Origin of the sequence: Bordetella genomosp. 10 (assembly GCF_002261225.1) — a bacterium.
GTDB lineage: Bacteria > Pseudomonadota > Gammaproteobacteria > Burkholderiales > Burkholderiaceae_B > Bordetella_C.
Genome location: NZ_NEVM01000002.1, coordinates 457,407 through 515,077, shown reverse-complemented (window position 1 = coordinate 515,077; position 57,671 = coordinate 457,407). Strand labels below are relative to the sequence as shown.

Sequence of the window (57,671 nt, the reverse complement as noted above, 5' to 3'; positions counted from 1 at the left end):
AGCCAGATTATCCATTCAGGACCCGGACCAGGGAGAAGAACGTGGATTTGAGCCGACTGAAGGTGCTGCGGGAGCTATCGCGCTGCGGCACGATGGCCGCGGCCGCGCAGGCGCTGTACTTGTCGCCATCCGCCGTGTCGCAGCAAGTGGCGCAGTTGGAAATCGAAGCCGGCGTTTCCCTGACGGAACGCCGCGGCCGCGGCGTCGTTCTCGCGCCCGCCGGGCAGGCCCTGGTCGGCTATGCCGAACGCATCCTGGTCGTGCTGGACGAAGCGAAGTCCGAGATGGCGCAATTGCGCAAGGAAATCGCGGGCGAGCTCCGCGTGGCGGCCTTCCCGTCCATCGCCTGCGTCGTCCTGCCGCAGACGATGAAAGCCCTCGTGCAACTGTTTCCGCGCCTGCACGTCGTCCTGGAGGAAATGGAGCCCAGCGACGGACTGGCCGCGCTGCGCTCCTGGCGTGTCGACGTCGCGATCGTCGATGACCTCTCGACCGTCCTGGAGGGGCGCCCCGAAGGCCTGGACCGGGTCGCGCTGACCGAGGACGTGCTGTACGCCCTGCTTCCCGCCGGCCATCCCCTGGCCGCGAAACACAGCGTCTCGATCACCGACCTTCGAAACGCGTCCTGGGCGCTGGACGCGACCTCCAGCGCGTATGGCGACTTCATCGTGAATCTCTGCAGGCGCACCGGTTTCGAGCCCAGGCTGAACGCCGCCTGCTCGGGCTTCCAGATGGTATCGGCCATGGTGGCCGCCGGCTGCTCGGTCTCCGTTGCGCCGGGCCTGCTCCTGCACAAGAAGATACCCGGCATCAAGGCCGTCAAGCTCCGGCCCGAAGTGCGGCGCAGCATCTCGGTCGCCTATCGCAGCGGCGAGAGAAACCACCCGTCGGTAAAGCTATTCACGGAAGAACTGCTGCGCCGCGGCGCCGCCTTGCGGCAAGCCAGTCCGGGCAAGACAGCCGCCTGAGCGGCATGCGCCGGCGCACTTGCGTGGACTGGGATTTACCCTCGATTCAACAGCCAGGCTAACGAATATCTTAAAAATATATCGATGGAATTTATCGTTTCCCGTTTCTAGTATGTGCGTGACAGGGCCCTGACCCACGGGCGGAGGCCCTGGCGAATCGGCATCGATTCGATCGAAAACACCACAAGGGAAACCGCCATGCCACGTCGCCTCGGAGTACAAGGACTCACCCAAGCCCTGCGCAGCGCCTCCGCGCTCATTCTCATCGCCCTGCTGACCTTCGCGCTTGCTCCCAGGGCCCGAGCCGACACGTATCCCGCCCGGCCGATCCAGATCATTCTGTCCTATCCGCCGGCCGGCGCCGCCGACATCCTGGCTCGATCGCTGGCCGAGCGCCTGGGCACACTGCTCAAGCAAGCCGTCGTGGTGGACAATCGGCCGGGCGCGGGCGGCGCGATCGGGCTCATGGCCGCGGCCAAGGCCAGGCCGGACGGCTATACCCTGTATCTCGCCTCCTATACCAACCAGGCCGTCGCCGCCGCGGTCTACCGTACCCAGCCCGCGGACCTGCAGGCGGACTTCGAGCCGATTGCCCGCATCGGCTACGCGCCTCACGCGCTGGTGGTCCCGGCGGTGCTTCCCGTCAAGACCGTCGCGGAATTCGTGAACTACGTCAAGGCCAAGCCCGGCGCCTACAATTTTGCCTCGCAAGGCCTGGGTACCTTGTCGCACCTGGAGGCCGAGGTATTCATGGCCAGGACGGGGATAAAACTGACGCACATTCCCTACAAGGGCAGCTCCGATGCGCAACCGGCCCTCATCACCAATAGCGCCAGCATGATGTTCGACAGCATCACCGGCTCCCTGGCCCTGGTGAAGGCCGGCAAGCTGCGCTTCCTGGCCGTGGCCTCCAAGGACCGCTTCCCCCTGCTGCCCGACGTGCCGACCCTGAAGCAAGCGGGCCTGGACGATATGCAGATCGACAACCAGATGGGCGTATTCGCTCCGAAGGGGACGCCGCAGGCCGCGCTGGACAAGATCTCGGCCGCGCTCGAGCAGGTGCTCGCCGATCCGGCGCTGCGATCGTCCATCGTGGACAAGGGGATGGTGATCGACTATGCCCCTGAAGCCACGCTGCGCGCCAGCCTGGCGCACGAAATCCGGTACTGGAGCAAGGCGGTCAAGGCGGCCGATGTGAAAGTCGAGTAAAGCGCGCCGCCGCCGACCCGACCGTTTTCCGCAAACCCATTGGAGACCCCTGATGCCGCATACCCCCGCCTACCGCGCCGCGAACGGAAAGAAGTTCGCGATCGCGGGCGGCTCTCCCGAAGTCGTGGACGCCGCGCGAAAAATCTTCGATTGCGGCGGCAATGTGGTGGATGCCGCCACCGCGGCGGCGGCGGCAGCCTGCGTGGCCATGCCGCACATGACCGGCCTGGGCGGCGACCTGTTCGCCTTGGTCGCCCTGCGCGATCGACCCGTGGTCTCCTTGAACGCCACGGGCGCCGCGCCCATGGCGGCATCGATAGCGCGCTACCGGTCCATGGGGTTGATCACCGTGCCCGAACATGGAGGCTTGTCGGCCCAGACGCCGGCCACCGCCTGGGGCCTGGAAACCCTGGCCCGGCGTTGGGGCGCCATGCCGCTGGCCGACGTTCTCCAACCCGCGCGCCGCCTGGCCGAGGAAGGCTTCGACGTAGGCGCGCGGCTCGGCGCGCTGATCGCCACGCGCCAGGCCGCACTCGCGCGCCAGCAGGCGTGGGGGCGCATCTTCGCGCCGAACGGTCGCCCCCTGGCAGCCGGCGACCGCTTGCGGCAACCGCAACTCGCGCAGGCCATCGACCTGCTCATGCAGGAAGGCGCGGCAGGATTCCATGGCGGATGGGTCGGCCGCGATCTCGCGCAAGCTGCCCAGGAAGACGGCGGCCTGATGACGCATGAGGACGTGTTGCGCGTGCGGCCGGAAGTCGGGCCGCCGTTACGCTGTCGCTTCGCCGGCCACGACATCTACTCGCAGGCGCCCGTTTCCCAAGGCTTCGTGCTATTGCGTGCCCTCGCCTTGCTGGAACGCATCCCGCCGGAGGGCGAGGATACGCGAAACACCGCCCTGGCCCTGATCCAGGCGTTCAATGAACGGCTGGACTACCTGAAGGACTCGGAAGACGCGCATGCCGCGGCGCAAACGCTGATCGAGCGCGCCCCGGCCCCCCGGCCCGCGTCGCAGCCCATCAACGCCTCCTGCAGCGGCAACACGACGGCGCTGGCCGTCATGGACGCCGACGGCAACGCGGTGTCGGTCATACTCAGCCTCTTCGACGTGTTCGGCTCGGGGGTCGTCGGCCAGCGCAGCGGCATCGTCCTGAACAACCGCCTCAGCGGCTTCTTTCTCGACGACCGCTATGCCAACGCGCTGGCGCCAGGGCGACGATCCATGCACACCCTGCACAACTACGTCGTCCGGAAAGACGGCGCGAACTGCTGGGCGGGCGGCTCGCCCGGCGCGGATGTCCAGCCCCAAGCCAATCTGCATGTCATCATGAAGCTGCTGCGAGAGCAGGCCCCGCCGGAGATGGCCGTCTCTGCCCCGCGCTGGGTCGTCACGCCCGGCACCGCTCCCCAGGACATTACCGCGCATCGACCGACCGTCCTGGAACTCGAACCTGGCATACCAGCGGCGCAGCGGGACGCGCTCCGCTCCCTGGGTTTCGCCATGCGCGATCTCGACGGCGCAAGCCTGGGCAGCAGCAAACTAGTCGGCAGGACAGGCCCGGACACTATCGGCGCCTGGACCGACCGCCGCCGCGACGGGGATGTCTATGCCGTATGAACGCTCAGGCGGCGATGCCCAATAAACCAGGGGGCATCGTTTTGCCCAAGATCCCAGAAGACGCCCGCCATCATCTGCAATCCTTCTCTTGCAAGCGACCCGAGCAGGTGTTCGTTGGGACCGTGCTGCCCGCAGGCGGGATATGAATGCGGGATCCAGAGCGTCGGCAAACCCAGCACATCGCTGAAGGCCGCATTCGGAATCGACCCGGCCAGGTTGGGCATGATGGACGTGACACGCTGCGTCGTGCATGCGAGGGATTCCGCGCACCAATGCACCCATGGATCGGCGGGATCGAGCCGCGTCGCCGCCGAGTGCATCCCCAGTTCGACGTCGACATCTCCATAGCCGTGCGCCCGCAAATGCGCGGCGACCAACGCAGGCAGCGCTTGCCACGGCGTGCCCGGCACGAATCGCAGTTGGCAATGGGCGACGGCCCGCGCAGGAATGGCATTGACCGGACGATCGGCATCGCCCGCGCCCAAGGCCAGCACTTCCATGGTGTTCCACGCCATCAGGCGTTCGGCGGGCGTCAGGCCGGGCTCCCCCCATCCCTCGGCCAGGACGGGATCGCCCTCGCCCCCACCTATCGGCAGCGTCGCGACCGCCGCCCGCACCGCGTCCGAAATGGCCGGCGCGCGCAAACCCGCCACCTGCATCACGCCGCGTCCATCGACCAGGCATGCCACCGCACTGGCGATCACGGTCGCGGGATTGCGGATGACGCCGCCCCAATTGCCCGAGTGGAACGCCCTCTCCCTGCAACGCAAGGACAAAGTGAAGTTGACCATTCCCCTGGAACCGAGAAATAGCGTGGGACGATCGGCCCGGATACGGGGCCCATCGCACCCGATGAACAAGTCCGCTTCGAGCAGACCAGCCTGCTCGGCGCAGAAGGCTTCGAGACCGGGCGAGCCCGCCTCTTCGCCGCTCTCGAGCAGCACCTTGACGTTGTATCCCAATGCCCCGCGCCTCGCTTCCAGCGCGGCGGCCAGGCCACCGAGACAGATCGTATGCTGGCCCTTGTTGTCCGCCGTACCGCGGCCATACCAGCGGTCGTCCTCGATGACGACCTGCCACGGGTCCAGCCCCGCGCGCCAGGCCGGCGAGTTGCCGCTGACCACGTCGCCATGGCCGTAAAGCAAGACCGTGGGCAACTCGGGCGATTCCACGCGGCTAGCGACCAGCAACGGACCCGCGCCGTCGACGGGATTCGGCAATAGGCGAGCGCTGAAACCCAGCGCCCGCAGCCCAGGCGCCATTTCATCCCTCAAATAACTGGCCAACACCGCCAGGTCGGGATTCCGGTCGCTCTCGGTCGGGAACCCCACCCTGCGATTCAAATCCCGCAGGAAGCCGCCATCGTCGAAGTATTCCGCCGCGGCTTCCAGGCACCTCGACCGGTTTTCGCAGGCCGCCTCTCTCCCGGTCGCACTGTGGGTCGACGAATCCATGCGGCTCAGTTATGAATGATGTGATTGGCTTCGGCGATCGGGCGCAGGGCGGCGATCTCCTTGTGAACCCGCTCCGTATAGCTAGTCGGATCTTCGAACTTCGGCTCCAGGCCGGCCTCGACGAGCTTGGCCTGGACCGTCTTGTCGTCCACCGCGGCGCGCAGCGCCTTCTCCAGGGTCTTCTGCACGTTGCCGGGAAGATGAGCCGGCCCGACCACGGCAAACCAGGTCTGCATCGAAAAGCCCGGAAAGCCGCTTTCCGCGATCGTGGGGACATCGGGCATGGCCGCCGCGCGTGTCGGACCCGTGACGGCGATAGGCTTGATCAGGCCGGTCTTGATGGCCGATGCCGCCGCCGGCACCGCGTCGAAGCTGATCGGAATCTGGCCGCCCATCAGATCGGTCAGGGCAGGCGCGGCGCCCTTGTAGGGAATATGCGTAATCCTGACCTTGGCCGCCGACCACAGCATCTCGGCCGCGAAATGCACCGTCGTGCCATTGCCATGCGAACCGTATGAGTATTTGGAAGGATCCTTGCGTATTTCAGCGAGCAAGGTCTGCAGATCGTTGGCGGGCTCCAGTTTCTTGTTGGCGAGCAGGACCAGGCTGGTGGTCCCCACGAGGCCGATAGGCGTGAAACTCTTGATCGGATCGTAGGACAACTCAGGATAGAGTATGGGATTGACCGTGAATGTCGTCGCGGTGGCCAGCATCAGCGTATAGCCGTCCGGCGCCGACTTGGCCGTAAAGTCCGCTCCGATGATGGTGGCTGCGCCCGCCTTGTAGTCGACCACTACCTGCTGGGACAGCTTCTCGCTCAAGGCCTGGGCGACGAAGCGGGCCACGGTATCGGTCGTCCCTCCAGGCGGGAATGGCACGATCAGCCGGATCGGCTTGTCGGGATAGGCGGCCGACGCGGCGGGCGTGGAAAAGGCGGCAAAGGATGCAACGGCCAGGAGCGCCGCGGACTTTAAATAGCGATTCATTTTCTTCCCCTTGTGATTCGCAGGATTGCCCGCTTTACGCGGTCTTTCCATTGAGCGTGACGATACGATTGAAATCCTCACCATCGGCCAATTCCGCGGCGCTGGCCTTCCAGATCGTGCCGACGTCCGCGGAAATCGGCAATTGCAGGCCCAATTGATCGATCAAGCCGATCGCCAGGCCGACGTCCTTGCGCATCAGTCCCATGGTGAAGCCCGAGTCGAAGGCGTTGTTCATGATGCGGCTGGGATAGTTGTAGATCGTCACGCCGCTGCGGCCGCTGCCGGCGTTCACCGCGTCGATCAGTTGCGCCGTGCTCACCCCAGCCGCCTCGGCCATGCGGAAGGCTTCGCTCGCGGTCAACAGGTGCGAGGCCACGAGCAGGTTGTTCACCAGCTTGCCGACCTGGCCCGCCGTCGCCGGCCCGATGTGAAAGCGCTTGGAACCCAGCGCTGCCAGAACCGGCTGCGCGGCGGCCACGTCCTCCTCGGATCCGCCGATGAACATGGTCATCTGGCCGCTCGCGGCGCCGCGCGGTCCGCCGCTGACGGGCGCATCGATATACCGCAGCGCGTGGCGGGCAAGCAGCGCGATCACATCCCGGGTCAAGGCCGGATCGCCCGTCGTCGTGTCGATAATCAGCGTACCTGGCCTGGCCAGCGCGGCCAGGCCCTGCTCGCCTTGCACCAGCGCTTGCACGATCTGCGTGTTGGGCAGGGAAAGCACGATCGTCGAAGCGGCGGCAGCCAAGGCCTTGAGGTCCGAGGCCAGCTCGATGCCGTCCGCCTGGGCAGCGGCGACCGCGGCCGCCGAAGGATCCAGGCCGATGACGCCGAAGCCGGCGCGCTTGAGGGTGTTGGCCATGCCCCGGCCCATATTGCCCAGGCCGATGATGCCGATGATCTGTTTGTCCGTCATGGTGATACCGGTTGATTCCAGGAAAAGGGAAAGTCAGGCGCCCGTCGTAAAGGGAACCCAGATGCTCTTGGTCTGTGTGTACTCGTAAAGGGCTTCCATGCCGCTTCCGCGCCCGTAGCCGCTGTTGTCATAGCCCCCGAAAGGGGTCGCCACGTGCATGTCGCGGAACATATTGATCCAGAAAATGCCCGCCCTCACCCGCGCGGCCACCCGATGGGCTCTCGCGATATCGCGCGTCCATACCGCGCCGGCCAGTCCGAATTCCGAGTCGTTGGCGATCTCGACGGCTTCGTCCTCGGAATCGAAGGGAATCACCACCACGACCGGACCGAAAATCTCCTCGCGGGCGATACGCATCCGGTTGTTTACGCCGGTCAATATCGTGGGACCGATGTAATAGCCATCCTGCGCCGGCGCCCTGCCCTCGCCCAGGGCGAGCCTTGCGCCCTCGTCCAGGCCCATGGCGATCATGTCCCAGGTTCGGCGGTACTGCGCGGCATTGTTGATGGGGCCGCAGTCGGCGCTTTCATCCAAGGGGTGGCCGACCTTGTAGGCGCGGGAAGCCGCCACGACTTTCTCGACGAAGACGTCATGCACCTTGCGCTGCACCAGCAATCGCGATCCGGCGGCGCAGTTCTGTCCGGTGTTGGCGAAGGCCGCGACGACGGCGGCGCGCGCGGCCTGCTCCAGGTCCGCGTCGTCGAAGACGATATTGGCGGATTTCCCGCCCAGCTCCAGCAAGCAGGGGATCGGCCTCAGGCCGGCGGCGCTGTTCACGCGCCTGCCCGTCTGCGTCGACCCGACGAATACGACTTTCTTGACCGCGCGATGGTCGATGGCGACCGGCCCTGCCGTCTGCCCGAGCCCATTGACCACGTTCAGGGTTCCTGGCGGCAGGCCCGCGTCCAGCGCCAGTTTTGCAAGGGCCAGCGCCGTCAGCGGGGTCAGCTCGGACGGCTTGAGCAGCACCGCGTTACCCATCGCCAGCGCGGGCGCGGCATTCCAGCCCGCGAGATACAGGGGCGAGTTCCAGGGCATGATCTGCAGGATGACGCCCAGCGGCTCCCTCAACGTGTAGTTGAGCTGCCCGGTCGGAACCGGGATGGTCTGTCCGGTGAACTTGTCGGCCCAGCCCGCGTAATAGCGAAAGGTCTCGGCCACCGCGGCCATCTGCGCGCGGCTACCCTTGATCGCCTTGCCGCAGGACCACGACTCCAGGCGGGCCAGGGCATCGGCATGGACCGAGACGAGCCGGCCGAGTTCGGCCAGGACTATCGCGCGGGCCTGCGCCGTCCTGGCGGCCCACTGGCTTTGTCCTCGTTGCGAATTCTCCAGCGCGGCGGTTACCTGCTCCGCGGTGACATCGTTGTACTCCAGCAATGCCCCGCCCGTTGCCGGATTGGTCAGGGCGATCGCCGCACCCTGGCCGGCGACGTTCGTCCCGCCAATGTACGAGCCCAACGGGGCATCGGCGGACAAGCCGAGCAAGGTCCGTAGCCAAGCCAGGGGAGACGGGTCGGCATCACGCACGGCGCCGGCGCTCATCGCGCGGCCTGCGCGGCTTGCTCGGCGTCGTACTCGGCAAAGAACAGCCGCGCGATGCGCGTGGCGTCGCTGCCGGTAGGTATGCCGCAGTAAAGCGCGACCTGCAGGAAGATCTCGCTGATCTCCTCGCGCGTCACGCCGTTATTCAGGGCTCCCCGCAGGTGCACCTTCAGCTCTGACGGCCGATTGGCCGCCGACAGCAAGGCCAGGTTGACGATACTGCGGGCGCGGCGGTCCAGGCCAGGACGGTCCCAGACGTCTCCCCAAAGATTCTTGATGGCGAATTCGCGCATGGGCTCGCTGAACGCGTCCGTGCTCGCCGCGGAATTGGCGACATAGCCCTCGCCCAATACCTCGCGGCGAATTTCCTCGCCACGCTTGAACAGATCCTTGGTGCTCATTGCATCTTCCTCTGACATAAGGTCCGGTCGACGAGCCGGACAGAGGCAAGTCTAGGGTTGCCCCCAAGAGCAGGGAAGATGTCAATATCATTATCATGATCGCCAAAACTTATAGGGGTTTACACCATGACGCTGGACCAGTTGCGAGCGTTCGTGGCGATCGTGGAGCAAGGCAGCATACGGGCGGGCAGCCGCATATTGGGCATCGCGCAAAGCGGCTTGACCCAGCAGATCCGGCGGCTAGAACGATCGCTGAATGCGACGCTGTTCGTGCGCGCGCAAAGCGGCGTCGTGCTGACGCCCGAGGGATCGTGCCTGCTTGCCCGAGCGCGGATCATTCTCGGCGAGTGCGATCGCGCGGAACAGGAGTTCGGTTATTTCAATGGCGAACTGACCGGCGCGCTGTCGGTGGGCGGATCAGCGGAAGCCTGCGCGCGGCTGTTTCCCGTGCCCTTGCGCCAACTTCGCACCGATCACCCCGCCGTGCGCGTGCATATCGCGAGCGGGCCGTCTTCCATGCTGCTAACGGGAATACGGGAAGGGAAACTGGATTTCTCGGTAACGCTGGTCTCGGCGCGCAGCGACATGACCGATCTTCACAGCACCCGCCTGCTGGCTTCCAGGCCGCGCATCCTCTGCCGGCGCGGACACCCGCTGGCGCGCGCCACGTCGGTGGCGGCGCTGGCCGACGCCGAGTGGATCAACACCAAGCCGCTCGGGCGCCCGGGAACGCCATCCAACCGGTTGGGGGACTGGTTCCTGGATAACGACCTGCCGCAGCCGAAAGTCGCCATGACCGTCGATTCGCTGCTCGACACGCTGCGGCTGGTCAGCGAAAGCGACTATCTTTTCCTGGGACCATCCTTCGTCGTGGAACCCGGCGGTTTCGAGTCCTCGCTAAGCGTCATTCCGGTTTCCGAGCCTATTCCAAGCGCCGACATCTGCCTTGTCCAACGCACCGCCGTCCCCCTGGCCCCCGCCGCGCGCAGACTTGCTTCGATGCTGATTTCGTTCAGCCGGACGCTTCATGACTAGGCGCCGTGCTTGCAGCCGTGGCCCGGTGCTCCCGGTCGCTCATGGAGAATGAGCGTCCGAACAGGCGGCAACCCCGGGCGGCGTCCTGCAACGGACTGCATGACGCGCCGCCCACCTGCGTTCACTCGAACTTCATCTTGCTGGTCGCCGCGCGCAGCTTGGCGTCCTCCTCGGCCAGGAAGGCCGGCAGCGAGGCCTGTTCCTGCGGCGTCGCCACCGCGAGGCCCGCGGCTTGCAACTGCTTGCGCACCGTGGCGTCGTTCAGCACCTGGACGACGGCGGCCTGCAAACGGGTCCGGCGATCCTCGGGCAGGCTCTTGGGACCGAACACGCCGAACCAGAACACGAAATCCACGCCCTTGATTTCCTTGCCCTCGTTGATGGACGGCAGTTCGGGCGCGGCCGGGTCGCGGGTCTGGCCGGTGACGCCGTAGGCCTTGACGCTTTTCCGGTTGATCTGCGGCAGCATCGTCGTGGGCAGGCTTACCGCCAGGTCGATCTGGCCTCCCAGCAGGTCCGTGAGCATGGGACCGCCGCCGCGATAGGGAACGTGGACCATGGAAACGCCCGTCAATTGCTGGATGTTCTCCATGACGATCTGCTGGTACGACCCCACGCCCGTGCTGCCGAAAGTCAGGGTGCCGGGTTTCTGGCGCGCGAGCTGCACGACCTCGTCGATACTGTTGGCCGGGAGGTCCTTGCGGCCGACCACCACGAAGGCGGTGCTGCCTACCTTGGCGATCGGCGTGAAATCCTTGTAGCCATACCGCACCGAGGGGTTGGTGATGGGCGCCAACACGGTCTCGTTGACCGATCCCAATAGCAGCGTATAGCCATCAGGCGCGGCGCGCGCGACCTGCGCGGCCCCGATGGCGCCCGCCGCCCCGCCGACATTGTCCACGACCACCGGCTGGCCCAGGATCCTGCCCAGGGGCTCGGCCAGATAACGGGCCACGGCGTCGTTGGTGCCGCCCGCGGGAAACGCCACGACCAGCGTGATGCGCCCCGACGGAAACGTATCGGCATACGTGGGCGCCGCCAGGCCGAGCGCCAGGGCGGCCGCGCCGCACAGCCAGGCGCGGCGTCCTGGAATATGGGAAATGAAACCGGACATGAAAACCCCTTGTCGTTATGGATGTTGAATATGAAGGACGGCCCGCCACGAGTCCATCGTGATGGCATGCGCTGCCGGGCATTGTCCTGTCCTCCAATGCAAGGAGCAAAAGCAAATCGACCCGAACGATGCCAAAATGCTATCGGTTCCTTGATAAACTCCCTTAGACACGCCAACCTCGGCCTCCATGACTCGCGACGCACCCACCCTGCTGAACCGGATGATCGGCAAAGTCCGGCTTCGCCATCTCCAACTCGTGGTCTTGACCGCCGATCTCGGCAACACGCACAAAGTGGCGGCGGAGGCGGACATCAGCCAGCCCAGCGTGGTGAAGCTGCTGGGGGACCTGGAACGGCTGGCCGAAACGCGGCTCTTCGAGCGGCACGCGCGCGGCATGCGCCCCACCCCGGCGTGCCGCACGCTCCTGCCCTTCCTGCGCAGCATGTTGCAGGTGGCGCAAACCGCGACGCAATCGCTCTCCGACCTGCAATCGGGCGCGGCGGGCGTCGTGCATATCGGCGCCATGCCCGCGGCCTGCCATGGCCCCATCATGTCGGCCCTCGCGCATTTCGCGCAGGCCCACCGCGAAATCCATTTCCACCTGAACGAGGGCAAGAGCGCGGCCCTGCTCGAGGACCTGGCCACCGGCACCGTGGACGTATTGCTGATACGGCAACCTTCGCAGACGCCGCAGGGCTGCCGCTTCGTCCCGCTGCTGCCCGACCGGCCGGTCGTGTTGGCGCGGACAGGACATCGCCTCGCGCGCCGGCGCCGCCTGGACCTGTCCGTGCTGGCCAAGGAGCAATGGCTCGCGTTTCCCCACAGCATGACCGGCCGCGTCCTGTTCGACAGTTGGTACAAGGACAGCCCGGTCCGCCCCGCCCTCGTCAACATCACCACCAGTTCCTTGTCGGCCATCACCACCATGGTCGCGGAAAGCGACGCGCTGGTGCTGCTGCCGCATACCCTGGCCGGCCCCGCCCTCGCCACGGGCCAGGTGTGCGTCCTGGACGTCGCGCGCCAGGATCCGATCCGCCCCATAGGCCTGCTATGGCGCAAGGAAACGGATTCGATCGCCGTCCAGGTATTCTGCGAATGGATGCCCAGGCACATGGCCGCGTGAGCTCCGGCCGAATAGACACCTCCTGTTGGACGCCTCCTGCTCGATGTCCTAGAATGCCGCGCTGCAACGTTTCAGCCGCTAATTCCCTGCGATCCTCTCCAGCCGGCCTGATCCGCGTCCTTCTTCCCCAGGCCCTCCCATGAAAACGCATACCTTCCGCGAGGAATGGTTCTCCAACGTGCGCGCCGACATCCTGGCCGGCATCGTCGTCGCCCTGGCGCTCATTCCCGAAGCGCTCGCCTTCTCCATCATCGCGGGCGTCGATCCCCAGGTCGGCCTGTACGCCGCCTTCAGCATCGCCGTCGTGTCCGCCATCGCCGGCGGCCGTCCCGGCATGATCTCCGCGGCCACCGGCGCGGTGGCGCTGCTGGTCAGCGACCTGGTCAAGACGCATGGCGTCCAATACCTGCTGCTTGCCGGCATCCTGGCCGGCGTGCTGCAGATCGCGGCCGGCTACCTGAAACTCGGCTCGCTGATGCGCTTCGTGTCGCGCTCGGTCATCACCGGTTTCGTCAATGCCCTGGCGATCCTGATTTTCCTGGCGCAGATCTCGCAATTGCAGAATGCCGCCTGGTACGTCTACGTCATGGTGGCCGGCGGCTTGGCGATCATCTACCTGCTTCCCCGCTTCACCAAGGCCGTTCCCTCGCCGCTCGTGTGCATCGTCGTGCTCACCGCCATTTCGATGGCGCTGCATCTGCAATTGCGCACCGTGGGCGACATGGGCGCGTTTCCGAACCGATTGCCCATCCTCGCGCTGCCGCAAGTGCCGTGGTCGCTGGAAACGCTGCGCATCGTCTTCCCTTATTCGGCCAGCATCGCCGTGGTCGGCTTGCTGGAGTCCTTGATGACCGCCAGCATCGTCGATGATTTCACCGACACGTCCAGCGACAAGAACCGCGAATGCCGCGGCCAGGGTTGCGCCAACATCGTGGCGGGATTTCTCGGCGGCATGCCGGGCTGCGCGATGATCGGGCAGACCGTCATCAACCTGAAATCGGGCGGACGCGGACGCCTGTCCACCTTCGTCGCCGGCGCGTTCCTGCTCGTCCTGGTGGTCTTCCTCGGCCCCTGGGTACGGCAGATCCCGATGGCCGCGCTCGTCGCGGTGATGATCATGGTATCGATCAGCACCTTCGACTGGCGCTCCCTGGTCAAGCTGAGAACCAATCCGAAGACGTCGTCGGTGGTCATGCTCGCCACCGTGGCGGCCGTCGTCTCCACCGGCAACCTGGCTATCGGCGTGGGACTGGGCGTCCTCCTCAGCGCCGTCTTCTTCACCGAAAAAGCCCGCCGCATCCTGAGCGTGGACTCGACACTGGACGAGCAGGCGGACGAACGCCGCTACATCGTCCGCGGACAAGTGTTCTTTGCCTCGTCGGAGGCCCTGGTGTCGGAGTTCGATTTCAAGGAGTCAGTCCGGTCGGTCCATCTCGACCTGAGCCATGCGCATTTCTGGGATATCACGGCGATCGAGGCGCTGGATCGCATCGTCGACAAGTTCCGCCGCAATGGCATTGCCGTCGATATCTCGGGATTGAATCGAGCCAGTGCGACGATGATCGAGAAGTACGCCACGCACGACAAGGCCGGGACGAAGGCTTTGGCCGGGCCGGCGCACTAGCGGCAGGCAGGTTCGGGGAGTTCGGGCGCACCGTCCCGCGGGGCCGTGCCCGGGCGCGACGAGACTATCCTCGATAGATCCGGTCGCCGGCGCACATCACCTCCTCGACGAACTCCGCGAACAGGCGCGCCTTGGCCGTGGCCAGGCGCCCCGTCGGGAACACCGCCCATAGGTCGATGTCGGGAAGCGACCACTTCTCCAGCAAGCGAAGCACCCGGCCATCGGCCAGTTCCGGCGCGAACATCCAGTCCGACGCGATGGCCAAGCCCATGTCGGCGAGCACGGCGGCGCGAATCCCCTCGGCGGCGCTGAAGCGCGCCCGGCCCCGCACCAGCACCGATACCTCGGCGCCGTCGCGGCTGAAGCTCCACGCATTGCTCAATTGCGGGAACACCAGCGTTTCGTGATCGGCCAGGTCGGCGGGAACGCGCGGTCTTCCGGCGCGCTTCAGGTATGCGGCCGTGGCGAACACGGACCGGCGCGATGACGCCAACTTGCGCGCCACGATGCCCGAATCGGCCAGCGTCCCCATCCGCAACGAGATATCGATGCCTTCGGCGATCAGGTCGATCGTGCGATCGTCCAGCACCACGTCCACTTCAAGACCGGGATGCTCGGCCAGAAACCGCGGCAGATGCGGAATGACGTGCAAGCGCGCGAACGTGGGCGCCGCCGAGATGCGCAGTCGGCCGGACAATCCGGCGCCCTCCCCTTGCGCGGCCAGCTCGGCCTCGTCCGCTTCCTGTATGGCGACGCGCGCGCGCTCATAGAAACGCAAGCCCGCTTCGGTCGGCGTCAGCCCATGCGTGGAGCGCAGCAGAAGTTTCACGTTCAGCCGCTGCTCCAGTTGCGCCACGGTCTTGGAAACCGCCGGCTGGCCGACGCCCAGCACGCGCGCGGCGCCGGAGAAGGAAGACGCTTCCACCACGCGCACGAAGGTGGTCATCGCCAGCAATCGGTCCATGCCATTCCTTACAGGAATAAGAATTATGGCTACATCATATCTGCCATTCCTCCCGGAGACCATCCAGAATCCCGGTCAACAGCTTCCAGGCTGTATCGGCTTCCCCCGATTCCCGACCCTTCCTTCACCAATCCCTCCGAGGAGATTCCCCATGTCGCTGCAAGACAAACTCGACGCCTTCAAGGCCGACTTCGAGGCCGGCAAGCCGCCCTACAGCGTGCCTCGCCCGGTCATCGACACCATGCACCGCGCCACCGCTGAGCTCATTGCTTCCGGCGCGGCGCAGAAAGCGCTGAAGGCTGGCGACCAAGCGCCTGCCTTCACCCTCAACGACCCGGAGGGCAAACCGGTCTCTTCCGCCGACCTGCTGCGCCAGGGGCCGCTGGTGGTGACGTTCTACCGCGGCGTCTGGTGCCCGTACTGCAATATGGAATTGCAGGCGTTGCAAGCCGCGTTGCCGGACATCCGCGAAGCGGGCGCCAACGTGGTGGCGATCTCGCCGCAGGTGGCTGCCAACAGCCGCAAGTCCGTGCGCCAGAACGCGCTGGAATTCCCGATCCTTTCGGACACGCGCAACGACGTGGCCGCCGCGTTCGGCCTGCGCTTCGAGCTGCAGGACTACCTGGTGGACCTCTACAAATCGCTGAAGAACGACCTGCCGGCATTCAACGGCGATCCGAGCTGGACCCTGCCGATGCCGGCCCGTTACGTGATCGCGCCGGACGGGACCATCGTCTATGCCGAGGTCAATCCCGACTACACCCGTCGCCCCGATCCGTCGGAAATGCTGCCGGCCATTCGCAAGGCCGCCGCCTGAATCAACCGCCTGAATCAACCGAATGCCGCTCGCCGCTTGGCGAGCGGCGAAGGAGCACGCATGTCCCGCACCTTTCTCGTCACCGGCGCAAGCAAGGGCATCGGCCTTGCCCTCTCGCTGCGATTGGCCGCCGCCGGTCATCGCGTCGTCGGCATCGCGCGCACCGCGCCGGACGATTTTCCCGGCGCCTTCCTCTCCGTGGACCTGGGCGATGACGACGCCACGCGAACGGCGCTGGAAGGCATCGTGCAGCGGTTCCCGCTGGACGGCGTGGTGAACAACGTGGGTCTCGTCCGCCCGGCGCCGCTGGCCGATGTCACCCTGCCCACGCTCGATGAAGTCCTGCGCGTCAACCTGCATCCCGCCCTGGCGGCCGCGCAGGCGGCCTTGCCGGGCATGAAAGCCCGCGGCTGGGGCCGCATCGTCAATATTTCCAGCCTGACCATCCTCGGCATGCCGCAGCGCACGGCCTACGCGGCGGCCAAGGCCGCGCTGGTCAGCTTCACCCGCGGCTGGGGACTGGAGCTGGCCGATACCGGCATCACGGTCAACGCCGTGGCGCCCGGCCCGACCGAAACCGAACTGTTCCGCGCCAACAACCCGGCGGGCAGCGAGGGCGAACGCCGCTATCTCTCCGGCGTCCCGATGGGCCGCTTCGGCAAACCGGACGAAATCGCCGCAACCATCGCGTTCCTGTTGTCCGACGATGCCGGATTCATGACCGGCCAGACCCTGCACGTCGATGGCGGCGCCTCGCTTGGACGTGCGGGGTTTTGAGGGGCATGAAGCGGCGATGCCGGCACACCACGTGGCCTGCCGCGCTTCCTCCGAACTTCGGGCAAGGCATCTACCAACTGCGCCCAAGACGGTTTAAAGCCTCAATTAACTCGACTTGGTCCGCAGATCGATGAGTTGCCGTTGGTCGCGCATGGAGGATGCCGAACGGTTGAAGGTAAGCGCCCTCTTCGGCTGCTCGCCGTCCTTGGTGGCCCTGGTCCGCACGCGCGTCGCGGCGGCGCCTCTTGAAACCGCCGTCTTGCCGCCTGCCTGCGCGATGCGGCGGAACGTGGCCATGACCGTGCGTTGGTCGTCGTCGAAGTCGCCATGGTGGCTGGCGCTGGAGGCAGAGAGCGAATCGTCCGGCTCTGTGTTGGGGGCCATCACGAGATCCACGCCCAGCTTGCGCATGAGGTCGCGGTCGATGAAGCGCTCCATGCCGAGGATGGGGCGGCCATCGCGAAACAAAGGAATGCGCGCCAGGTCCTCGAAGGCGTCGGAAACCAGGTACAGCAGCGATTTGTTGTAGATGTGGCCGCACTGGTCGTCTCGCTCGGCCTTGTCGGTCAGGGCGAAGATGGTCATCTTCTCGAGCTTTTTTTCCTTCAACGCGGGCACGTAATGCTGCTCGAACAACTCGACCCGGCAAGCAGGCGCCCACAAGGTGCAGCTCTTGACGGGGACGCCCCGGGCGACGAGCAGGCTTACCAGCGGCGCCAGCAGGATGGAGCCGGCGCTGTGTCCCACCATATGAACTTCCAGCGCCGGCAAGCGGTTGCGCAAAGCCTGCAGCAGGTCGGCCACCAGTTCGGCGGCGCCGCCCTTGTCGCTGGCAGCCAGGGCATTCTGCTTCATTTCGCTCCAGGAGGACTTGCCGGTGAGCACGCGCGCCAGCGGTTCCAACGCGTCATCGAGGCGATCCAGCATGAAGTCCTTGGAGGCATCCAGTATGCCTTCGGGTTTGCGGCGGCTGACGGCATCGCGCAGGATGTTGGTGATGGTGGTCCAGTAGTCGGAACGCCAGATAAAGCCCAGCGGATATACCTCGCCCTCCAATAGCGGCGGCCGGTATTCGGCCAGCCGCTGCACCGCGGCCTGCTCGCTGACCAGACCGCCGTGCGCGTAGAGCAGTATCCGCGGCGCCGCCCAGCCTTCGGTGGCGCGGGGTATGTCTTCCTCGAAAATGCGCCGCAGTTCCTCGGGCGTGCTGCCGTAATCGCCGCCGGCCTTGAGCACTCCGTTGTTGCCCACGCTGACGATGTGCGGCCGCAAGTCGGCGTAGGAGTAGCTGGCGGACTGCGCCGCCGTGGTGGCGTGCACCGCCGCGGTGGATTCCGCCCGCCGCAGCATCACCGGCGCGCCCAGGCGGGCTACCCACACGTCGGTGCCGTTCTCCAGCCAGTCGTCGTAGCTCAGCAGGCCGAAGCCGCCACGGCCCCAGTCCGAGCCCCACGAGTTCTGGATCCAGAAACCGCGCTCGTCGTAGGCGACGATGGCGAAGGCATGCCCGCCCAGGATCGCGGACGACTGCGCGATCACGCCGTCCGCCCCCGTCCGAGACCAGCCATCGTGGACGGAGCAGGTGGCGTAGAGCGCGCCGACCTCCGCGATGGCCGAGTGCATCGCCACCAGATCCTTGTGGTTGACCCGGAAATAGGCGCCCAGCGGGCGGCGCAATGCATCGGTCACGCGTTCGTCGTTCAGGCCGCCGTCGATCGCCGCGCCTTGCCTGGCGGCCTTCTTCCCCGCCCTGCTGGGGTAAAGCGATTCGGCGCAGACGCCGTGCTTGTGCCATCCCTTCATGGCGCCGCGCGCGCTGGACCCGGAATAGTCCTCGCCCGGCCATTCGTCATAGCGACGGGCCAGGTCATACATCATGCGTGGGCTTACCGGCGTTGCGTCGGGCACCACGCGCCGGCGCAGCAACAGGTAGTGCGCCACCGTGGCCAGGCCATAGCCGGTGCATGCCCCTTCGGAACCCTGGTCGAGGATGGGCACCTTGCATTCCAGGTAGTCGCCCAGCGATACGTGCGTGGGCACTTCGATCAGCGTGGGGGTGTACATCTGATCGCGGAAATCCAGTGTGTCGGGCCGGGCATCGAACTGCCGCGCGAGAGCGGGGCTCGCATCTCCCTTGCGTGCCGAAGCGTCCGCCCCGCCACGGCGGCGAGCTCCGCTCGCCTTCTGGTCCACGGGCGTCGCGGGCTCGGCTTGCGCAATGGCCTCCCAGCCACGCGGCAGCGCCTCCGCCGCCATCGCCTGCCCAGCGCGCCGGGCGCCCGCCTTGCCTGCGCGCCGCATGGCTGGCGCCGGGGCGGCCGCCGCATCGGGCAGGCTGCCGCGCAATACTTCCAGCGCCAGGGCATAGAGGCGCCGGCGATCTTCCGCGCCATTCTGGCCGCCATTGATGCGGCCCGTGATGTCGTCGAACCGGCCGGCATCGGCCAGCGCGTTGAGCCCATTGCGTTCCCAGAACAGCCCCGCGATGCGGAAGCCCACCGCCGGATCGGCTGCTTGCTCCGGATGCCCGACCAGATCGAGTTTCAGCAACTCGCCGTAGCGCGTGTAGTTGCCGCGCCCGGTGATCTGGATCGGCCCGCGGCCCTTGAAGCGAAGACCGTCGCCAGGCTGCGTATTGCCAAGCTTGCGCGCCAATTCGCCGGGAGGCTCGTAGCGCCTCTGCGCCGCCGTCGGGCCCCAGATTTCCTCCAGGAACTGCAACTCGCCTGATTCGTGGCCCAACTGGGCGACGAAGGCGGCCGCGCGCTGCACGTTGGCGTCGATCTGGTGCGCCTGCATGGCAGCGTTGAGCGGCTCGAGACACTCCGCGCGGCGCCGCTGGGATGCGTGACGCATGATCTGCGCCAATTGAAGGTCGGTCAGCATCACGGTTTCCTCCCCAGCGATTTTGACTGAAGGATTGCTTTGCCATGCTAGCTGCGTGCGTCTGCGCGTTGTACTCCCCTTATGGGGGATGACACAAGTACGCCGGCAAAGCACGACGCCAGCGGGATATGGCGTCCACCCGCCACGTCAGTCATCCGAGCCGGATTCATTTGCCCCCAGGTCGCGTCACTGCCCTTGACAGCCGATGTTGAGAATCATTACTATTTTGACTGATCATTTGATTAGTTTACAAATCATGTGATTAATCAGTCACCGCGGAACCATCCCGGGCACGGCGATTTCTTCTCATCGCACGAGCGCTACCGGCCAGGGTTTCCCGCATTTGCCGCATCGACACGAAGGGAAACCATGCGTACAAAAAACCCTCAGAAGCGCCGCTCTGTCCTTGAACCCCGACTGCCGGCGATCGCCTGCGCATTGACTTCGATCCTGGCCGTCGTGCCTTCCGCGTGGGCACAGGGCGATCAGACAGACGCAGCCGCATCGGCCCAAGGCGTCGCGGAGCTTCCCGCCGTCACCGTGACGGCACGCAAGCGCGAAGAATCCGAGCAAAAGGTTCCGATCAGCATGACCGTGCTGGACGGCAAGACGATCGAAACCGGCGCCTCCCCTTCGGACAGCAACGCCGGGTTGGCGCGCTCCGCGCCGAATACGTCTTTCGCGGATAGCGGCGGTCAGTTCGGGAACCTGTTTCTCATCCGCGGCGTCGGTTCTTTTGCGCCGCTATCGCCTGACGACACGTCGGTCGTCACTTACTTCAACGAAGTGCCACGCTCCGTTTACGGCGCGCCGCCGACGCTGTTCGACATCGAGCGTGTCGAGGTATTGCGCGGTCCCCAAGGCACCCTCTTCGGCCGGAATACGCAAGGCGGCGCCATCAACATCGTTCCCAACGCGCCTAGCTTCAAACGCGAATTCTCGGCAACGACTGAAATCGGAACGCATGGATATCATGTCGGCGAAGCCGTTGCCAATGGCGCGTTGTCCGACACCTTGGCGGGACGCCTGGCGCTCCGGTATTCGGATCAAAGCGGAACCGTTCCGAATATCGCTTCCGGCGGCAAGGACGGCAAGGTGCAGGTCGGATCGGCCCGGGGTTCTCTCCTGTGGTTGATCGGAGATGACACCACCGCAACCCTGACCGGGTACTACGACCGCCGGGAATCCAACGCGCCGCGCTTTGTCTGGTATCAAAACCCCGATTTTCCGCAAAGCGCGGTAGACCCCGACGGCAATATCACCTGGCGCGACGCCGGGGTGTCTCTCAAGGTGGAGCATGACTTCGGCAAGGTCCGCCTGACCTCCCTGACCAGCTACCAGGATGATTATTCACACCAGCCACTCGACCTTACCGACGGCCTGATCTATTCGGCAATGACTCGGCAATCGCCAAGCCTCTATAACGTCCCCTATGCGGATCTGGCCGATATAACCTTCCGGGAAAAAACCACCCAGCAAGAGTTCCGCCTATCGTCAAATGACGATGGCCCGTTCACCTGGACCGGCGGCATCAATTTCTTCCGATCCGAGTTCACCAATAATGCGGTTTCCAAGGCATCGGCGGCAGCGTTCAATTACCAGACGCAGAACGGAACGCAGCACAACAGGATCACGACCAATAGCGCCGCTTTGTTCGGCGAAGGCACGTTGGCATTGACGGACAAGTTGAAGGCGACGCTGGGGCTGCGCTACACCTACGAACACAAGGACGCCGGCTATGAATTCATCGGCAACGGCAGCCCCGCGGTCGTCGGTTATTCCGATCATGATTCGAGCCTGTCGGATCGGTTTCCTACCGGTCGTGCCGGACTCTCCTACGACTGGTCGCCGAACGTGATGACCTACGCCACCGTTTCACGCGGCGCTGTGAGCTCGGGTTATCCGGTCACGCAAACCAATGGCCCGTATGGCAAGGCCGAAGTCCCCTACCCGAGATCCACCAGTTGGACTTACGAAGCGGGATTCAAATCGTATTGGCTCGATCGGCGCCTTAGCGTGAATGGGTCGGTGTTCTACAACGATGTAAAAAATGGGCACCTGATTGTCTTCGATGCGTCCCAAGCGCTGTTCACCACCGCGGCGCTCGATTATCGAAGCAAGGGCTTTGAACTGGAAACGGCGGCCAGTCTCACTCAAAACCTCAAGTTGACCGCGGGGATAGGTTACACGGATGCCGAACTCGTCCATGTTCCCACGGGCAGTTCAACCGGAGCCGCTTCCGGCAATCGCGTTCCAAATGTGCCGAAGGTCAATGCCTCGCTAGGGGTTCAATACGACACGCCCATGAACATTGCCGGTTATGAGGGCACCCTCAAAACATCGGTCGCTTGGCAATACGTAGGCAACCGGGCAGCGGACGTAAAGGGAAGTTTCGAGTTGCCCAGCTATAGCGTCACCAATGCCCGCATTGGATGGCAGCACGGAAACTGGGAGATTTACGGATTCGCCTGGAACTTGTTCAACAAACAGTATTTCGTTGCGGGTCAGGCATGGACGACAGGGGTCAGCTCGGTACGCATCGGGCAACCTCGTATCGTCGGCGTCGGCGCAACGATCAAGTTCTAAGGGGCGTCCGGCAATGGAAGCAGCGAATCGATCCGCTGGCGCGGCGCCGGAAAGCGCCCATGACCGCATAGGGCTTGCCTTGCTCGCCGTGGCTTTGGCCTACGTATCGCTCGGCGTCATTCTTGGCTTCGTCCAGGGAGGCATCGCGCCGATATTGCGTACCCAAGGCATGGCGCTATCCACCATGCGCTGGGTATACGCACTCTACCTCCCATTCGGCATCGCGTTTCTGTGGGCGCCTGTGGTCGATTCATGGCGGTGGCCCTGGTTGGGGCGTCGAACGGGCTGGATCATTCCCATGCAATGGGTTGCGGTATTCGCCATTCTGGCGGCCGCCTTCCACGAACCCGCGCATGGGGCCTGGAGCACCCTGCTAATACTTGGTGTCGTGGCGACCCTCGCCGCCGCGACGATGGACGTGGCGCTGGATGCACTCACCGTTGAAATGATCCCGCAGGCCCAACGCCCCGCGGCGGCCGCGGCCAAAATGGGTGGCGTGTCATTGGGCTCGGTGCTCGGCGGCGGGGTGCTGATCGCCCTGTACCCGCAACTGGCGTGGCAAGGAACGATGTGGGTCATCGCCGCGCTGATGGCGCTCTCCGGCGTTCCGGTATTGGCCCTTATCCGCAGGGACCGCCAATTGTCCATTCAGTCCACTCAGTCCATTCAATCCATTCAATCCATTCGATCACGCCGGCAGCGGGCGAGCATACGGCAGACACTGCGCAAGCCTGGCATGAAGACACGCTTTATCCGGCTGACGCTATTGGTTTGCACCTTGCTGGCACTGTTCAATTTCAACCGTCTGCTGCTGGTCGACATGGGGGTTTCGCTGGAACGCATCGGCAGCGTACTGGGCACCATCGCGCCGCTTGCCAATGCCGCCGCTTGCGTGCTCGCGCCCTTCCTCGTTCGGTGGCTTCCCTTGCGAAACGCCGCCTCGCTGATGGCCGCGGTATGCCTGGTCAGCGCCGGCACCGTCTGGGTAGGTTTCTCCCAAGGAAGCGCCATGACGGCGATGATCGGCAGCGTGCTGACGACGGCTGGCGCTTCGGCGCTATATGTAGTCTTGGGTGGACTTATCCTGGAGTGGGCGACGGGCGATCAGGCGGCCACGGACTATGCGTTGCTCTATGGGTTGGGACGGTTTATCGGCACCGCGGCCTTGCTGGTCCTGCCGGGACTGATACAGGTCATCGGCTGGTCCCGCTTTCAGGCCTGCATCGTGATCGCTTTCGCGGCTTCCGCCTGGTACTTCATGCGGATGTTTCATGGACCCGCGGCCAAGGCCGGTTCTGAGCCATGATTAGCTGGCTGACTGTCTGGTCAGTTTCTGCGATAGTGGTGGTGATAATCAAGGAAACTCAGCCATTCCGCCAGCCAGGAGAAATGCTTTATGTCCGAATTGCGCAAGGTCTATACCACGGTCGACGCCCGGGATCGCATCGTCGAAGCGGCGTTGACGGTATTTTCCAACCTTGGATTCGACGGAGCGACCACGCGGGAGATAGCCAAGGAAGCCGGCGTGTCGTCGGCGTTGATTCACCATCACTTCCAGGACAAGGAAACGCTATGGAAGCTGGTGGGCAGCCGTATCTCCGAAGAATTCGTGGAAGCCATGACGGCCTCCACGGCCCCTGCCCTAAAGGGAACGACGGAAGGACTTCGCAAGATAGTGGCGGCCTATATGGGCTACTGGCGCCAGCACCCGCGCGCCTTGCGCTTCCAACTCTGGCGCGTGCTGGGCGCGCCAAGGGAAGAGCGCAAGGCGCGTTCCGAAAGCCTGAACAAAATGTTCGTTCCGGCCTTCGAAGAAGCCCAGAAAGCAGGACAGCTCCGTCAGGACGTGCCGGCGGGACTGCTCATGATCACCCTGGGCGGCTTGGTTCAGTATTTCCTGCATAGCGATGTCGAAACCAACGACGCGCTAGCCGTTACCGGAGCGCCCCCGTTGGAAGACGAGAAGGCGCTTGACTACCTCATGAGCCTGATCGCCACGACGCCAGCCTCCCCCGCGGCGACGGACAAGAAACGCCGCGCCACGAAGAAATAGCCCTTTTGTCCGTACATCATCGACGATCTCGAAACCCTGATCGAACACGGCAAGCCCTTCGGCCTTCACCGAGCGGCTATGCACGGATGAATGAGAGTAGATCCGCGTTGATGACCTCAGCGTTCACGGTGCACATGCCATGCGAGAAACCGGGGTATATCTTGAGCGTGCTGTTCTTGATCAGCTTGGCCTGAAGTAGCGCGCCCGCCTTGTACGGGACGACCTGGTCGTCGTCGCCAGCCATGATGAGCGTGGGCACCGTCATCGCCTTCAGGTCCTCGGTCTGATCGGTTTCCGAAAACGCCTTGATGCCTTCGTAGTGGGCCTTCGCGCTGCCCATCATGCCCTGGCGCCACCAGTTCCGAATGACCCCCTGCGACACGTCCGCACCCGGCCGATTGAATCCATAGAACGGTCCGGCAGGCACATCGAGGAAGAACTGCGCCCGATTCGCCGCCAGCGCCTTGCGAAAGCCGTCGAACACCTCGATCGGCGTACCGTCCGGATTGCTTTCCGTCTTCACCATGAGTGGAGGAACGGCACTGATCAGCACGGCCTTGGCCACACGCCCCTGAGGTTGGCCATACTTCGCGACATAACGCGCGACCTGGCCTCCACCCGTCGAGTGGCCGATATGAACGGCATTCTTCAGATCCAGGTGCTCCACGACATCCGATGCATCGGCTGCGTAGTGGTCCATGTCGTGCCCCTCGCTGACCTGAGAAGACCGGCCGTGGCCACGCCGATCATGAGCCACGACCCTGAAGCCCTGGGAGACGAAGAACAGCATCTGTGCGTCCCAGTCATCCGCACTCAGAGGCCAGCCGTGATGAAACACCAACGGCTGGGCATGCTTCGGTCCCCAGTCTTTGTAGAAGATCTGAACCCCATCTTTGGTCGTAATGTATGTCATGACTTCGGCTCCTTGCTGATAACGGCAGGTCGAGGTGAGGATCGCGCGGCGGCGCTGAAAGACGCGAAAAAAGGTGTGCTGGCAGAATCCGCTTCAATCACGACACCGTGGAAATCGTAGCCTTGAAGTTCAGTTCAATGTCAAACGATATGTGACGCTTCCGCCGCCTTGCCCGACCCCTCGCGCCGGATCGACGCCAGGCCCTCCCGATAGGTCGCCACCTCGAACCTGGGAAACCGGCGCTTGAACTTCGTGGAATCGAAAAGGTTGTCCTGTTCGTAGCGGGGTAGCAGTTCCCTGATCTCGCGCACCTGCTTCGAGAACAGTCCGGCCACGGTGAGCGTCCACTTACCGATGACCGCGTAGGAAAGCTCGCGCCCGAAGACCTGGCAGGCCATCGCGACGAATTCCTTGTACGTCGGCCGGTCGTCGCAGCATGGCAGATGCCAGGTCTGGCCGAACGTATCGGGCGCATTGCCCAGGGCCGCAAGGGCGCGGCTTGCGTCGGGCGTCCAGATGAGCGTGCGTCGCGTATCGTCGCGCACCGGCACACGTGGCTTCTTGCCGGCCTGGAGGTTCTCGATGACCAGCGCATTCGTGAAGCTTTGCGTCCTGCCCGGCCCGTAGAACTCGGGCGCCCGGCCAATGAGTACGGGGATTTCCCCCCGTGCCATCTCTTCGAGCACCATGGACGCCATCGCAGCGCGCACCTTGCCCTTGCGGCCGACCGGAGCGAAGGACGTTTCCTCGGTCAGCAGCCGCGCATCCTGCGGATACATGTAGGTGTTGTCGAAATAAGCGAAGCTCGCGCCGGCCACGCGGCAGGCATCCAAGGCATTCTTCAGCATTGTGGAGAACTGCGCTTCCCATAACGCCGTATCTGGCGGCAGGCCGGCCGTGAAGTAGACGACGCGGCTTCCCCTGACCGCGTTCAGGGTCTGCTTCGCATCGAGAAGGTCGGCGGACACAAGGTTGTCGGTGTCGTTGACCTTGCGTGGATTGCGGCTGACGAGCCGCACATCCTTGGTGTATTTGCGCCGTAGCTCCCGTGCCAGTTCCATGGCGATCTGGCCGTTCGCCCCCAATATCGTCTGCATTCTCGTCCGCCTTTATGAAATTGCACCTGGAATGCAATGGCCTAAAGGTTAACTTTGAAGTAAGGTTTAATGTCAAACCCTGCGACTACCCGGTGCACCTCGATCATGAAAATTGGAGAACTCGCGCAGCGCACGGGCCTGGCGCCTTCGCGCATCCGTTTCTACGAACGCATCGGCCTGCTCAAGACGGTCAAGCGCCAGGAAAACGGCTACCGCAGCTACCCCGACGACGCGGTATTGGCACTCAAGCTGATCGTAGCCGGGCAGCGCGCGGGCTTCAGTCTGGAAGAGCTGCGTGCGCTGCTGCCCGGCGATCTCGCTAGCTGGGAACATGGCACGCTGCTCGCCACGCTTCGCCGCAAAGTGCAGGACCTCGAGACCCTGCAAGCACAGCTCGCCCAGAGCAAGGCCCATCTGGTCGAACTGATGGCGCAGATCGAAGCCAAGCCGCGGGACATGGATTGCGCCGACAACGCCCGGCGCGTTCTGTCGGAAATGCGGTTGGGAGAGACGGACAGTGCCCCGGCCACCAGAAGGCCCTGTCGCCGCCATTAGATGAGCATTGCGCCACAGTGCATCTGAGCGGGCATGACGTGCGTGAGCTTGCGCTCCATGTGACGCTCCTTGCCCATCAGATTTTGTCGAAACCGCCGCCCGCGGTGACAAGGCCGCCGCCGACCCGGAAGGTGTCGATGCTGCCGTGCAGTTCCAAGGCGTTGACGCCTTCGCCGTGCGTGACGATGCCGCCGGCGATGTCGATCTCCCGCGCCGACCCGCCGGGCTTGACGCTCAGCCCGATGGCCGACAGCGTGACCACCACGCCCTTGACCAGCGAATCGCCCGTGCCGCCATGGGTCTCGATGCCGCGGCGCACCGCAATGCGGCCCACCGGCTGGCTGATCTGGATGCCCACCGCGCCATCGGCATGCGTGACCACGCGCTCGAACTCGGCCGACTGCACCGTGCCCGTGTACACGTTGAAGCCGCGCGCGCCCTGGCCGAAGGTTTCGATGGCGGCGTTCACCCGCAGCACGTTCACCGTGCCGAAGTTGACGAAGCCGATGCCGCTCGGGCCGTAGGAGGTGATCTTGTCCTCGGCCACCCAGCGGTCCACCATGCCCCAGTTGTCCAGTACCATGTCGTTGGGACCGTAGGTGGTCACCGGGCCGAGATTGCGCACGCTGTCCACGAAGGCGCCATAGACGGTGAACACGCCGCCGGTGATGCGGTCCGGCGTGCCCTTGGCGATGCCGCCGTCGCTGTACACCGCGCCGGTTTCGAGGCGCCGCGCGACCAGCCGGCCACCCACGTCGCCCGCGCCGCTGACGAAGATGCCGCTGCCGCGCACGGGCGCGCCGGCCCGGCCGGCGGACAGGCCCGTCAGATCCGCGGTGATCGTCACGGCTGGATCGGTCTGTTGGTTCCAAAGCGTGAAGGCGCCGGGAATCACCTCCACGCCATAGCCCTTGGGACGCTCGTCGTAGCCGCGCGCATCGGCCGCCACGATGTCGATGTCGTGGACCTCGACATGGCCGCCGCGCACCTGGTCGCGCGCCAGCAACTGCACCACGCCAGTGACGACCAGCCCACGCAGCGCGAGACGACCCAGTTGCGCGACGCGGGTGTCGTTGAACACGGCGCGCTTGTCCGCGTCGGCGACCAGCGTCAGGTTCTCAATCCGATTGTCGGAAGTCAGTTGCAGGCCATCGTGCCCGGCGGCAAATCGGATGGCTGCCGGGCCGCTCAGGGTCTGGCCGGGAGACAAACGCAAGGTGGGCGCATCGGTCAGATCGGCAGCGAGCTGGATGTGCGCGATTTGCGTGTTGGCGGCGGCGCCCTGGAGGTCGGCGACGGTGAAAACCTGTTGCGTGTGTTGGGCGGATGCAGTCATGAAATCGTCCTGTAGAGCTGTCCTGAATAGTATGTGTGCGTTTCCCCATATTTAAAAGAGATAAAATTATTATTAACTCTATCTCCTATTCAGATGATGATCGACACCCTCAACCTGGATCAACTGCGCGTCTTCACCGCGATTGCAGAGCACGGCAGCTTTACGGCAGCGGCGCGCCAGCTGCGGCGGGCACAGTCGGCAGTCAGCAATGCCATCGTCAACCTGGAGACGGCGCTGGGCGTCGCGCTGTTCGACCGGGGCGGCTGGAAGCCCGTGCTGACCGAGCATGGGCGCGCACTGCTGATCGATGCGGCCGCGGTGCTGGCGCGGGTGGATCAGCTCAAATCGCGTGCTCATGGGCTGACGCAGGGACTTGAAGCCGAACTGGCCGTGGTGCTCGATGTCATGTTCCCGGCGCAGCAGTTGGTGGCGCTGGCAGCGGAGTTCCGGCAGACCTTTCCCGGCGTGGCGCTGCACCTGCATGTGGATGCGCTGGGCGGCGTACCGCAACGCGTGCTGTCGGGCGAATGCGATTGGGGTGTGCAAGGCACGCTGCCCGACATTGCGCCCGAGTTGGCCGCCCACGCCATGCCGGAAGTGGCCGTGACGCCTGTGGCCTCACCCGCGCATGCGCTGGCGGCATTGCGAGGCATCACCGTCGCACAACTGCGTGAGCACACGCAGATCGTACTGACCGACCGCAGCGCGGGTACCGAGGGGCGCACGTTCTCGGTATTCTCCGAGGACCAGGTTCTGACCACCGACCTGGGCGCCAAGCGCGCCATGCTATGCGCGGGGTTGGGCTGGGGCTTCATGCCGCACAGCTTTGTCGAAGACGACTTGCACTTGGGACGGCTATGCGAGCTGGCACTGGTCGAGCGCACCGCGCGCAACCGGAGCATGCCACTGTTCGCCATCCACCGGCGCAACGCCGCGCTGGGGCCGGCAGGCCAATGGATGCTGAACTGGTTTTTGGAGTCAGGTGATAGATAAGTGTTGCCCACGTCCGATTTCCCACGACACGCCACCGCCACGCACCGTCGCTGCGAGCTGCTGCCCTAGCCGCTGCTCGTCCCATAGCGTGCCACCAAAGCCCAACGATCACCGACTACCCTCGTCAATCGACGATAGGCAACGGCTCCCGAGGCCGACATTTTGAGGATTCGCCATGACCGATCTGCCGTTCGACCCGATCCAGTTGATGCGTGAGCATCCGGAGAAGATGCGTGTGCCCGGCGGCCTGCTGACCAAGCGAGGCCCGCAGGACTACGTGGGCAGCGTGCCCGCCATCGCTGGCACGCTGTTCTTCAAGGATGCCCACCTACCCGAGGTGCGCGAAGCCATCTGCGCCTGTTTCGACGAGTACGAGGCCATCGCCAAGGAACATCTAACCTGGCTATGGCGGGAAGAACCGCCGGAAGGCCCGGACAAGTTCGCCTACGCCAAGGCGCCGCCGATGCGCGCAATGATGAAGCGCATGGACGAAGACGATTTGGTGAGCTTCACCTACATCAGTGGCAGGCAGCCGCACGATGCGGGTGACTGGGAGTTCGATGTATCAGGCATTCGTGGCTGGCAGGCAAAAATGGGGTCTTGGGGCCTATGCACGCTGCGCTTCAGCGTGCCGCTGCTGTATGTCGAAGAAAACCCGACGGCGTTCCAGGCGATGTTTGTGCGCTTCGCCAAGTGCCTGAAGGCGATCCATGGCTATGGTGGGTATAGTTTGGTACTGTCAGCAGTGCGAACGGAGCAGAACGAGCCATTTGAAGCATTCCTGGCCGACAAACTCCATGGCCTGGATGTCGGCACCCCTGTTCGCGTGGCTAGGTCGGTCGTTCACGGAATCAAGACCGTCTCGTGGCTGACGGCGGTGAACTACGAGATGGTCGAGAAGGTCGGTGGACTGTCGGCGATCCGCTCCGAACTACCGATGGACTGGTTCGCACTGTACGACTATGGCGCGGGCCTGGTCATCCAGGCCGGCCCGAAGCCGGAGGCCGCGCCGACCGATCAGCCCAAGCCCGCCCGCCTGGTGCTCCCCAACATGCTGCTCAAGCCGGTGCGTACCCCTGAGATTGGATGGCTGCACCATGGTTCAAAGGACGGCGAACCACGCATCATCGGCCGGGGCGCGGAGCAGTGGCTCAAGCGCTTCGACGTGCCCGAGGACGAACTGATGGCCTACAAGGCCCGGCTGCTGGACGAGCCGAAACTAACCAAGGCCACGACGCTGCCGGATCGGCTGTAGCATTGCCCCGCTCGGCCGGACTCCCACCCGCCCGACCAAAAAAAGAAAAGCCCTGTAAAAACAGGGCCTTCCATTGTTTTACTGCCTGCGATTGCGCGACGTTGCCAAACGTCCAATCACTCCCACTCAATCGTCGCCGGCGGCTTGCTGCTCACGTCATAAACCACCCGGTTGATCCCCCGCACCTCATTGATAATCCGCCCGCTGACCTTGGCCAGCAAGGGATAAGGCAGCGGCGCCCAATCGGCGGTCATGAAATCCGACGTCTGCACCGCGCGCAGCGCGACGACGTAGTCGTAGGTGCGGCCGTCGCCCATCACCCCCACCGACTTCACCGGCAGGAATACCGCGAACGCCTGCGAGGTCAGGTCGTACCAGGACTTCCCGCTGACCGGGTCCAGCGTGCTGCGCAATTCGTCGATGAAAATCGCATCCGCGCGGCGCAGCAGGTCCGCATATTCCGTCTTCACTTCACCCAGGATGCGTACGCCCAGCCCCGGTCCGGGGAAAGGATGGCGATACACCATGCCCGGCGGCAGGCCCAATGCGACGCCCAGTTCGCGGACTTCGTCCTTGAACAGTTCGCGCAGCGGCTCCAGCAGCTTCAGGTTCAAGGTCTCCGGCAAACCGCCGACGTTGTGGTGCGATTTGATCGCCACGGCCTTGCCCGTCTTCGCGCCCGCCGATTCGATCACGTCGGGATAGATCGTGCCCTGCGCCAGCCACTTCGCCGCCTTCAGCTTGCCCGCTTCGGCCTGGAAAACCTCGACGAATTCGCGGCCGATAATCTTGCGCTTGGCTTCAGGATCGCTGACGCCCGCCAGCTTGCCCATGAACTGTTCGGTGGCGTCGATGTGGACGATCTTCACGCCCATGTTCTCGGCAAAGGTCTGCATGACCTGCTTGCCTTCGTCCAGGCGCAGCAGGCCGTGGTCGACGAAAACGCAGGTCAGCTTGTCGCCGATGGCCTTGTGGATCAGCGCCGCCGCCACGGAAGAATCGACGCCGCCCGACAGGCCGAGAATCACCTCATCCTCGCCCACCTGCTCGCGGATGCGGGCAACGGCTTCCGACACGTAGTCGGGCATGTTCCAGTCGCCCGAGCAGCCGCAGATTTCGTTGACGAAACGGCCCAGCAAGGCCTTGCCCTGGATGGTGTGCGTGACTTCGGGGTGGAATTGCACCGCGTAGAAGCCGCGCGATTCGTCGGCCATGCCGGCGATCGGGCAGGACGCGGTCGACGCCATCAGCTTGAAACCCGGCGGCAAGGCCGTGACCTTGTCGCCATGGCTCATCCAGACCTTGAGCATGCCGTGGCCTTCGGGCGTCGTGAAGTCCTCGATGCCTTCCAGCAGTCGGGTATGGCCATGCGCGCGCACTTCGGCATAGCCGAATTCGCGATGGTCGGACCACTCCACCTTGCCGCCCAATTGCTGCGCCATGCTCTGCATGCCGTAGCAGATACCCAGCACGGGCACGCCCAGCTCGAATACCGAACCCGGCACGCGCATGGAAGCTTCGTCGTAGGCGGAAGCGTGGCTGCCGGACAGGATGATGCCCTTCAGGCCTTGCGCGACCTGGCCGCGCACGAACTCGTCGCCCACGTCGCCCGGGTGGATTTCGCAGTACACGCCGGCTTCGCGGACGCGGCGCGCGATCAACTGCGTGACCTGTGAACCGTAATCGAGAATGAGGATGCGCTGGTGCATAGTGGGCTCTGGCTGGATAGATGCCGCCGCTCAAAACGACGGCCGATGGCTGGAAACGAAAAACAGCAAGCGCCGCAACCGCGACGCTATTAAGCAAAAGCGCACCGGCGGGAAGCGGGCTTCCACCGGTGCGCGTTGGCCGCTAGGCCTTACGCCTATGATCAGTCGGCGCGGTAGTTCGGGGCTTCCTTGGTGATCTGCACGTCATGCACGTGCGATTCGCGGAAACCAGCGGACGTGATCTGCACGAATTCGGTCTTGGTCCGCATATCGTCGATCGAGGCGCAGCCGGAATAACCCATGGAGGCGCGCACGCCGCCGGCGAGCTGATAAATGATCTGCAGCACGCTGCCCTTGTAGGGCACGCGGCCTTCGATGCCTTCCGGCACCAGCTTGTCGGCGTTGTTGGCGGGATCCTGGAAATAGCGATCGGCCGAACCGTCGGTCATCGCGCCCAGGCTGCCCATGCCGCGATAGGACTTGTACGAACGGCCCTGGTACAGCACCACTTCGCCCGGCGCCTCGTCGGTGCCGGCGAACATGCCGCCCATCATGCAGGCATAGGCGCCGGCCGCCAGGGCCTTTGCGACGTCGCCCGAATAACGGATGCCGCCGTCGGCGATCAGCGGCACGCCGGTGCCTTCCAGCGCCTGCGCCACGTCCGAAATGGCCGTGATCTGCGGCACGCCCACGCCCGCCACGACACGCGTCGTGCAGATGGAGCCGGGGCCGATGCCGACCTTGACGCCGTCGGCGCCATATTCGACCAGGGCCCGCGCCGCGGCCGCCGTGGCGATATTGCCGCCGATGACGTCGACCTTGGGATAGTTCTGCTTCACCCAGCGCACGCCTTCCAGCACGCCCGACGAATGGCCGTGCGCGGTATCGACGACGATGACGTCCACGCCCGCCGCGACCAGCTTCTCGACGCGCTCTTCCGTGTTGCCGCCGACGCCGACCGCCGCGCCGACGCGCAACTGGCCCTGGGCATCCTTGTTGGCCTGCGGGTGAGCGGTGTTCTTGACGATATCCTTGACGGTGGCCAGGCCGCGCAGCTCGAAGCGGTCGTTGACGATCAGCACGCGCTCCAGGCGGTGCTTGTGCATTAGTTGCTGCGCTTCTTCCAGCGTCGCGCCTTCGCGCATCGTGACCAGCCGCTCCTGCGGGGTCATGATGTTGCGCAGCGGCTCGTCCAGGCGGGCTTCGAAACGCAGGTCGCGGTTGGTGACGATGCCGACCACCTTGCGCCCTTCCACCACCGGCAGGCCGGAAATGCCGTGCTGCTGCTGCAAGGCAATGGCGTCGCGCACTTTCATTTGCGGCGTGACGGTGACCGGATCGATGACGATGCCGAATTCGTGGCGCTTGACGCGGGCCACTTCACGGGCCTGTTCGTCGGCGGTCAGATTCTTGTGGATGATGCCGATCCCGCCTTCCTGGGCCATGGCGATGGCCAGGCGCGACTCCGTCACGGTATCCATGGCGGCGGACACGAGCGGAATGTTCAGGGAGATGTTACGGCTGAGGCGGGTCTGGAGAGATGTATCGCGCGGCAATACATTCGAGTACGCGGGCACCAACAAGACGTCGTCGAAGGTGAGCGCGGTTTTGATGAGACGCATGGGAAGCTCCGGGCGCAAAGCAAAATTATACGCTTTCCATGCTTATTTACTAGGTGTTTACCATTAAGAATCCCTATGGGAAGCGGAAAAAATCCGTGCCGCCACACCCCCGCGGCCACGGCGTCCGCCGCCATGCGTCCCTTAATTTAATCGAAAGCTGAAGGGAAGCCGCCGCCCCGTCCGTATCCCCCGCCACCTTATTGACGCCCTCCCAACTGGCGCTGCCGCAAGATATCGGTCCATTTCTCCGTGTCTTCCTCGATGAAGCTTTCCAGGGTTTCAGGACTGTTTTGCCGCGACGGAATGACATACCCGAGCTGGACGATCTTCTTTCTAAGCCCGGCATTGGAAAGCGCCTTGTTGAGGGAGCGATTCAAGCGGGAAACGGCATGCGCGGGCGTGCCGGCCGGCGCCACGATCGCGCACCAACCCTCGGCCTCGAGATCGCCGAGCCCTTGTTCCTCGGCGTCGGGCACGGAGGGAATGGCGGGGACTCTTTCCTTGGAGAACACCACCATGGTGCGCAAGCCGCCCGATTCGATGAGCGACAATGCGGCGGGAACGGAAACCACCGCGAATTCGATCCGTTCGCCGACGAGGTCTTTCAGTGCGGCCACGCCGCCGGGATAGGGAACATGCAGCCACGACAATCCCACCCTCTCCCCCACTCCCTCGCAGAGCAAATGCGAGGTCGTGCCGATTCCGCTGGAGGCGCAAGTAGCCTTTCCGGGATTCTTCCTTGCGAGGACGAATGCCTCCCGCAGGTTGGCCGCGGCCACGTGCTTGCCCATGACCAGGACATAAGGAATGCCGACCACGCTGCCGACAGGCACGAAATCCCGCGCGAAGTCGTAGTGGATGCTCTTGTACAAAACCTTGTGCAGCGCCGCCGGCCGGCCCGCCAGAAAGAGCGTGTAGCCATCGGCCGAGGCCCTGGCCACCGACGCGGCGGCAATATTCCCCGCGGCGCCGGGGCGATTTTCGATGATGACCTTCTGCCCCAGATCGTCCGACATATGCATCGCCACATGACGGGCAATGACGTCGGCGCCGCCCCCTGGCGGGAAACCCACGACCAGCGTGATGGGACGCCTCGGATACACGTCGGCCGCCTCGCCGGAAGACATCGCGGCGAGGGGAAAAGCGCTACTCGCCGCCACCAGCAAACCCAGTCCGTTCTTGAAACCGCCCATCTTCCATCTCCTGCATGACGCGCCGAAAATCCGCGTCCGGCAAAATGGGGCATGGACAGGCAAGACCTTGCCCATGCCCCGCCGAACGCGCTACTGCAGTCCCTTTATCTGCCACTGCGCCAGGATCTCAGTCCAGCGCGCCGTGTCTTCCACGAGGAATTTCTCGAGCGCTTCGGGCGTGTTGTCGGCCCCCGGCATGACATAGCCGAGACGAACCAGCTTCTTTCGAACCTCGACGTTGGAAACCGCCGCGTTGATGGCGCGATTCAGGCGCGATATGGCGTATGACGGCGTACCCGCCGGCGCCATGATGGCGCACCATCCATGCGCGTCGATGCCGCCGTACCCGTGTTCTTCCATGCGCGGCACGGCGGCAATGGCGGAAACCCGGTTTTCCGCGAATACCGCCATGGGACGGACGTTATCCGCCGCGATATAGGACAGCGCGCCGGGCACGGAGGCAACGGCGAAGTCCGCCCGCCCGCCGATCAGGTCGATCATCGCGGCCGCTTCCCCTTTGTACGGCACATGCGCCCAAGGCAGGGCCGCCTTTTCCTTCAGGTCCTCGCACAAGAGATGATTGGTGGAACCCAGTCCCGGCGACGCACAGGTAAAGGCATCCGGACGCGCGCGCGCCTGCGCGAAGGCATCCTGCAAGCTCGTCGCGGCGACGTGCTTTCCCATGAGCAATACGTAAGGCACCCTGGCGACCATGCCGATCGGGACCAGGTCCTTGGCGAAGTCGTAGTCGATGCCCTTGAACAGCGACTTATGCAGCGCCGCGGGCCGCACGCCCAGGTAGACCGTATAGCCGTCGGCGGGAGACCTGGCCACGGCGGCCGCGCCGATGTTTCCCGCCGCGCCGGGACGATAGGCGAGGATGACGTTTTGCCCCAGGTCTATCGTCATCTGCCCGGCCAACTGGCGCGCGACGACGTCGGCGCCGCCGCCCGGCGGAAAACCGACAACCAGCGTGATAGGACGTTTTGGATACACTTCGACCACCCCATTTGAAGACATCGCGGCGAGCGGAAAAACGCTACCCGCCACCAGCCATAAACCAAGCCCCTTCCTGCGACAGCCCATCTTCGATCTCCTATGTATATAGATCGTCGAACAAGAATCCTGCAGCGCGCGACAGCTAGTGCTGAGTAGGGATACGAGGCGTACCGGTTCCGGCGCCGTCATCAAAACTGCTTGGCATAACAGAGGCGGAAAAAAGAAAAGGCCGGCGCGTCATGCGCCGGCCTTGCGGACACCGCCGATGCGGCGGTCAGTGATTCAATCGGTGATTCAATCGGTGATTCAACGGGCCGACTTCGCGGCGATGACCTCGTCGGCGATCTGCCTGGGCACTTCCGCGTAATGCTTGAACTCCATGGTGTAGGTCGCGCGGCCCTGCGTCAGCGAACGCAGCGACGTGGAATAGCCGAACATCTCGGACAGCGGGACCTCGGCGCGCACCAGCTTGCCGCCGCCCCCGGCAATGTCGTCCATCCCCTGCACCATCCCCCGCCGCGACGAGAGATCGCCCATCACGTTGCCCATGAACTCCTCGGGCGTTTCCACCTCGACGTGCATCATCGGCTCCAGCAGCACGGGCTTGGCGCGGCGCATGGCTTCCTTGAACGCCATCGAGCCGGCCATCCGGAACGCGTTTTCGTTCGAATCCACGTCGTGGTAAGAACCGAAGGTCAGCGTCACCTTGACGTCCACCACCGGATACCCCGCCAGGACCCCCGACTTCAACGTTTCCTGGATGCCCTTGTCCACGGCCGGAATGAATTCGCGCGGAATCACCCCGCCCTTGATGGCGTCGACGAACTCATACCCCTTGCCCTGCTCTTGCGGCTCCAGGGTGATGACCGCATGGCCATACTGGCCCCGTCCGCCGGACTGCTTGATGAACTTGCCTTCCACGTCGGTCGCCGTGCCGCGCACGGTTTCGCGATACGCCACCTGCGGCTTGCCGACCGTCGCTTCCACGCCGAATTCGCGCTTCATGCGATCGATGAGGATTTCCAGGTGCAGCTCGCCCATGCCGGAAATGATCGTCTGGCCGGATTCCTCGTCCGTATGCACGCGGAAGGACGGATCCTCCTGCGCCAGGCGATTCAGGGCGATGCCCATCTTCTCCTGGTCGGCCTGGGTCTTGGGCTCCACCGCCTGCGAAATCACCGGCTCCGGGAAGACCATTTTTTCCAGGATGATCACGGCGGAAGGATCGGACAGGGTATCGCCCGTCGTCACGTCCTTCAGCCCCACCGCGGCCGCGATGTCGCCGGCGTAGACTTCCTTGATCTCCTTGCGTTCGTTGGCGTGCATCTGCAGGATGCGGCCCAGGCGCTCCTTCTTGCCCTTGCCGGGAATCAATACCGTGTCGCCGGAATTGATCACACCGGAATACACGCGGAAAAACACCAGTTGGCCGACGAACGGGTCGGTCATGATCTTGAACGCCAGGGCCGAGAATTTCTCGTCGTCGGCCGGATGGCGTTCGATTTCCTTGTCGTTCAGGTCATGCCCCTTGATCGCGGGCACGTCCACCGGCGACGGCAGATAATCGATCACCGCGTCCAGCATCGCCTGCACGCCCTTGTTCTTGAACGCGCTGCCGCACAGCATGGGCACGATCTCGTTGCGGATCGTGCGGATGCGCAGCCCCTGCTTGATCTCGGCTTCCGTCAGCGGCGTGCCGCCCAGGTACTTGTCGAGCAGTTCCTCGTTGGCCTCGGCGGCGGCCTCGACCATTTTGTCGTGCCATTCCTGCGCCGTGGCCTTCAGGTTCTCGGGAATCTCGCCATACTGGAACTTGACGCCCTGGCTGGCATCGTCCCAGACGATGGCCTGCATCTTCACCAGGTCGATGACGCCTTCGAAATGGTCCTCGGCGCCCACCGGAATCTGGATGGGCACGGCCACGCCCTTCAGGCGCTCGCCGATCTGGCGCTGCACGCGGAAAAAGTCCGCGCCGACGCGGTCCATCTTGTTGACGAACGCGATGCGCGGCACCTTGTATTTGTTGGCCTGGCGCCAGACGGTTTCGGACTGCGGCTGCACGCCGCCGACCGAGTCGTAGACCATGCAGGCGCCGTCCAGCACGCGCATGGACCGCTCGACTTCAATGGTGAAGTCGACGTGCCCGGGCGTGTCGATGATATTGATGCGATGTTCGGGATAATTGCCGGCCATGCCCTTCCAGAAGGCGGTGGTGGCGGCCGAGGTGATGGTGATGCCCCGCTCCTGCTCCTGCTCCATCCAGTCCATGGTGGCGGCGCCGTCGTGAACCTCGCCGATTTTGTGATTCACCCCGGTATAGAACAGAATGCGCTCGGTCGTCGTGGTCTTGCCAGCGTCGATATGCGCGCTGATGCCGATGTTGCGATAGTTCTCGATACGGGTCTTGCGAGTCACGGTGGTTTCTCCAACGGATGGACTTGCCCGGCCGCACAGCCTGTAGGCCGGCCGGGGCTGGCGCTATCTTCACCCTGCGTCGGGCGAAACGCAAGGGCGCCCCAGGCGCCCTTGCCGGCGGCCGGGAGGCCAGCCTGCGCAGGCAGAAAAGATAAGGCTGAACCCGCCGATTTCAAGCCTATGACCCCATTAATCATGGTGTTATGGCGGGGCTGGTTCCGGGCATTGAACGGCTTCCTATCTTCAACCTGAACGCCGGCCGCGGCGAAAATCCTCCGCTTGCATTCGCGCCCCCCGCCGTCCCCCGGCGGCCCCTGCGCGGTCCCTGCACGGCCCGGCGGCTAAAATGGCGGATTCCGTCACCGCCGTTCCCGCCGCCCGCCTCCGGCGGCTCCCGCTGTTCCCCATGACCAAGACCCACGATATCCGTCCCGGCCAATCCGTCGAGCTGCTCAAGGAGCTCCACATCCTGACGCGCGACGGCAAGTTGAACCAGGACAGCCGCCGCAAGCTCAAGCAGGTCTACCACCTGTTCCAGTTCATCGAGCCCCTGTTGCAGACGCTCAAGGAGGAAGACCGCGACATCACCCTGGTCGACCACGGCGCCGGCAAGTCCTACCTGGGCTTCATCCTCTACGACCTGTTCTTCAAGACGCTGCACGACGCCTCGCATATCTACGGCATCGAAACGCGGGAGGAGCTGGTGCGGCATTCCCGGGAGCTGGCCGAACGGCTGGGCTTCGCCCAGGGCATGTCCTTCCTGAATCTGTCGGTCGCCGACTCCATCGTCTCCGACGCCCTGCCGCCGCAGGTGGACGTCGTCACCGCCCTGCACGCCTGCGACACCGCCACCGACGACGCACTGCGCTTTGCCTTGTACAAGCAGGCCCGTTACATCGTGGTCGTGCCCTGCTGCCAGGCCGAGGTGGCGAGCGTCCTGCGCAAGAACAAGAGCGAGACCAAGCGCGACCCGCTATCGGAAATCTGGCGCCATCCCCTGCATACGCGCGAATTCGGCAGCCAGGTGACCAACGTCCTGCGCTGCCTGCAACTGGAGGCGCACGGCTACCAGGTCAGCGTCACCGAGCTGGTCGGCTGGGAACATTCGATGAAGAACGAGCTGATCGTCGCCCAGCGCAAGAACCCGCCGCAGCGGCGGGCCGCCGAGCGGCTGAACGAGATGCTGGACCGTATCGGCCTGCGGGAACTGCGCGAACGCTTCTTCACGCCCGAGGACATGGCGGCCCAGGCGCAATAGCCATCCGCCCGCGGGCCGGCGCCCCAAAAAAAGGCCCCCACGCCGCGCGGCTTGCGCCGCTTGCTGCCCCCCGAGGGGGCGTTTTTGCCTTGGGGCGGCCCGGCGGCAAAAAAGGCCCACGCCCCCCGCGTCAGTCCCCTTCCCGCATTACCGCCCGCCAGCCTTCCAGCCCCAGCCGGCGCATGGTCTCCTGGTTGCGCTCGTAGATCCCGTCCGGATCCGGATAGGTTTCCAGCACTTCCTCGATGCTGTCTTCCCGCAGCAGGTGCAGGATGGGGAAAGGCGCGCGGTTGGTGTAATTCTCGATGTCGTCCGGCCCGGCGTCCGCGAACTGGTAGTCCGGATGGAAGCTGGCGACCTGCAGGACGCCGCGCAGGCGCAGCCGCTTGAGCAGGCGGTCGCCCGTATCGAGAAAATCGTTGAACTCGAGGAAATCGGCCAGGCCGTCCGGCACGATCAGCAGCGTGGTGTCGATTTCCGCCGGATCCGCCTCCGCCAGCAATCGCATTTCGGCCTCCAGCTCGGCGGCGATGTCGGCCTCCTCGACGGCGGCGCTGACCACGTAGCGGACCTGCCGCTTCACGTGCACCCGCTTGGCGAAGGGGCACAGGTTCAGCCCGATGACCGCGCGGGTCAGCCAATGCTGCGTCACCCGCGCGACGTCCTCGATATCGGGATGCGCGCCCGCCAGGTGGCGGGCGTCCAGCGCGATGGGCCCGGCGGCCCCGTCTTCGTGCTCCTGCCCCATCACGCCACCGGCAAGGCCGCCATGGTCTGCGCCACGGCCGCGGTCAGCTTCTTCCCGTAGGGCACGTGCAGGAATTCATTGGGGCCGTGCGCATTGGACTTGGGCCCGAGCACGCCGCACACCATGAATTGCGCCTTGGGGAAACCCTGCTGCAGCGTGTTCATCAGCGGGATGGTGCCGCCCTGGCCGATATAGCCGCAGGGCGCGCCGTAGAACTGCCGCGACGCGGCGTCCAGGGCCTCGGTCAGCCAGGCTTGCGAGGCGGGCGCATTCCACCCCGTGGAGGCGCCGGCATTGGGGCTGAAGGTGACCTTGGCGTTGTAGGGCGCGTCGGCTTCCAGCAAGGCCTTCAACTCCTGCGCGGCGGCCACCGCGTCGACCAGCGGCGGCAGGCGCAGCGACAGCTTGAAGGCGGTGCGCGGACGCAGGACATTGCCGGCGTTGGACAGCGGCGGCAGACCGTCCGCCCCCGTCACCGACAGGGTCGGCCGCCAGGTGCGGTTGAGCAAGGCCTGCTCCGGCTCGGTCGTCATGGGCAGGACGAAGCCGCCGTCGGCGCCGCAGCTCCAGGGAAAGCGGCGCCACACCTCGTCGCCGAGGATGCGGGCGGTCGCCTGCACCTGCTCGACGCGCTCGGCGGGGATTTCGCAATGAAAGCTCCGCGGCAGCAGGCGGCCGGTGCCGCTGTCCTCCAGGCGGTCCAGCAGATGGCGCAGGATGCGGAAGCTGGACGGCACGACGCCGCTGGAATCGCCGGAGTGCACGCCCTCGTCCAGCACCTGCACCTCCAGGGTGCCGGACACCATGCCGCGCAAGGAGGTGGTCATCCACAACTGGTCGTAGTTGCCGGCGCCCGAATCCAGGCAGACCACCAGGGCGACGTTGCCCAGGCGCGCGCGCAGCGCGTCGACATAGGGCAGCAGGTCGTAGCTGCCCGATTCCTCACAGGTCTCGACGATGCCGACGCAACGCGGGCGCGGCACGCCCTGCTTGTCCAGCGCCATGATGGCCGTCAACGACGCATAGATCGCATAGCCGTCGTCCGCGCCGCCGCGGCCATACAGCTTGCCGTTCTCGTACTTGGGCGTCCAGGGACCGAGGTCGTTGCGCCAGCCGGAGAACTCCGGCTGCTTGTCCAGGTGGCCGTAGAGCAGCACGGTATCGCCGTTGTCGGCGCGCGTGGCCGGCGCCTCGAAGAAGATGACGGGCGTGCGGCCGGGCAGGCGCACCACTTCCAGCTTCAGGCCGGCGACCTTCTGCGCCTCCACCCATTGCGCGGCGTCGCGCACCACGCGTTCGATGTAGGCGTTCTTTTCCCAGTCGGCGTCGAAGGCGGGGCTCTTGGCGGGAATGGCGATGTAGTCGGTCAGCGCCGGGATGATTTCGCTGTCCCATTTTTCGTCGACGTAGGCTTGCAGGGCCTGCGGATCGAGGGGACCGGAAAGCGCGGAGTCAGGCACACGGGCATTCATGATGATGGTCCTTGTAGAAGCATGGACGATTCACGCCGAACCGTCCTTAAAAAATACCCCCACGCCGCGCGGCTTGCGCCGCTTGCTGCCCCCCAAGGGGGCTTTTTTACCTTGGGGCGGCCCGGCGGTAAAAAAGCCCCCACGCCGCGCGGCTTGTGCCGCTTGCTGCCCCCCAAGGGGGCTTTTTTACCTTGGGGCGGCCCGGCGGTAAAAAAACGGCGGCCGCGCGGGCCGCCGTACCGTTCGATTACTTCAGCCACGCGCGGGCGTTGCGGAAGGCCCGCATCCAGGGGCTGAACGCCCCGCCCGCGTCCTTGTCGCCCCAGCGTTCCGGCGCCCACGACATCATGACGTTGCGCGTCACGCGCTCCGGGTGCGGCATGATGGCCATGAAGCGGCCGTCGGCGGTGGTGACCGCCGCCAGGCCGGCCGGGCTGCCGTTGGGGTTGTAGGGATAGGTCTCGGTGCGGCTGCCGTAGTTGTCCACGTAGTACGCCGCGCCCGCCACCTTGCCCGCGTCGCCCTGCTGCGAGAAATTGGCATAGCCTTCCCCGTGCGAAACGGCCACGGGAATGTGGCTGCCCGCCATGCCCGCGAAGAAGATCGAAGGCGAGTCGGCGATTTCCAGCATCGACAGCCGGGCCTCGAATTTCTGCGACTGGTTGCGCGTGAAGCGCGGCCAGGCCTGCGCGCCGGGAATGATGGGGGCCAGCGCGCCGAACATCTGGGCGCCGTTGCACACGCCCAGGCCGAAGGTGTCCTGGCGCCCGAAAAAGGCGGCGAACTGGTCGGACAGGCGGCTGTTGAAGCGGATGGTGCGGGCCCAGCCCTCGCCGGCGCCCAGCACGTCGCCGTAGCTGAAGCCGCCCACGGCCACCATGCCGTTGACGGTGGCCAGGTCGACGCGGCCGGCCAGCAGGTCGGTCATGTGCACGTCCACGGCGTCGAAGCCGGCGGTGTCGAAGGCCCAGGCCATTTCCACGTGGCTGTTGCAGCCCTGCTCGCGCAGGATGGCCACGCGCGGGCGCTTGCCGCTGGCGATATAGGGCGCCGCCACGTCTTCCTGCGGATCGAAGGCGACGCGCGGCGTCAGGCCGGGATTGGCGGCGTCCAGCCAGGTGTCGAATTCCGCCTGGGCGCAGTCGGGGTTGTCGCGCAGGGCCATGATGCGCTGGCTGGTCTCGCTCCAGGCGCGCGCCAGGTCGACGCGCGGCTGGCCCCAGATCTTGCGGCCGTCGCGGTAGAACTCGATTTCGTCCGCGCCGTTCAGGCCGCCGATGACGTGCGAGAACCTGGACAGGCCGGCGCCGCGCAGCACCTGCATGACGGCGTCGCGCTGCGCCGCCGGCACCTGGATCACCGCGCCCGCCTCTTCCGAGAACAGCGCCTTGAGGGTCAGCTCGTCGCGCTGGACCTTGACCTGCTCCGGACGGATCTTGTAGTCGCCCCAGTCGGCCGAGTTTTCGTCGATGGTCAGCATGTCCAGGTTGATGGACACGCCGGTGCGGCCGGCGAAGGCCATTTCGCACACCGTGGCGAACAGGCCGCCGTCCGAACGATCGTGATAGGCCAACAGCGTGCCGGCCTCGGCCAGGGTGCGGATGGTGATGAAGAAGGCGCGCAGGTCCTGCGGCACGTCGATGTCGGGCACGCCGTCGCCGACCTGGTTGTAGACCTGGGCCAGGATGGAGCCGCCCATGCGATGCAGGCCGCGGCCCAGGTCGACGAGGATCAGCACGCTGTCGCCGGCGTCGGCGCGCAACTGCGGCGTCAAGGTGGCGCGGGCGTCCTTGACCGGCGCGAAGGCCGTCACCACCAGCGACACCGGCGCCACCACCTGGCGCGGCTCGCCGTTCTCGGTCCACGCGGTCTTCATGGACAGGGAGTCCTTGCCCACCGGAATCGACAAGCCCACCGCCTGGCACAGCTCGCTGACCGCCGACACGGTGTCGTACAGCGCGGCGTCCTGCCCCGGCACGCCGCAGGCGGCCATCCAGTTGGCCGACAGCTTGATGTTCTCCACCAGCGCCACGTCGGCGGCGGCCAGGTTGGTCAGCGCCTCGGCCACGGCCATGCGGCCGGAAGCCGGCGCGTCGAGCACGGCCACCGGCGTGCGTTCGCCCATGGCCATGGCCTCGCCGCGGAAGCCCTCGTAGTCGGCCAGCGTGACGGCCACGTCGGCCACCGGCACCTGCCAGGGGCCGACCATCTGGTCGCGCGCGGTCAGGCCGCCCACGGTGCGGTCGCCGATGGTGATCAGGAAGGTCTTGTTGGCCACCGTCGGATGGCGCAGCACCCGGTAGGCCGCCTCGGTCAGGTCGATGCCCGCCAGGTCCACCGGCTCGGCGATCGCCGGCAGGCGCTGCACGTCGCGCGACATGCGCGGCGGCTTGCCCAGGATGACGTCGATGGGCACGTCCACGGGACGCACGGGCCCCGCGGCCTCGCCCGCCGGATCCAGGCCCGGCAGGCCCTCGCCCTGCACCACGCGCAGTTCGCGCGCTTCCGTGGCCACGCCCACCACCGCGTAGGGACAGCGCTCGCGGCGCGCGATCTCGTCGAAGCGCGCCAGGTCCTCGGGCAGGATGGCCAGGACGTAGCGTTCCTGCGACTCGTTGCTCCAGATTTCCGCCGGCGACATGCCCGACTCTTCCAGCGGCACGCGCGCCAGGTCGAAAATGGCGCCGCGCCCGGCGTCGTTGACCAGTTCCGGGAAGGCGTTGGACAGGCCGCCCGCGCCGACGTCATGGATGGCGATGATGGGATTGGCCTCGCCCTGCTGCCAGCAGCGGTCGATGACTTCCTGCGCGCGGCGCTCGATTTCCGGATTGCCGCGCTGGACCGAATCGAAGTCCAGGTCGGCGCTGTTGCTGCCCACGCCCATGCTAGAGGCGGCGCCGCCGCCCATGCCGATGCGCAGGCCGGGGCCGCCCAACTGGATCAGCAGCGCGCCGGGCGGAATGACGTTCTTGTGCGTCAGGCCGGCGTCGATGCTGCCCAGGCCGCCGGCGATCATGATGGGCTTGTGGTAGCCCCAGCGCGTGCCTCCCGCGGTCTGCTCGTAGCTGCGGAAATAGCCCAGCAGGTTGGGCCGGCCGAATTCGTTGTTGAAGGCGGCGCCGCCGATGGGGCCGTCGATCATGATGGACAGCGGCGTGGCGATGCGGTCCGGCAGGCCGTGGTGGTCGGCCTCCCAGGGCTGCACGGCGTCCTCGAAACGCAGGTGCGAGACGGTGAAACCCGTCAGGCCGGCCTTGGGCTTGGAGCCGCGGCCGGTCGCGCCCTCGTCGCGGATTTCGCCGCCCGCGCCGGTGGACGCGCCGGGGAAAGGCGCGATGGCGGTCGGGTGGTTGTGGGTCTCCACCTTCATCAAGGTGTGGACCGTGGTCTCGCGCCGCTTGTAGACCAGCGCATCGTCGCCCTGGCCGGCCACGCCGGCATGGAAGCGCTGGGCCACGCCGCCTTCCATGATGGCCGCGTTGTCCGAATACGCCACCACGGTGCCGTCGGGCTGCGCCGCATGGGTGGCGCGGATCATGCCGAAGAGCGTGTTGGGCTGCGCCTGGCCGTCGATGGTCCATTGCGCGTTGAAGATCTTGTGGCGGCAGTGCTCGCTGTTGGCCTGGGCGAACATCATCAGTTCGACGTCGGTGGGATCGCGTCCCAGCTTGCCGAAGGCCTGCGCCAGGTATTCGATTTCGTCTTCCGACAGCGCCAGGCCCAGGGTGGCGTTGGCCTCGACCAGGGCGGCGGCGCCCTGCGCCAGCACCGGCACCTGGCGCATCGGGCGGCCTTCCAGCGGCGCGAACAGCGCCTGCCCGTCGAAAGCGGCGTCGACCACGGTTTCGGTCATGCGGTCGTGCAGCAGCGCGGCGGCGCGTTCCAGCATGTCCGCGTCAAACGACTTGCTGCCCAGCAGGCCGCGTTCGGGCGCCAGCGTGTAGCGCACGCCGCGCTCGATGCGGCGCACCGCGCCCAGGCCGCAGTTGTGGGCGATATCGGTGGCCTTGCTGGCCCAGGGCGAAATCGTGCCCAGGCGCGGAATGACGCGCAGGACCAGGGCCTTGGGATTGTCGGCGGCTTCATACGGATCGCCGTATTCCAGCAACTGCGCCAGGCGCGCCTGCTCGTCCGCGGACAAGGCCGCGTCGCAGTTCACGAAGTGTTCGTAGCGGGCCGAGATATCGGCCACCGGCAGGCCGGCCTGCTTTAGCTGCGCAAGCAGCCGCTCGCGGCGAAAGGACGACAGGACGGATGAACCGGGCAGGTACTGGACGATGGACACGATGAGCGGCGCCGTAGGGAAAAAGGAGCAAAGCGGGATTTTAACCGCTCCCGGCGCCCGCTCCGGCCCATTCCCGCCTATGGATAACGGACTTCCAGGATTTCCAGCGTCTCCACCCCGCCCGGGGTGCGCAGCGTCACCGTATCGCCCTCGCGCGCCTTGATCAGGGCGCGGGCCACCGGGGAGATCCAACTGATCTTGCCGGCCAGGGGCTCGGCCTCGTCGACGCCGACGATGGACACCTCGTGCTCGTCGCCCCCCTTGTCCAGGTAGAGCACCGTGGCGCCGAAGAAAACCTGGTCGCGGTTGGGCTGCAGGGCCGGATCCACGACCTCCGCGATATCCAGGCGCCGGGTCAGGAAGCGCATGCGGCGGTCGATTTCGCGCAGCCGCTTCTTCCCGTAGAGGTAATCGCCGTTCTCCGAGCGGTCGCCGTTGGACGCGGCCCACGACACCACCTGCACCACGGCGGGGCGTTCGACGGTCATCAGGTGAGCCAGCTCGTCGCGCAGGCGCGCATAGCCTTGCGGCGTGATGTAGTTGCGCGTGCCGGGCGGCAGGGCCTGGGCTTGCGGGATGTCCTCGTCGTCGTCCTGGTCGGACTCTTTTACAAAAGCTTTGTTCATTGCGCTTGGTTCACCGCGAAGCTCATCATTCTGCCTAGACCGTCATTCTGCAAAAACCTTCGTTCCGCGAAGACCGTCATTCCCAGTCGTGCCAGACGGTGCGCAGGTCCGGCGGCAGGGGCGGCAACTGGCCCAGGTCCAGCCGGCTTTCCTGCGGGCTATGGAAATCCGAGCCGCAGGACGCCAGGAAGCCGCGCCGGCGCGCCACCTCCGCGTAACGGCGCGCCTCTTCGGCGGTGTGGCTGCCGGTGTTGACCTCGATGCCCTCGCCGCCCAGCGCCAGGAATTCGTCGAACAGGGCGTCGAATTGCAGCGGACTGTATTTGTAGCGGCCGGGATGGGCGATGACCGCGCGGCCGCCGGCGCCGAGGATCCAGCCCACCGCCTCGGCCAGCGTCGCCCACTGGATGGCCACCTGCCCGGGGCAATCGTCCCCCAAAAACTTGTTGAAGACCGTCTGCACGTCCGGGCAGTAGCCCGCCTCGACCAGGTAACGGGCGAAGTGGGTGCGGCTGATGAGCTCCGGATTGCCGGCGAACGGCAAGGCGCCCTCGAAGGCGCCGGGCATGCCCATGTCCGCCAGGCGCTCGCCGATCTTGCGCGCGCGGTCGGCGCGGCCGGCGCGGGTGGCGCGCAAGCCTTCCACCAGCGCGGTGTTGGCGGGATCGAACCCCAGGCCGACGATATGCACCGTCTGGGCCGCCCAGGTCACCGAGATTTCCACCCCGGTGACGAAGCGCAGGCCCAGTTCGGCCGCCGAGGCGCCGGCCTCGGCCAGGCCGCCCACTTCGTCATGATCGGTCAAGGCCCACAGGTCCACGCCGTTGGCGTAGGCACGCGCGGCCACGTCGCGCGGCGACAGGATGCCGTCGGAGACGCGGGAATGGCAATGCAGATCGACGTTGGAATAACGGGACATGGTCATTCGCCTATTGTAGGCGCGTCAGTCCTCCAGCAGGAAGTGCGCCACCGGGGCGATCTGGCTGTCCGCCATCAGCGTGGGCGCATGGCCGACGCCCGGCACCTCGAGCGCGCGGGCGCGCGGGTTGCGCCGGCACATTTCCGCCGCGGTGTCCTGCGTCAGCAAGTCGGAATGCTCGCCGCGCAGGACCAGCAGCGGGCAATCGAGCGCCTCGTAGGCCTGCCACAGGAATTGCTCGCCCGCCGCCAGCGCCGCCTCGTCCTGCACCGCGAAGGGGACGGACAGCTTCAGGTCGTAGTGCTTGCTCCAACGGCCGTTGCGCTCGACGAAGACGTGCTCGGCCAGTTCGCGCCACTGCGCGTCGGTGTGCGGGCCGAACGCCGCGGACACCTCGCGCACGTAGGCCACGGCGGCGTCGAAATCGGCCACGTCGACCGGCGCGCCGACGTATTCGCCGATGCGCGCCAGGGCCTGGGGCTGCAGGCGCGGCCCGACGTCGTTGAGCACCATCTTGCCGATGTGCCAGCCGCCTTCGGGCAGGACCGGACCGCCCGCCGGCCGGCCCGCGCCGGCCGCGCGCATGCGTTCGGACAGCGCCGCCGATCCGCCCAGGGCCATGCCGATGAGGCCGCCCATGGAGGTGCCGACCCAATGCAGCGTCGCCGGCCGCAGGCGCGCCAGCAGCGTCACCATGTCCGCCACGTACTGGGGCACGGTGTAGAACGCCGGGTTGGCCAGCCAGTCGGAGGCCCCGCGGCCGGCCACGTCGGGGCAGACCACGCGATATTCGCCCGCCATGCGGCGCGCCAGCGTGTCGAAATCCCGGCCGGTGCGGGTCAAGCCGTGCACGCAGAGCAGGACCTTGTCGTTGTCCGGATCGCCCCACTCCCAATAAGCCATGCGGTGCATGCCGGCGGGGCTGGCGCAGGTGACGAAATCGAGACGCGGGGAGGACATCGGGAGCTCCTGTTCAAAATCGGATGACGGTCGCGGACGACGCGCATGACCGCCCTATGTTATGCCAGGACCGTGACACTGCCCATGACCGCCCTCTCCCGTGGCCGCTGGTGCGCGCGGCCACGCCCTCGCCATCCTCAGCGCCCATGCCAGTAACGCGCGCGCACTTCCCGCATGGCGCGCACGCGCAGGCCCGCCGCGCCGGAATCGACCAGCACGGCGCCGTCCTGGTCCGTTCGCCAGATGTCCGTCCCGGCGCGGCGCCAGCGCCTCAGCACGCGCTCGGCGGGATGGCCGAAGCGATTCCGGTAGCCCGCCTGGACGATGAGATGCGTGGCCGCCGCGGCCTGGACCAGCGCATCCCCCGACGACGTGGCCGAGCCATGATGCGGCGCCAGCACGACGTCGCTGCGTCCCAGGCGGTCCACTAGCGCATCCTCCTGGTTCACGCCGATATCGCCCGGCAGCAACGCGGTGTGGTGCTGCCCCCGGATGCGCAGCACGCAGCCGTTTTCGTTGCTGCGCCCGCCGCCATCCCGCGCGCGACGGCCGCCGGCGCTCGCCGGCAAGACGGGATGCAGGAAATCGAAGCGCACGCCGTCCACCGTCCAGGCCTGCCCGGCCTGGCAGCGGCGGAACACGCCAAGCCTTGCCGCCCCGTCCCGCTCGCCGCGCACCTCATAGGCCCCCGCGCGCATGCGCGCCGGCAGATTGAATGACGCATACGTCTCGGCCGCCGCCACGCCCCGCAATACGCCGCGCACGCCGCCGGCGTGATCCAGGTCCCCATGCGAGATCACCAGCGTGTCGAGGCGCGCGACGCCTTCCGCCCGCAAATAAGGCCACACCACGCGCGCGCCGGCGTCGCTGCCGCTGCGCGACAGCGGCCCGGCGTCGAACAGCAAGGTGTGCCGCGCGGTGCGCACCACCGCCGCGCCGCCCTGCCCGACGTCCAGCACCGTCATGGACCAACCACCCGGCGCGGGGCGATCGGGCCGCCACGCCAAGGCCGGCAAGAGCAGCAGCCAGCCCCAACGGCGCGCTGGCCAGCCGGGCGCCATCAAGGCCCAGGCAGTCCCCGCGAGCGCCAGCGCCAACAGGACGAAGGGCGGCGACGCCAGCGGGCGCACCGCCCAGGCCTGGTCCGCGAGCCATGTCAGCGGCGCCATGGTCCACGCGATCGCGCAGTGGGCGCTCCATGCCGCCCATTGCGCGCCTGCCGGCCATGCGCAGCAGGCCGGCAAGGCGTGCATCGCCGCGGCCAGCAAGGCCAGCGGCGTGGCCACCAGGCTGATCGCCGGGATCGCGAAGGCATTGGCCAGCGGCGCCGCCACCGACAACTGCTGCGTCAGGACGGCCAGCACCGGCGCCAAGGCGATATTGATGGTCAGTTGCAGCCGGCTCGCGGCCAGCAGCCGCGCACCCTGCCGGCGCAGCCTGCCTTGCAGGCCCGATGCGCCGGTGTCCACCGATGGCCGCCGCACGCCGCGGCCGCCGCGCGCCATCAATACCGCGACCGCGCCGAATGACAGCCAGAATCCGGCGGCGAGCGGCGCCCAGGGATCGATCAGCGTGACCACCGCGGCCGCCAGCACCAGCACACGGCCCGGCGACAAGGGCAGGCGCAGCAGCCACGCGCCGATCGCGACCGCCAGCATGAAGAACGTCCGCTGCGCCGGCAGGCCCCAGCCCGCCAGGGCGCAATAGACCGCCGCCACGGCCAGGGCCGCGATGCCGCCCGCCACCTGCGCCGGCACCCGTTCGGCCACGCCCCCGCCGCGCCAGCGCAGCCGGCGCCAGCACCAAGCCCAGCCCAGGCCGGCCAGACCCGCCACCAGGCTGACGTGCAGGCCGCTGATGGAGACCAGGTGCGTGACGCCGGTAGCATTGAAAACAGCCCAATCGCCGGCGTCCACGGCGGCTTGGTCGCCCAGGGCCAGGGCGATCACCACGCCGCCGTAGCGCCGGTCGCCCAGGGCGCCGAGCAAGCGCGTCCGCAAGGCATGGCGCGCCGCATGCACGCGCACCGGCAAGGCGGCGAACCCGCGCGAAGCGGCCTCCTCGGCCTCCGGCGGCAGGCGCCGCGGCCGGCCGCGCACGGACGCCAGGGCGCGCACCCCATCGTGAAAGAGGCGCGCCGAACCATCGGCGGCGTGAGGATTGAGCGCGGCGTGCGGACGCCGCAACAGCAAGGCGGCCTGCCAGACCTGCCCCGGCGCCAGGGACGGCAGTTCGGCGTCGCGTCCCTGCGGCCACCAGTCGACCCGGATCTTCGCGGGCGCCGGCCCCGGCATGGCCTGCAGGACATCGGCGTCGAACCGGGCATGGTCGCGCTGCTGCGCCGGCAGGCCCGCGATGCGCAGCACCACCCGGGCGACTTCGTTGTCGTGGATCTCCGGCAAGGCGTCATCGAGGCGCCAGGCGGCGCGCTCCGCGGCATAGGCGGTCGCGGCGCAGGCCGCCGCCATGCAGTAGACCGACGTGCAAGCCCATTCGCGCCAGCCGGCGCGCGTCCCGCCCGCCATCGCCGATGCGCCAACCCGCTGTCCGCAATATCCGCATGCGATCAGCGCCAAGGCCGCCAACGCAAGGCCGCTCCGCGCCGTGCCCCCAGGCAGCTCCGCGAGCATCTGCACGCCCACCGTGGCGCCCACCCACGTCAGCAAGATCGCTCGCCCCCGCATGCGGACTCCTCGAAATCCGCATCCTAGCCGGGCAATTCGCGCAAAACCCGCGACCGCGCCCAAACGAACACGCCGGTTTTCTTCTTATATGCGAGCCCCGGCAGCAAAAAATCGGCCCCGTATACAACACGGGGCCGATCTACTTCGTCGAGAGGACTTCCTGATGCTCCCCACCTCTCGCTGGGGAACCACCTTGGCGAGGGGGACCAAGGTGGCGGGGGGTCTATCAGCCCTGGAAGGGCACGTTGTCCAGGTCGCTCAGGGCGCCGGGGGCCTTCGCCGCTTCGTTGGCAACCTGGTCGCGCGACACGCCCGACTCGGTTTGCGCGCTGAACGCGACGTTGTCCGTATCCTCGCGGGACACCAGGCCGGCGTTCTTGGCTTGTTGCAGGTCGGCCTGGACCTGTTCGCGGGTCACCGAGCTGTCGTTCTGGCCGTAGACGCCCTTGAACGGCGAGTTGTCGGCTTGGGCAGCGCCGCCGATCAGGGCGAAGGAAATAATCAGCGAGCTAGCAATGGTCTTGGTCTTCATGGCAGTTCTCCTAGTCCTTGTTCATTGGGAGCAGTCCCGGCTGACTGTTGCCGGCGGTCTGTTGCTGTTCCCGATGGATGAATTCTGCGCCGACAAGGACTAGGTATAAACCCTGAAATATAGAAATCACTATTCCATAGTGACTACAAATAAATGAAAAAACCGAGAAAAGCACCAAATAAAAGTGGCCCCGTCTCATGAGGGGGCCACCATTGCGCCCCGTGGGGCGCCGCGGACCACGGTTCGTGTCCGCGCTTCGTGGAACCTGGCGATCAGCTTCCTTGGAAAGGCACGTTGTCGGGATTGCTGGCCGCCATCTGGGTCGCCTGGTCCTGCGGCACTTGCGGCACGTCGCTCATGGCCAGCGGCGAGCTTCCTTCCGGCCCGGCATTGGCCTGTCCGTACACGCCCGGGAACGGCATGTTGTCGGTGTCGCTGCCCGGCGCGGCCTGGGCGGCGCCGATCAAGGCAAACGAAAGAATCAACGAGGTAGCGAGAGTCTTCTTCATGGCAGTTCTCCTAGTCCGTGATCCGGGTTTGAAGGCCTGCGAGGCAGGCACGTCCGCTGAACCCGTTGGACCGATTCTCCGCTTGAAGCCAGATGGGATTAACCCTAGGCGGTGGAATACTCGATTCCACCAAACGCGGTTATCCACGGTGATTATCAAGCCGTAACTGATGAATCCAGGCAAGACAAACGACGCAAGACAAAGGATTTACGCCCGCGCGTAGGCTAATGGCTCATGCCAACGCGCGCGCCAAGCGCGGCAGCACCCGCATGGCGGTCGCCGCCGTGCCGCCCGTCACCGCCGCCAGGCCGCTTCCGCGCAACTCGGCCAGCGCGCGCGCCACGCCGGCCACCTGCCCCGGCGTGTTGCGGCGGTCCGGCGCATGCAGCCACGCCGGCGGAATATCGGGCGCATCGGTCTCCAGGACCAGATGCTCCAGCCCCATGTCCTTGGCGTGACGGCGTATCTGCAAGGCGCGCTCGAAGGTCATGGCCCCGCCGATGCCCAAGGCGAATCCCAGGTCGGCGAAACCCCGCGCCTGCTGCGCGCTGCCGTTGAACGCATGGGCGATGCCGCTCAGGCCCTTGTGCCGCCGCAGGTATTTGAGAATGATGTCCTGCGAGCGCCGCACGTGCAGCAGCACCGGCAGGCCGAATTCGGCAGCCAGGTCCAACTGCGCCGCGTAATAGCGTTCCTGCTTTTCCCGCGCCGGCCCCGACGCGATCTCGCGCACGAAGAAATCCAGGCCGATCTCGCCGATCGCGACGAAGCGCGGGTCGTCCATGGCTTGCTCCACCGCCGAGCGCAAGGCCGCCAGATCGTCGTCCCACGCGCGTTCCACGTACAGCGGGTGGATGCCCAGCGCATAGACGCCGCCCGGCGTGGCATGCGCCAAATCGCGCACGGTCTCGAAATTGGCGCGGCCGATGGCGGGGATGACGATGCCGCGCACGCCGGCCGCCTGGGCATCGGCGACCACCCGGTCGCGATCGGCGTCGAACTCGGCGGCATCCAGATGACAGTGCGTGTCGATCAGCATGGCAGCTCCGGAAGACAGGAGGAACGGCCGCCCCATCCAGGGCCCGGCGGCGCGGGAAAACGCCCCGCGCCGGACTGGAATCAGACCAGCCGTCCGTTTTCCATGGCCAGTTGGCGGTCGGCGCGTCCGGCCAGTTCGCGGTCGTGCGTGACGATGGCAAACGCCGTACCCGACTCCTTGTTCACGCGGGTCAGCAGCTCGAACATATTGTGCGCGGTGCCGCGATCCAGATTCCCGGTCGGCTCGTCGGCCAGCACGCAGGCCGGGCGCGTGACCAGGGCGCGCGCCAAGGCCACCCGCTGGCGTTCGCCGCCCGACAACTGGCCGGGATAATGGGTGGCGCGCGCGCCCAGGCCGACCTGCTCCAGCACGTCCCGCGCGGCGGCGCGCGCCTTGTCGCGGCTCACGCGGCGCACGATCAGGGGCATCGCCACATTGTCGATCGCCGGAAATTCCGCCAGCAGGTGGTGGAACTGGTAGACGAAGCCCAGGCTGCGATTGCGCAGATTGCTCTTGCCGGCTTCGCTCAGGCCCGCCGCGGCCACGCCGTCGACGGTGACGGTGCCGGTGGTGGGCACGTCGAGCAGCCCCAGGATGTGCAGCAAGGTGCTCTTGCCGGAACCCGACGCGCCCACGATCGCCAGCATTTCACCGCGGGCGATGCTCAGGCTGACGCCGCGCAGCACATCGATCCGCGCCCCGCCCTCGTCGTAGTACTTGACGAGGTTTTCGGCATGCAATGCGTAATCAGTCATGTCGCAGCACCTGCGCGGGTTGCAGGCGCGAGGCGCGCCAACTCGGATAAAGCGTGGCCAGCAGGGAAAGCACCAGCGAGGTGACGCCGATGCTGATGATGTCCGACGATTGCGGATCGGACGGCAGCTCGCTGATGACGTAGACCTGGCGCGGCAGGAAGTGCACGCCGAACAAATGCTCGATGAACGGCACGATGACGTCGATGTTGTAGGCCAGCAGCATGCCGCCCAGCACGCCCACCACGGTGCCCACCACGCCGATCAGCGCGCCCTGCACCAGGAAGATGCGCGCCACTTCGCCCGGGCTCGCGCCCAGGGTGCGCAGGATGGCGATGTCCGACTGCTTGTCCTTGACGGCCATCACCAGCGAGGACAGCAGATTGAAGGCCGCCACGGCCACGATCAAGGCCAGGATCAGGAACATCATGCGCTTTTCCGTCTGCACGGCGGCGAACCAGGTGCGGTTGTTGCGCGTCCAGTCGCTGGCGCTGATGTAGCGCGGCAGGCTTTGCTGCAGTTCGGCCGCCACCCGCGGCGCCTGCTGCATGTCGGCGATGCGCAGCCGCACGCCGGCCACGCCGGTGTCGCGGAAGACGCGCGCGGCGTCCTCGTTGGCGACGAAGGCCAGCGAGGAATCGTATTCGTAGTGGCCGGAAGAGAATATCCCCACCACCGTGAACTGCCGCATGCGGGGCGCGAAGCCCGCCGGACTGATGGAGGCTTGCGGCGCGAGCATCAGCACGGTATCGCCCACCACCAGGCCCATGCTGCTGGCCAGGTCGCGTCCCAGCACCACGCCGAAGGACCCGGGCTTGAGGTCGTCCAGGTTGCCGGCCACCATCTGCTTGGGAATGTCGGAGACCTTGCCTTCGATGTCCGGCTCGATGCCGCGCACCTGCACGCCGTGCAGGCTCTGTCCGCGCACGATCATGCCCTGGGCGGCGACGAAGGGCGCCGCGGCCTTGACTTCCTTGTTGCGCTCGGCGGCCTGGGCGATCTCCTGCCACTGCCCCAGCACGCGGTCGGCGTCGGCGCCCGGCACGTAGAGTTCGATGTGCGGCAATACCGACAGCATGCGGTCGCGCACTTCTTTCTGGAAGCCGTTCATGACCGAGAGGACGACGATCAACGCCGCCACGCCCAGCGCGATGCCGGCCATGGAACTGGCGGCGATGAACGAGATGAAACGATCGCGGCGGCCGCGACGCTTGGTGATCCGGGCCATACCCGCGTAGCGGGCGCCGATCCAAAATTCGTAGGGTATTTTCAGCACCCGCGCATTATGGCCATTACGGCGCGCCGCCGCCAGCCCCGCCTCCGCCTGGATTGCAAATATATGTGAGGGATATGTACGGGGCGCGCGGCGGGGCGGATCGCGCGTTTGCGCCGGGATTTCGACCCCCGGACCCGCCCGGCCCGTCACACACTACAATCCCGCCATGCTCATCGTCCTGCCCGGCGCCCTGCCGGCCAGCCCGCCCATCGCCGGCGAGCTGGCCAAGCGGCTGCCAACCGCCGCTCCCACCCTGCACGCCTGGCTGCGCGCCGCCGACGCCCGCGCCGCCGGTTTCGACCCCCATGACGCCGGCTGTACGCCCTACGAGGCGTGGCAGTTGGAACGCGCCGGCTTCCAGCCGGCGCCGGACCAGCAGATCGGCGCTGGCCTGGGACCCTTGCTGGCGCGTGCCACGGCCGGCGCGCCCCGCGACAGCCTGGATCCCGTGTGGATCGCCGACCTGGCCCACGTGGCCTTGAGCACCGAAAACGCCAACCTGTTGCCCATGGAGGCCCTGACCTTGAGCGCGGAGGAAGGCGCCGCGCTCTACGAGACCGCGCGGCCGCTCTTCGAGGGCACGGGTTTCGATGCCCATCCCCTGGAACCCGGACGCTGGCGCGTGCGCCTGCCGGCGGACCTGCATCCGCGCACCGCCAGCCCCGCCGCCGTCGGCGGCCAGTCGCTGGCCGGCTGGTGGAACCAGGACGCCGCCGTGCGCCCGTGGCGCCGCCTGATGAACGAAATCCAGATGGTCTGGCACGACCATCCCGTCAACGAGGACCGCGCCGGACGCGGCCTGCCGCCGGTCAACACGCTGTGGCTGTACGGCGGCGCCGCGCCCTGGCGCGCGCTCTCCGCGGCATCGACATCGGCGTCGGCGGCAAACTCGCCGGCGTCCCTCCGCATCGTCGAGGATCTTCTGCCGGCCTTCGCCGCCGAAGACTGGGGCGCCTGGCTGAACGCCTTGCAGCAGATGGACGCCCGCGTGTTCAAGCCCCTGTCCGACCGCCGCGGCCTGCCCGCGCAGCCCGTCGAGCTGCTGCTGCTCGGGCGCGACCGCCGCGTCGACCTCACCCTGAAACCGCGCAGCCCCCTGTTGGGCTGGCTGCCCTCGTCCGCAAAGAATTGGAGCGCCTGGTGGTCCCCCCGCGCCTGACCGTACGTCCCGCCGATTTCCAGATCACCCGCGTGCTCGAAGCCGCGGGCATTCATCCGCTGCTGGCGCGCCTGTGGGCCGCGCGCGGCGTCACGCATCCCGACGACGTCCGCCTGGGCTGGCCCGCGCTGCTGCCGCCCGCCGGCCTGACCCACTGCGAGCACGCCGCCCGCGTGCTGGCCGACGCCATCCAGCAAGGCCGCCGCCTGCTCATCGTGGCCGACTACGACTGCGACGGCGCCACCGCCTGCGCGGTCGGCCTGCGCGCCTTGCGCATGATGGGCGCCACGGTCGACTTCCTGGTCCCCAACCGTTTCGAAACCGGCTACGGCCTGTCGCCGGCGGTGGTCGAGCTGGCCTGCCGCCATCCGGCCGGCAAGCCCGACATGCTCGTCACGGTGGACAACGGCATCGCCAGCGTCGACGGCGTGGCCGCGGCGAACGCCGCCGGGATGGACGTCGTCATCACGGACCATCACCTGCCCGGCGACCAGTTGCCGCACGCCCTGGCCATCGTCAACCCCAACCAGCCCGGCTGCGGTTTTCCGTCCAAGAACCTGGCCGGCGTCGGCGTCATCTTCTATCTGATGCTGGGGCTGCGCGCGGAGCTGCGCCGGCGCGGCGTCTACCCGGCCGACGGCGGCCCGCGCCTGGACGCGCTGTCCGACCTGGTGGCGCTGGGCACCGTGGCCGACGTCGTCAAGCTGGACGCCAACAATCGCCTGCTGGTCACGCAGGGCCTGCAGCGCATGCGCAGCGGCCGCATGCAGCCCGGCCTGCGCGCCCTGTTCGCCGTGGCCGCGCGCGAGCCGCGCAACGCCAGCAGCTTCGATCTCGGCTTCGCCCTGGGCCCGCGCATCAACGCCGCCGGCCGCCTGGCCGACATGAGCCTGGGCATCGCCTGCCTGACCACGGACGACGAAGGCGAGGCCCTGGAAATCGCCCGCCAGCTCGACGCCATCAACCGCGAACGCCGCACCATCGAGGCCACCATGCGCGAACAGGCCCTGGCCTCGCTGGAGACCGGCGCGGACGTGGTCGGCGCGACGGTCTGCGTCTACGACGATAGCTGGCACCAGGGCGTGGTCGGCCTGGTGGCCTCGCGCCTGAAGGAAAAATACTGGCGCCCCACCCTGGCCTTCGCGCCGGCCGGCGACGATGAATTGCGCGGCTCCGGCCGCTCGATTCCCGACGTGCACCTGCGCGACGCGCTGGACCTGGTTTCCAAGCGGCATCCGGGCCTGATCCGCAAGTTCGGCGGCCACGCGATGGCGGCCGGCCTGACGCTG

General features: G+C 66.2%; 45 protein-coding genes (1 of these 45 only partly in view). 17 read left to right on the top strand and 28 right to left on the bottom strand.

Going from position 1 to position 57,671, the window contains the following annotated elements; all coding sequences use genetic code 11:
* Positions 1 to 41 precede the first annotated feature (41 nt).
* The 3 genes from CAL29_RS11690 to CAL29_RS11680 all read left to right on the top strand — a co-directional run bounded on the left by CAL29_RS11690 (position 42) and on the right by CAL29_RS11680 (position 3,795).
* Positions 42 to 968: a LysR family transcriptional regulator gene (locus tag CAL29_RS11690; RefSeq protein WP_094853202.1), complete on the top strand. Its 927-nt coding sequence runs from the start codon at positions 42 to 44 to the stop codon at positions 966 to 968.
* 198 nt (positions 969 to 1,166) lie between these two features.
* Entirely contained in the window at positions 1,167 to 2,177 is a 1,011-nt protein-coding gene (locus CAL29_RS11685) for a Bug family tripartite tricarboxylate transporter substrate binding protein (RefSeq protein WP_094853201.1), read from the top strand.
* 52 nt (positions 2,178 to 2,229) lie between these two features.
* Positions 2,230 to 3,795: a gamma-glutamyltransferase family protein gene (locus CAL29_RS11680; protein WP_094853200.1), complete on the top strand. Its 1,566-nt coding sequence runs from the start codon at positions 2,230 to 2,232 to the stop codon at positions 3,793 to 3,795.
* On the opposite strand, the gene CAL29_RS11675 is transcribed toward CAL29_RS11680, so the two are convergent.
* The 5 genes from CAL29_RS11675 to CAL29_RS11655 are packed head-to-tail and all read right to left on the bottom strand — an operon-like array spanning position 3,783 to position 9,097.
* On the bottom strand, positions 3,783 to 5,249 hold the full coding sequence (locus CAL29_RS11675; protein ID WP_094853199.1) for a M20 family metallopeptidase: 1,467 nt from the start codon (positions 5,247 to 5,249) through the stop codon (positions 3,783 to 3,785). The genes CAL29_RS11680 and CAL29_RS11675 overlap by 13 nt on opposite strands.
* A gap of 5 nt (positions 5,250 to 5,254) precedes the next feature.
* A complete protein-coding gene (locus CAL29_RS11670; protein WP_094853198.1) occupies positions 5,255 to 6,235 on the bottom strand; it encodes a Bug family tripartite tricarboxylate transporter substrate binding protein in 981 nt (326 codons plus the stop codon).
* Between the two features lie 34 nt (positions 6,236 to 6,269).
* Positions 6,270 to 7,151, bottom strand: coding sequence for an NAD(P)-dependent oxidoreductase (locus tag CAL29_RS11665; protein WP_094853197.1), 882 nt, complete (start codon positions 7,149 to 7,151; stop codon positions 6,270 to 6,272).
* A 33-nt stretch (positions 7,152 to 7,184) separates the two neighbouring features.
* A complete protein-coding gene (locus CAL29_RS11660; RefSeq protein WP_094853196.1) occupies positions 7,185 to 8,696 on the bottom strand; it encodes an aldehyde dehydrogenase family protein in 1,512 nt (503 codons plus the stop codon).
* A complete protein-coding gene (locus CAL29_RS11655; RefSeq protein ID WP_094853195.1) occupies positions 8,693 to 9,097 on the bottom strand; it encodes a carboxymuconolactone decarboxylase family protein in 405 nt (134 codons plus the stop codon). The genes CAL29_RS11660 and CAL29_RS11655 overlap by 4 nt, the downstream gene beginning before the upstream one ends.
* 126 nt (positions 9,098 to 9,223) lie before the next feature.
* On the opposite strand from CAL29_RS11655, the gene CAL29_RS11650 reads away from it, so the two are divergent.
* Positions 9,224 to 10,132, top strand: coding sequence for a LysR substrate-binding domain-containing protein (locus CAL29_RS11650; protein WP_094853194.1), 909 nt, complete (start codon positions 9,224 to 9,226; stop codon positions 10,130 to 10,132).
* A gap of 121 nt (positions 10,133 to 10,253) precedes the next feature.
* On the opposite strand, the gene CAL29_RS11645 is transcribed toward CAL29_RS11650, so the two are convergent.
* On the bottom strand, positions 10,254 to 11,246 hold the full coding sequence (locus CAL29_RS11645) for a Bug family tripartite tricarboxylate transporter substrate binding protein (RefSeq protein ID WP_094853193.1): 993 nt from the start codon (positions 11,244 to 11,246) through the stop codon (positions 10,254 to 10,256).
* Positions 11,247 to 11,433: 187 nt separating this feature from the next.
* Here CAL29_RS11645 and CAL29_RS11640 point away from each other — a divergent pair, with 187 nt between their 5' ends.
* Together CAL29_RS11640 and CAL29_RS11635 are read left to right on the top strand one after the other, a co-directional pair.
* Positions 11,434 to 12,369: a LysR family transcriptional regulator gene (locus CAL29_RS11640; RefSeq protein ID WP_094853192.1), complete on the top strand. Its 936-nt coding sequence runs from the start codon at positions 11,434 to 11,436 to the stop codon at positions 12,367 to 12,369.
* Positions 12,370 to 12,508: 139 nt separating this feature from the next.
* On the top strand, positions 12,509 to 13,993 hold the full coding sequence (locus CAL29_RS11635) for a SulP family inorganic anion transporter (protein WP_094853191.1): 1,485 nt from the start codon (positions 12,509 to 12,511) through the stop codon (positions 13,991 to 13,993).
* Between the two features lie 64 nt (positions 13,994 to 14,057).
* Here the strand turns inward: CAL29_RS11635 and CAL29_RS11630 are convergent, their stop codons facing one another.
* On the bottom strand, positions 14,058 to 14,957 hold the full coding sequence (locus CAL29_RS11630; protein ID WP_094853190.1) for a LysR family transcriptional regulator: 900 nt from the start codon (positions 14,955 to 14,957) through the stop codon (positions 14,058 to 14,060).
* A gap of 151 nt (positions 14,958 to 15,108) precedes the next feature.
* Between CAL29_RS11630 and CAL29_RS11625 the strand changes: the two genes are divergently transcribed.
* Together CAL29_RS11625 and CAL29_RS11620 are read left to right on the top strand one after the other, a co-directional pair.
* Positions 15,109 to 15,774 (top strand): peroxiredoxin-like family protein, encoded by a 666-nt coding sequence (locus tag CAL29_RS11625; protein ID WP_094853189.1) that lies wholly within the window; start codon positions 15,109 to 15,111, stop codon positions 15,772 to 15,774.
* A 60-nt stretch (positions 15,775 to 15,834) separates the two neighbouring features.
* Positions 15,835 to 16,551 (top strand): SDR family oxidoreductase, encoded by a 717-nt coding sequence (locus CAL29_RS11620; RefSeq protein WP_094853188.1) that lies wholly within the window; start codon positions 15,835 to 15,837, stop codon positions 16,549 to 16,551.
* A gap of 105 nt (positions 16,552 to 16,656) precedes the next feature.
* Here the strand turns inward: CAL29_RS11620 and CAL29_RS11615 are convergent, their stop codons facing one another.
* Positions 16,657 to 19,437, bottom strand: coding sequence for a glycoside hydrolase family 19 protein (locus CAL29_RS11615; RefSeq protein WP_218831841.1), 2,781 nt, complete (start codon positions 19,435 to 19,437; stop codon positions 16,657 to 16,659).
* Positions 19,438 to 19,806: 369 nt separating this feature from the next.
* Here CAL29_RS11615 and CAL29_RS11605 point away from each other — a divergent pair, with 369 nt between their 5' ends.
* From CAL29_RS11605 to CAL29_RS11595, 3 genes are all read left to right on the top strand, one after another.
* On the top strand, positions 19,807 to 22,023 hold the full coding sequence (locus tag CAL29_RS11605; RefSeq protein ID WP_094853187.1) for a TonB-dependent receptor: 2,217 nt from the start codon (positions 19,807 to 19,809) through the stop codon (positions 22,021 to 22,023).
* 13 nt (positions 22,024 to 22,036) lie between these two features.
* Entirely contained in the window at positions 22,037 to 23,329 is a 1,293-nt protein-coding gene (locus tag CAL29_RS11600) for an MFS transporter (protein ID WP_094853186.1), read from the top strand.
* A gap of 90 nt (positions 23,330 to 23,419) precedes the next feature.
* Positions 23,420 to 24,076 carry a TetR/AcrR family transcriptional regulator gene (locus CAL29_RS11595; RefSeq protein ID WP_094853185.1) on the top strand — a complete coding sequence of 219 codons (657 nt, stop codon included), beginning with the start codon at positions 23,420 to 23,422 and terminating at the stop codon, positions 24,074 to 24,076.
* Between the two features lie 76 nt (positions 24,077 to 24,152).
* Here the strand turns inward: CAL29_RS11595 and CAL29_RS11590 are convergent, their stop codons facing one another.
* Both CAL29_RS11590 and CAL29_RS11585 read right to left on the bottom strand, forming a co-directional pair.
* The gene (locus tag CAL29_RS11590; protein ID WP_094853184.1) at positions 24,153 to 24,989 is read right to left on the bottom strand and encodes an alpha/beta fold hydrolase; all 837 of its coding nucleotides are present in this window, start codon (positions 24,987 to 24,989) and stop codon (positions 24,153 to 24,155) included.
* A gap of 140 nt (positions 24,990 to 25,129) precedes the next feature.
* Positions 25,130 to 26,086, bottom strand: a complete 957-nt coding sequence (locus CAL29_RS11585; protein ID WP_094853183.1) for an NAD-dependent epimerase/dehydratase family protein — start codon at positions 26,084 to 26,086, stop codon at positions 25,130 to 25,132.
* Between the two features lie 105 nt (positions 26,087 to 26,191).
* Between CAL29_RS11585 and CAL29_RS11580 the strand changes: the two genes are divergently transcribed.
* Positions 26,192 to 26,641 carry a MerR family transcriptional regulator gene (locus CAL29_RS11580; protein ID WP_094853182.1) on the top strand — a complete coding sequence of 150 codons (450 nt, stop codon included), beginning with the start codon at positions 26,192 to 26,194 and terminating at the stop codon, positions 26,639 to 26,641.
* Positions 26,642 to 26,717: 76 nt separating this feature from the next.
* On the opposite strand, the gene CAL29_RS11575 is transcribed toward CAL29_RS11580, so the two are convergent.
* Complete coding sequence (locus CAL29_RS11575; RefSeq protein WP_094853181.1) at positions 26,718 to 27,977, bottom strand: hypothetical protein; 1,260 nt, start codon at positions 27,975 to 27,977, stop codon at positions 26,718 to 26,720.
* A gap of 93 nt (positions 27,978 to 28,070) precedes the next feature.
* Between CAL29_RS11575 and CAL29_RS11570 the strand changes: the two genes are divergently transcribed.
* Both CAL29_RS11570 and CAL29_RS11565 read left to right on the top strand, forming a co-directional pair.
* On the top strand, positions 28,071 to 28,970 hold the full coding sequence (locus CAL29_RS11570) for a LysR family transcriptional regulator (RefSeq protein WP_094853180.1): 900 nt from the start codon (positions 28,071 to 28,073) through the stop codon (positions 28,968 to 28,970).
* A 175-nt stretch (positions 28,971 to 29,145) separates the two neighbouring features.
* A complete protein-coding gene (locus CAL29_RS11565; RefSeq protein WP_094853179.1) occupies positions 29,146 to 30,225 on the top strand; it encodes a type VI immunity family protein in 1,080 nt (359 codons plus the stop codon).
* 116 nt (positions 30,226 to 30,341) lie between these two features.
* On the opposite strand, the gene guaA is transcribed toward CAL29_RS11565, so the two are convergent.
* From guaA to fusA, 5 genes are all read right to left on the bottom strand, one after another.
* The gene (guaA, locus tag CAL29_RS11560) at positions 30,342 to 31,934 is read right to left on the bottom strand and encodes a glutamine-hydrolyzing GMP synthase (protein ID WP_094853178.1); all 1,593 of its coding nucleotides are present in this window, start codon (positions 31,932 to 31,934) and stop codon (positions 30,342 to 30,344) included.
* A gap of 161 nt (positions 31,935 to 32,095) precedes the next feature.
* On the bottom strand, positions 32,096 to 33,556 hold the full coding sequence (gene guaB, locus CAL29_RS11555) for an IMP dehydrogenase (protein WP_094853177.1): 1,461 nt from the start codon (positions 33,554 to 33,556) through the stop codon (positions 32,096 to 32,098).
* Positions 33,557 to 33,753: 197 nt separating this feature from the next.
* Complete coding sequence (locus tag CAL29_RS11550; protein ID WP_179283986.1) at positions 33,754 to 34,749, bottom strand: Bug family tripartite tricarboxylate transporter substrate binding protein; 996 nt, start codon at positions 34,747 to 34,749, stop codon at positions 33,754 to 33,756.
* A gap of 90 nt (positions 34,750 to 34,839) precedes the next feature.
* Positions 34,840 to 35,937, bottom strand: a complete 1,098-nt coding sequence (locus tag CAL29_RS11545; protein ID WP_094853175.1) for a Bug family tripartite tricarboxylate transporter substrate binding protein — start codon at positions 35,935 to 35,937, stop codon at positions 34,840 to 34,842.
* Between the two features lie 117 nt (positions 35,938 to 36,054).
* On the bottom strand, positions 36,055 to 38,163 hold the full coding sequence (gene fusA, locus CAL29_RS11540) for an elongation factor G (RefSeq protein WP_094853174.1): 2,109 nt from the start codon (positions 38,161 to 38,163) through the stop codon (positions 36,055 to 36,057).
* A gap of 406 nt (positions 38,164 to 38,569) precedes the next feature.
* On the opposite strand from fusA, the gene CAL29_RS11535 reads away from it, so the two are divergent.
* Entirely contained in the window at positions 38,570 to 39,421 is an 852-nt protein-coding gene (locus CAL29_RS11535; protein ID WP_094854028.1) for a class I SAM-dependent methyltransferase, read from the top strand.
* A 130-nt stretch (positions 39,422 to 39,551) separates the two neighbouring features.
* On the opposite strand, the gene CAL29_RS11530 is transcribed toward CAL29_RS11535, so the two are convergent.
* From CAL29_RS11530 to CAL29_RS11475, 12 genes are all read right to left on the bottom strand, one after another.
* The gene (locus CAL29_RS11530; RefSeq protein ID WP_094853173.1) at positions 39,552 to 40,169 is read right to left on the bottom strand and encodes a DUF1415 domain-containing protein; all 618 of its coding nucleotides are present in this window, start codon (positions 40,167 to 40,169) and stop codon (positions 39,552 to 39,554) included.
* Complete coding sequence (locus CAL29_RS11525) at positions 40,169 to 41,641, bottom strand: M20 family metallopeptidase (protein ID WP_094853172.1); 1,473 nt, start codon at positions 41,639 to 41,641, stop codon at positions 40,169 to 40,171. Before CAL29_RS11525 ends, CAL29_RS11530 begins: the two co-directional genes overlap by 1 nt.
* A 247-nt stretch (positions 41,642 to 41,888) precedes the next feature.
* Positions 41,889 to 45,926: a phosphoribosylformylglycinamidine synthase gene (gene purL, locus CAL29_RS11520; RefSeq protein WP_094853171.1), complete on the bottom strand. Its 4,038-nt coding sequence runs from the start codon at positions 45,924 to 45,926 to the stop codon at positions 41,889 to 41,891.
* A gap of 77 nt (positions 45,927 to 46,003) precedes the next feature.
* Positions 46,004 to 46,552 carry a transcription elongation factor GreB gene (gene greB / locus CAL29_RS11515; protein WP_094853170.1) on the bottom strand — a complete coding sequence of 183 codons (549 nt, stop codon included), beginning with the start codon at positions 46,550 to 46,552 and terminating at the stop codon, positions 46,004 to 46,006.
* A gap of 76 nt (positions 46,553 to 46,628) precedes the next feature.
* Positions 46,629 to 47,471: a 3',5'-nucleoside bisphosphate phosphatase gene (locus CAL29_RS11510; protein ID WP_094854027.1), complete on the bottom strand. Its 843-nt coding sequence runs from the start codon at positions 47,469 to 47,471 to the stop codon at positions 46,629 to 46,631.
* A gap of 24 nt (positions 47,472 to 47,495) precedes the next feature.
* Complete coding sequence (locus CAL29_RS11505) at positions 47,496 to 48,431, bottom strand: alpha/beta fold hydrolase (protein WP_094853169.1); 936 nt, start codon at positions 48,429 to 48,431, stop codon at positions 47,496 to 47,498.
* 137 nt (positions 48,432 to 48,568) lie between these two features.
* Entirely contained in the window at positions 48,569 to 51,115 is a 2,547-nt protein-coding gene (locus CAL29_RS11500) for a DNA internalization-related competence protein ComEC/Rec2 (protein WP_256977383.1), read from the bottom strand.
* Positions 51,116 to 51,341: 226 nt separating this feature from the next.
* Positions 51,342 to 51,647, bottom strand: coding sequence for a DUF4148 domain-containing protein (locus tag CAL29_RS11495; protein ID WP_094853168.1), 306 nt, complete (start codon positions 51,645 to 51,647; stop codon positions 51,342 to 51,344).
* 272 nt (positions 51,648 to 51,919) lie between these two features.
* Positions 51,920 to 52,156 carry a hypothetical protein gene (locus CAL29_RS11490; protein WP_094853167.1) on the bottom strand — a complete coding sequence of 79 codons (237 nt, stop codon included), beginning with the start codon at positions 52,154 to 52,156 and terminating at the stop codon, positions 51,920 to 51,922.
* A gap of 232 nt (positions 52,157 to 52,388) precedes the next feature.
* A complete protein-coding gene (locus tag CAL29_RS11485) occupies positions 52,389 to 53,195 on the bottom strand; it encodes a TatD family hydrolase (protein WP_094853166.1) in 807 nt (268 codons plus the stop codon).
* 80 nt (positions 53,196 to 53,275) lie between these two features.
* Complete coding sequence (locus tag CAL29_RS11480; RefSeq protein ID WP_094853165.1) at positions 53,276 to 53,950, bottom strand: ABC transporter ATP-binding protein; 675 nt, start codon at positions 53,948 to 53,950, stop codon at positions 53,276 to 53,278.
* On the bottom strand, positions 53,943 to 55,175 hold the full coding sequence (locus CAL29_RS11475) for a lipoprotein-releasing ABC transporter permease subunit (RefSeq protein ID WP_256977382.1): 1,233 nt from the start codon (positions 55,173 to 55,175) through the stop codon (positions 53,943 to 53,945). The genes CAL29_RS11480 and CAL29_RS11475 overlap by 8 nt, the downstream gene beginning before the upstream one ends.
* Before the next feature lie 214 nt (positions 55,176 to 55,389).
* Between CAL29_RS11475 and CAL29_RS11470 the strand changes: the two genes are divergently transcribed.
* Both CAL29_RS11470 and recJ read left to right on the top strand, forming a co-directional pair.
* Positions 55,390 to 56,382, top strand: coding sequence for a hypothetical protein (locus tag CAL29_RS11470; protein ID WP_094853163.1), 993 nt, complete (start codon positions 55,390 to 55,392; stop codon positions 56,380 to 56,382).
* Positions 56,364 to 57,671: the 5' portion of a single-stranded-DNA-specific exonuclease RecJ gene (recJ, locus tag CAL29_RS11465; RefSeq protein ID WP_094854025.1), read on the top strand. The gene runs 393 nt beyond the window's last position; only the first 1,308 of its 1,701 coding nucleotides appear in the window; its start codon is at positions 56,364 to 56,366; the stop codon falls past the right edge of the window. The genes CAL29_RS11470 and recJ overlap by 19 nt, the downstream gene beginning before the upstream one ends.

What these genes read in the sequence shown, in the direction of transcription:
- CAL29_RS11685 (WP_094853201.1), top strand. Translation starts at nt 1,167, where the DNA reads ATGCCACGTCGCCTCGGAGTACAAGGACTCACCCAAGCCCTGCGCAGC.
- CAL29_RS11680 (WP_094853200.1), top strand. Translation starts at nt 2,230, where the DNA reads ATGCCGCATACCCCCGCCTACCGCGCCGCGAACGGAAAGAAGTTCGCG.
- CAL29_RS11675 (WP_094853199.1), bottom strand. Translation starts at nt 5,249, where the DNA reads ATGGATTCGTCGACCCACAGTGCGACCGGGAGAGAGGCGGCCTGCGAA.
- CAL29_RS11670 (WP_094853198.1), bottom strand. Translation starts at nt 6,235, where the DNA reads ATGAATCGCTATTTAAAGTCCGCGGCGCTCCTGGCCGTTGCATCCTTT.
- CAL29_RS11665 (WP_094853197.1), bottom strand. Translation starts at nt 7,151, where the DNA reads ATGACGGACAAACAGATCATCGGCATCATCGGCCTGGGCAATATGGGC.
- CAL29_RS11660 (WP_094853196.1), bottom strand. Translation starts at nt 8,696, where the DNA reads ATGAGCGCCGGCGCCGTGCGTGATGCCGACCCGTCTCCCCTGGCTTGG.
- CAL29_RS11655 (WP_094853195.1), bottom strand. Translation starts at nt 9,097, where the DNA reads ATGAGCACCAAGGATCTGTTCAAGCGTGGCGAGGAAATTCGCCGCGAG.
- CAL29_RS11650 (WP_094853194.1), top strand. Translation starts at nt 9,224, where the DNA reads ATGACGCTGGACCAGTTGCGAGCGTTCGTGGCGATCGTGGAGCAAGGC.
- CAL29_RS11645 (WP_094853193.1), bottom strand. Translation starts at nt 11,246, where the DNA reads ATGTCCGGTTTCATTTCCCATATTCCAGGACGCCGCGCCTGGCTGTGC.
- CAL29_RS11640 (WP_094853192.1), top strand. Translation starts at nt 11,434, where the DNA reads ATGACTCGCGACGCACCCACCCTGCTGAACCGGATGATCGGCAAAGTC.
- CAL29_RS11635 (WP_094853191.1), top strand. Translation starts at nt 12,509, where the DNA reads ATGAAAACGCATACCTTCCGCGAGGAATGGTTCTCCAACGTGCGCGCC.
- CAL29_RS11630 (WP_094853190.1), bottom strand. Translation starts at nt 14,957, where the DNA reads ATGGACCGATTGCTGGCGATGACCACCTTCGTGCGCGTGGTGGAAGCG.
- CAL29_RS11625 (WP_094853189.1), top strand. Translation starts at nt 15,109, where the DNA reads ATGTCGCTGCAAGACAAACTCGACGCCTTCAAGGCCGACTTCGAGGCC.
- CAL29_RS11620 (WP_094853188.1), top strand. Translation starts at nt 15,835, where the DNA reads ATGTCCCGCACCTTTCTCGTCACCGGCGCAAGCAAGGGCATCGGCCTT.
- CAL29_RS11615 (WP_218831841.1), bottom strand. Translation starts at nt 19,437, where the DNA reads ATGCTGACCGACCTTCAATTGGCGCAGATCATGCGTCACGCATCCCAG.
- CAL29_RS11605 (WP_094853187.1), top strand. Translation starts at nt 19,807, where the DNA reads ATGCGTACAAAAAACCCTCAGAAGCGCCGCTCTGTCCTTGAACCCCGA.
- CAL29_RS11600 (WP_094853186.1), top strand. Translation starts at nt 22,037, where the DNA reads ATGGAAGCAGCGAATCGATCCGCTGGCGCGGCGCCGGAAAGCGCCCAT.
- CAL29_RS11595 (WP_094853185.1), top strand. Translation starts at nt 23,420, where the DNA reads ATGTCCGAATTGCGCAAGGTCTATACCACGGTCGACGCCCGGGATCGC.
- CAL29_RS11590 (WP_094853184.1), bottom strand. Translation starts at nt 24,989, where the DNA reads ATGACATACATTACGACCAAAGATGGGGTTCAGATCTTCTACAAAGAC.
- CAL29_RS11585 (WP_094853183.1), bottom strand. Translation starts at nt 26,086, where the DNA reads ATGCAGACGATATTGGGGGCGAACGGCCAGATCGCCATGGAACTGGCA.
- CAL29_RS11580 (WP_094853182.1), top strand. Translation starts at nt 26,192, where the DNA reads ATGAAAATTGGAGAACTCGCGCAGCGCACGGGCCTGGCGCCTTCGCGC.
- CAL29_RS11575 (WP_094853181.1), bottom strand. Translation starts at nt 27,977, where the DNA reads ATGACTGCATCCGCCCAACACACGCAACAGGTTTTCACCGTCGCCGAC.
- CAL29_RS11570 (WP_094853180.1), top strand. Translation starts at nt 28,071, where the DNA reads ATGATGATCGACACCCTCAACCTGGATCAACTGCGCGTCTTCACCGCG.
- CAL29_RS11565 (WP_094853179.1), top strand. Translation starts at nt 29,146, where the DNA reads ATGACCGATCTGCCGTTCGACCCGATCCAGTTGATGCGTGAGCATCCG.
- guaA (WP_094853178.1), bottom strand. Translation starts at nt 31,934, where the DNA reads ATGCACCAGCGCATCCTCATTCTCGATTACGGTTCACAGGTCACGCAG.
- guaB (WP_094853177.1), bottom strand. Translation starts at nt 33,556, where the DNA reads ATGCGTCTCATCAAAACCGCGCTCACCTTCGACGACGTCTTGTTGGTG.
- CAL29_RS11550 (WP_179283986.1), bottom strand. Translation starts at nt 34,749, where the DNA reads ATGGGCGGTTTCAAGAACGGACTGGGTTTGCTGGTGGCGGCGAGTAGC.
- CAL29_RS11545 (WP_094853175.1), bottom strand. Translation starts at nt 35,937, where the DNA reads ATGACGGCGCCGGAACCGGTACGCCTCGTATCCCTACTCAGCACTAGC.
- CAL29_RS11535 (WP_094854028.1), top strand. Translation starts at nt 38,570, where the DNA reads ATGACCAAGACCCACGATATCCGTCCCGGCCAATCCGTCGAGCTGCTC.
- CAL29_RS11530 (WP_094853173.1), bottom strand. Translation starts at nt 40,169, where the DNA reads ATGGGGCAGGAGCACGAAGACGGGGCCGCCGGGCCCATCGCGCTGGAC.
- CAL29_RS11525 (WP_094853172.1), bottom strand. Translation starts at nt 41,641, where the DNA reads ATGAATGCCCGTGTGCCTGACTCCGCGCTTTCCGGTCCCCTCGATCCG.
- greB (WP_094853170.1), bottom strand. Translation starts at nt 46,552, where the DNA reads ATGAACAAAGCTTTTGTAAAAGAGTCCGACCAGGACGACGACGAGGAC.
- CAL29_RS11510 (WP_094854027.1), bottom strand. Translation starts at nt 47,471, where the DNA reads ATGTCCCGTTATTCCAACGTCGATCTGCATTGCCATTCCCGCGTCTCC.
- CAL29_RS11505 (WP_094853169.1), bottom strand. Translation starts at nt 48,431, where the DNA reads ATGTCCTCCCCGCGTCTCGATTTCGTCACCTGCGCCAGCCCCGCCGGC.
- CAL29_RS11500 (WP_256977383.1), bottom strand. Translation starts at nt 51,115, where the DNA reads ATGCGGGGGCGAGCGATCTTGCTGACGTGGGTGGGCGCCACGGTGGGC.
- CAL29_RS11495 (WP_094853168.1), bottom strand. Translation starts at nt 51,647, where the DNA reads ATGAAGACCAAGACCATTGCTAGCTCGCTGATTATTTCCTTCGCCCTG.
- CAL29_RS11490 (WP_094853167.1), bottom strand. Translation starts at nt 52,156, where the DNA reads ATGAAGAAGACTCTCGCTACCTCGTTGATTCTTTCGTTTGCCTTGATC.
- CAL29_RS11485 (WP_094853166.1), bottom strand. Translation starts at nt 53,195, where the DNA reads ATGCTGATCGACACGCACTGTCATCTGGATGCCGCCGAGTTCGACGCC.
- CAL29_RS11480 (WP_094853165.1), bottom strand. Translation starts at nt 53,950, where the DNA reads ATGACTGATTACGCATTGCATGCCGAAAACCTCGTCAAGTACTACGAC.
- CAL29_RS11475 (WP_256977382.1), bottom strand. Translation starts at nt 55,175, where the DNA reads ATGGCCCGGATCACCAAGCGTCGCGGCCGCCGCGATCGTTTCATCTCG.
- CAL29_RS11470 (WP_094853163.1), top strand. Translation starts at nt 55,390, where the DNA reads ATGCTCATCGTCCTGCCCGGCGCCCTGCCGGCCAGCCCGCCCATCGCC.